The sequence below is a fragment of the Photobacterium sanctipauli genome (assembly GCF_003026495.1).
GTDB classification, from domain to species: Bacteria; Pseudomonadota; Gammaproteobacteria; order Enterobacterales; family Vibrionaceae; genus Photobacterium; species Photobacterium sanctipauli.
This window is the reverse complement of sequence record NZ_PYMA01000028.1, coordinates 1-49,914: the sequence shown is the minus strand read 5'-3', so window position 1 is coordinate 49,914 and position 49,914 is coordinate 1. Positions and strand designations below refer to the sequence as shown.

Here is a 49,914-nt window from a genome sequence, read left to right as displayed (position 1 = left end):
TAAGAATTTTGCTTGGCGACCATAGCGTTATGGACCCACCTGATCCCATGCCGAACTCAGCAGTGAAACGTAATAGCGCCGATGGTAGTGTGGGGCTTCCCCATGTGAGAGTAGGACATCGCCAGGCTCCAAATTTTAGAAATTTGCATTAGCGAATTTCAACGCAGAATTGCGTGCTGGTATAGCTCAGTTGGTAGAGCGCACCCTTGGTAAGGGTGAGGTCCCCAGTTCAAATCTGGGTACTAGCACCACTAATTTTGTTCAGCGACAATAGCACAATGGACCCACCTGATCCCATGCCGAACTCAGAAGTGAAACATTGTAGCGCCGATGGTAGTGTGGGGCTTCCCCATGTGAGAGTAGGTCATTGCTGAACTCCCTTTTAAAACCCAGCCTTCGGCTGGGTTTTCTCGTTTCTGAACCATGAAAAATGATGAATATTTTTCATGTACCTTCAATCAAGTTCAATTATTTTAATATTCTTTTGCTTGCTTCAGCCGCTAAACTTCTATAGTTTTATTTAGAAATCTGGACGTCTAAACATCTTGTTGTGGAAGATAAGGTGGGGCGTTTGATGTAAGTTTAAGGAGCAAACTGCAATGCCGATAAAAATTCCTGATCAACTTCCTGCGACAGATATTCTTCGTGGAGAAAACATATTCGTCATGTCTGAGGCACGTGCTGCCAGTCAGGAAATACGTCCATTGAAGGTGCTTCTGCTTAACTTGATGCCGAAGAAAATAGAAACAGAGACCCAGTTTCTTCGCCTGCTGTCAAATAGCCCATTGCAGGTTGATGTCGAGTTACTTCGTATAGATAATCGGCCGACGAAAAACACCCCGACAGAGCACCTGGATACTTTCTACCGCCAATTCGAGATGGTCAAGGATCGTAACTTTGATGGGTTGATCGTGACTGGTGCGCCCTTGGGCTTAGTGCAGTTTGAAGACGTACTGTATTGGGAAGAAATCCAAACCATCATGAATTGGGCTAAGGAGCATGTGACCTCTACGCTCTTTGTATGCTGGGCTGCACAAGCAGGACTTAAGCTGCTATATGACTTGCCTAAGCGCACCCGGAAGGAAAAGCTATCTGGTGTTTACCATCATCGTACCCATGATTGTCACCACCCGATACTTCGTGGCTTTGATGATACTTTCCTGGCACCACATTCGCGCTACGCTGATTTTTCACCGGAGTTCTTATCTGAGCATACCGACTTAGATATTCTTGCAACATCGGATCAGGCCGGTGTGTACCTCGCCGCGACAAAAGATAAGCGGAATGTGTTTGTGACAGGCCATCCTGAATACGATGCGTTGACATTACACAATGAATATACGCGTGATGCTGGGGAGGGAATGGATCCAAATGTGCCCGTGAATTACTATCCAGATGACAACCCTGAAAATCGCCCATCAGCAAGCTGGAGGAGCCATGGTCATTTGTTGTTTTCAAATTGGTTGAATTACTGCGTTTATCAGCAGACACCATATGATCTTGAGCACTTTTCTGAAGCTAACTTTACCAAAGATGAGTAGTGGGCGTTGAGCGAACTCAAGTCATCTAAATGAATCGAATACCCAAAGACCTGCTATTGAGCAGGTCTTTTTTCACCTGGCTAGTTATTATTTTGTGCTTCCCAAGCTTTGGCTTTATGTATGAGCGGGGTGATTGTCGAGCCTTGAATGAGTATTGAGAAGACAACCACGGAATAGGTCATCACCAAGATGATCTCACGCACATCGATATTTTTCTCTGGGATAACCATTACACCTGCAGGGATCGCCATCGCCATTGCTAGTGCTAGGCCACCACGTAAGCCGCCCCATGTCAGGATCTTCACTGACATTGGGTTGTAGTCACGGTAGCGCTGGAATCCTATATATGACAGTTGGATACTGAGGAAGCGACTAAATAGTACGAGCGGCACTGCGATAACCATTAATACCCAGTCTTCTTGGTGAAAGCTGAACTGTAGCATGCTCATACCGATAAGCAGGAAGAGCACGCCGTTGAGGAACTCGTCAACAAGCTCCCAGAAGTGATCGAGGTGGTCTTCACTCTCTTTTGAAAAACCGATATAGCGGGTCCAGTTACCAATCATGATCCCTGAAACGACCATTGCCAATGGGCCTGATACGTGGATAACATCGGCAAAGACATAACCCGCTGTTGGTATGCCTAAGGTGAGTAGCAATTCCATAGAGTGATCGTCGGTAGAGCTGATCAGGTAGTGGAAAATTAGTCCAAGCGCAAAACCATAGGCAATGCCACCAATCGCTTCTTGTAAAAATAGCTGTCCAACACCCAAAACGGTTGGGGCTTCATTGCCGAAGGCGATGGTAAATAAGGTTACGAAGATCACCAAGCCAAAGCCATCGTTGAAGAGGGATTCGCCTTCGATTTGGGTTGAAATCCTTTTAGGCGCATCGAGTTTTTTGACAATGGCCAGTACGGCAATAGGGTCAGTCGGCGAGATCAATGAGCCAAAAATTAGGCAGTAAATGAGATCTAATTGAATCCCAAGTACTTGGCATATCCCCCATAGTACAACCCCTATAAAGATGGTCGAGAACAGGGTTGCTGCAAGTGCAAGGGTAGTTATTTCCCATTTTTGCTCTTCCAAGTGCGGTAATTTAATCCCCAGTCCACCGGCAAAGAGTAGGAAACCGAGGATCCCTTGCAAGAGGAAGCTTTCGAAATTGATCTCTCCTAGTTGCTCGGCTGCAATGGTTTCAAGGTGGAACCAGCCGTTTTGGCCAGCGACAATAATACTGAGCGATAGCACCAAGGCTCCCGCAGTAATGGCAATTGTGCTCTGCATTTTTCCTATCTTGCTGTTAACAAAAGCAATTAACATCGCGGCAGCCGCTAGGAAGCAGAGGGTGCTGTAGACTGACATCCAGACCTCACAGGTGATAAAAAAGAAAGCTGTAAATTGTGACAAAATATAAATGGTTCACTGCGTGATAGCTATTACTATTTTTAACCAACTGCACCAATATTTAATCACTGAAAACCACTTTAGACGTCTAGATTTCCATTTCTGCTATGGTAGGATGTGAACTAGCTGTAAAAATTGATAAGGAAGTAGTGCGGTGTTGACTGGCAAGGACTTATTACAAAAACGTATCGAAGAGCAAATCCTGATCATTGATGGTGGTATGGGTACCATGATCCAGGGGTATAAGCTCGAGGAAGAAGATTATCGTGGTGATCGCTTTGCTAACTGGCACAGCGACCTTAAAGGAAACAATGATCTCTTGGTGCTAACCCAGCCCCAGTTGATTAAGGATATCCATTCGGCTTACCTTGAAGCCGGTGCCGATATTTTAGAGACCAATACTTTCAACGCCACTACCATTGCGATGGCTGACTATGACATGGAAAGCTTGAGCGCCGAGATTAACCTCGAAGCTGCTCGCCTTGCCCGTGAAGTCGCTGATGAATGGACGGCAAAAACGCCAGAGAAGCCGCGTTTTGTCGCTGGTGTTCTTGGCCCAACGAACCGCACCTGTTCTATCTCACCGGATGTAAATGATCCCGGCTTTCGTAATGTGACTTTCGATGAGCTAGTAGAAGCTTACTCCGAGTCAACGCACGCGCTTATCAAAGGCGGCGCCGATATCATTTTGATTGAGACCATCTTTGATACTCTAAATGCCAAAGCGTGTGCCTTTGCGGTTGAAACCGTGTTCGATGAGCTCGGTTACAAGCTGCCGGTGATGATCTCGGGTACCATCACCGATGCATCGGGACGCACGTTATCGGGCCAGACGACCGAAGCGTTTTACAACTCCCTACGCCACGTCAGCCCAATTTCCTTTGGCCTAAACTGCGCACTTGGCCCAGACGAGCTACGCCAGTACGTTGAAGAACTATCGAATATTTCAGAGAGTGCCGTGTCTGCCCACCCGAATGCGGGGTTGCCAAATGCCTTTGGTGAGTATGACCTGTCGCCGGAAGATATGGCTGTTCACATTAAAGAGTGGGCAGAAAGTGGTTTCTTGAACCTTGTAGGTGGTTGTTGCGGAACAACGCCTGAGCATATCCGCAAAATGGCGGAAGCGGTTGCCAGCCTATCTCCTCGGGTGCCGCCGACTCATTCTGTTGCCTGCCGTCTGTCGGGTCTGGAGCCATTAACCATCGAGAAAGAGACACTGTTTGTTAATGTTGGTGAGCGTACCAATGTAACTGGCTCTGCTCGATTTAAGCGCCTGATCAAAGAAGAGCTCTATGATGAAGCGCTGGAGGTTGCCCGCCAGCAAGTCGAGAATGGTGCCCAGATCATCGATATCAATATGGATGAAGGCATGCTGGATGCCGAAGCTTGTATGGTGCGCTTCTTGAACCTGTGCGCTTCAGAGCCTGAGATCTCAAAAGTACCAATTATGGTCGACTCCTCGAAGTGGGAGGTGATTGAAGCTGGCCTGAAATGTATTCAGGGCAAGGGTATCGTTAACTCTATTTCTCTCAAAGAAGGGAAAGAGAAGTTTGTTGAGCAGGCTAAGCTGATCCGCCGTTATGGTGCTGCTGTGATTGTGATGGCCTTCGATGAATTGGGCCAAGCAGAAACCCGTGAGCGTAAGCTGGAAATCTGTACCAATGCCTACCGTATCTTGGTTGATGAAGTTGGTTTCCCGCCAGAAGATATTATTTTTGACCCGAACATCTTTGCTGTGGCAACCGGTATTGAAGAGCATAACAACTATGCGGTCGACTTCATCGAAGCCGTGGGTGATATTAAGCGCGACTTACCGCACGCAATGATTTCCGGTGGTGTATCCAACGTGTCGTTTTCCTTCCGTGGTAACAACTACGTGCGCGAGGCCATACATGCTGTCTTCCTATACCACTGTTTCAAGCGTGGGATGGATATGGGTATTGTCAATGCCGGACAGCTTGAAGTTTATGACAACGTACCGGATAAACTACGCGAAGCGGTTGAAGATGTGGTGCTTAACCGCCGTGAAGATTCAACTGAACGCCTGCTTGAAATTGCGGAAGAATACCGGACTAGCAGTGTGGGTCAGCAAGATGATGGGGCTGCACTGGAGTGGCGTAGTTGGTCGGTTGAGAAGCGCCTTGAGCATGCTTTGGTTAAAGGGATCACCGAGTTCATTGTTGAAGATACCGAAGAAGCCCGTGTTAATGCCAGCAAGCCACTTGAAGTGATCGAAGGGCCGTTGATGGACGGTATGAACGTCGTCGGCGATCTGTTTGGTGAAGGTAAGATGTTCCTGCCCCAGGTGGTGAAATCCGCCCGTGTAATGAAGCAGGCGGTTGCCCATCTTGAGCCATTTATTAATGCTTCTAAGCAGGCGGGCTCGTCTAACGGTAAGATCCTACTGGCGACGGTGAAGGGTGATGTTCACGATATCGGTAAGAATATCGTCGGCGTGGTGCTGCAATGTAATAACTACGAGATTATCGATCTTGGCGTGATGGTACCGTGCGAGAAAATCTTGAAGGTTGCCAAGGAAGAGAACGTTGACATTATTGGTTTGTCTGGCTTGATCACGCCATCTCTGGATGAAATGGTCCATGTCGCGAAAGAGATGGAGCGCCAAGGTTTTGATCTACCATTGCTGATTGGCGGGGCGACGACATCCAAAGCCCACACCGCGGTGAAGATAGAGCAGAACTATAGCCAGCCGGTGGTATACGTGAACAACGCTTCGCGCGCGGTTGGGGTGTGTACTTCTCTGCTATCAGATGAACTTCGTCCGGGCTTTATCGAAAAGCTAGATCTGGACTATGAACGCGTGCGCGATCAACACAGTCGCAAGAAGCCGCGTACCAAACCTGTCACCCTTGAGCTGGCGAGAGACAACAAAGTCGCGATTGACTGGCAGTCGTACACCCCGCCAGCACCGGTGAAGCCGGGAGTGCATGTGTTTGATGACTTCGATGTTGCGATATTGCGCAAATATATCGACTGGACACCGTTCTTTATGACTTGGTCATTAATGGGCAAGTACCCTGCCATCTTGCAGCATGAAGAGGTGGGTGAAGAAGCGCAGCGTCTATTCGATGATGCCAATGCCTTGCTGGATCGTGTTGAGAAAGAAGATTTGCTCAAGGCGCGAGGTATGTGTGCGCTGTTCCCTGCGAGCAGCGTTGGTGATGATATCGAAGTCTACACCGATGAATCGCGTACCGAAGTGGCCAAAGTCCTGCACAACTTACGTCAGCAGACGGAAAAGCCTAAAGGGTATAACTACTGCCTGTCGGATTATGTTGCCCCGAAAGAGAGCGGTAAAAAAGACTGGATTGGGGCCTTTGCCGTCACGGGCGGTATTGGGGAGCGTGAGCTGGCCGATGAATACAAGGCTAATGGCGATGACTACAATGCGATTATGATCCAAGCGGTTGCTGACCGTTTGGCAGAAGCGTTCGCCGAATGCCTTCACGAGCGCGTTCGTAAGGATATCTGGGGTTACTCGCCGGACGAGAACTTATCGAATGATGATTTGATCCGGGAGAAATACCAAGGGATCCGCCCGGCACCAGGCTATCCGGCGTGCCCAGAGCATACCGAGAAAGGGAGCTTGTGGGAGCTACTGAATGTTGAAGACACCATTGGTATGTCACTGACCTCAAGCTATGCAATGTGGCCAGGAGCCTCGGTATCGGGTTGGTACTTCTCGCACCCGGACTCGCGTTACTTTGCGATCGCCCAGATCCAGGAAGATCAGCGTGATAGTTATGCTGATCGTAAGGGATGGGATACGGTAGAGGCTGAGAAGTGGCTAGGGCCAAACCTATAGCCAGTTAGGCGAGGACATAAAACAAGAAAGGCGCTCAGTTGAGCGCCTTTGTTTTTTGGGAGATCTTTATTCGAAGAGCTCTTGGTGAAGGGCTTTTACCACTTGCTTTGAGTCATTGGTTTTGACTAGGAAGCAGAGGTTGTGCGGGCTTGCGCCATAGCAAATCATACGCAGGTTGAAGTCTTCCAAGGTAGCGAAGACCTGCTTGGCCGAGCCTTTAGTTTCGCTCATTTGGTTGCCGATAAGGGCAACAAGGCAGAGGTCTTGCTCTACCTCGACGCGGCATAATTGGCTAAGTGCTTCTAGGGCAGCTGGCGGAAGGCTTGGTGCGCCACCGCTGGTATCCGTTTGATCCAGTGTAAGCGATACGCTGACTTCTGATGTTGTGATCAAATCAACAGACACCTTGTGCTCGGCAAGAATACGGAATACTTCGGCAAGGAAACCATAGGCATGGAACATATTGAGGCTGGTCAGGGTCACCATTGTCTGGTTGCATCGTAGGGCTAGCGCCCTGAATAACGGTGCTTCTGTTACCTTATCGCGGATCCATGTACCACCTTGCTCAGGTGCCTTGGATGAGCCAATAAAGACTGGGATCTGTTGGCGAACGGCTGGCAGCAGGGTTGATGGGTGTAATATCTTGGCACCGAAGTTAGCCATTTCTGACGCTTCGCTAAAACTGATTTCGTTGATTGGCTTAGCATTGGCCGTGATGCGTGGATCGGTGCTGTACATACCCGGTACATCCGTCCAGATCTCCAAGGTTTCAGCTTTGATGGCTTCGGCAACCAAGGCAGCGCTGTAGTCACTGCCACCACGGCCTAGTGTTGTGGTGATACCGTTGGGTTCAGAGCCGATAAAGCCTTGGGAAATAACAACCTGATCGTCTGCCAGTAATGGCTGAAGGTGCTCTTTGGCCAATTGGCTGATGGTGTCGATATCAGGGATCGCTTTACCAAATTGGCTGTCTGTACGCATGACTTGGCGTATATCGAAACGCTGGGCAGTTGCCCCCATTTCGCAAAGAATTTGGGTAAATAGGTAGGTTGATAGCAGTTCACCATGGGCGACCAGGTGATCTGTCAATTGGACCGATGGCGCTTGAGCTGCTTGTTCTGCAAGGGTTGCCACACTACCGAGCAGTTGGTCGATTTGGCTGGTGACCGCCTGCGGCTCGTCCAGTTGATCAATAATGCTCTGGTGGGTAGTGTGTAGTTGCTGTAGCCGTTGGGAGCGCTGCTCGTTATCGGCAATTCCATTTGCAAGTTCAACCAGCAGGTTAGTGACGCCGGAACAGGCACTGATCAAAACGACCTTGGTCGCTGGGTTATCCTTGATGATCTTGGCACTTCGGCTCATGGCGGCATGATCGGCTACGCTAGTACCGCCAAATTTCGCTACGGTGATCGGTGGAGGAACAGTAAAGTTATTTTCGACAAAGCTCAAAACGAGTCTCCCAGTAAACAAAGCAAAAAAACGCAATAAATTAACAGGGGGCTCGGGATAGGTATCCCGACAAAAAACGTCAGGAGAGCAAAAAGGTAAGATGTAATTAACTACAACACCAGAAGCTCCCCACCTATTCATAGTTATGCTGAATAGGTGACAGCCAGAAGGATTCAACCTTCTAAGCCGATACGCCATGCCCCCTGTCATGCCGTATCTCGGCGTTACTCCCCCTCTCTAGATTGCTTTGGGGTGGGGCCCCGCAAACTTAGATACCTGGGTAACGCTCCTCTTCTGTTTTCACCTGACTCAATAACGCATCAGGGTGAACAAAAAACGATCTCTATTGAAGCGGATTTGTTACTCTGTTGTCAATTGGTGCTTGAAAAAATATTTAAAAAAAATGCAAGAAATTGTATTGGTGAATGATCGGGCTTGTTCGGATGGTGAGCATTCATTGTCCAGAACTGATATAGTCAATCAGTACCTTACCAACAATAGGCAAACGCCAAGTTAGTTACTATCAGGGAGAACATATAATGACAATTGGTAGCTTTTACCCGCCGCAACGCACCTTAATGGGGCCGGGGCCATCTGATATTTATCCGCAGGTGCTGCAAGCACTGAGCCGACCAACTATCGGACACCTCGACCCGCTGTTTATTGGCATGATGGATGAACTGAAGCAGTTGCTTCAATATGCATTTCAAACCAAGAACACGTTTACCATTGCGGTCTCGGCTCCGGGTAGTGCAGGGATGGAAGCTTGCTTTGTTAACTTGGTTGAGCCGGGCGATAAAGTGATTGTGTGTCGCAATGGTGTCTTTGGCGACCGCATGCGTGAGAATGTCGAGCGTTGCGGTGGTGTTGCGGTGATGGTCGATAATGCTTGGGGTGAGCCGGTTTCACCTGCATTGGTAGAGCAAGCGCTGGCCGAGCACAGCGATGCTAAGGTAGTGGCTTTTGTCCACGCTGAGACCTCGACAGGTGCTCTGACCGATGCCGAAGCGATTGCCAAGATTGCGCGCCAGCATGATTGCCTGACTATCGTGGATGCGGTGACATCGCTGGGCGGTGTTCCTTTGCTGGTGGACGAGTGGCAACTGGATGCCGTGTATTCTGGTAGCCAGAAGTGTCTGTCATGTGTCCCTGGATTGTCGCCTCTGACATTCTCTGAGCGTGCAGTAGAAAAAATCCAGAACCGCAAGGCACCAGTACAAAGCTGGTTCCTGGATCAAAGCCTTGTTTTGGGTTACTGGAGCGGCGAAGGTAAGCGTAGCTACCACCATACTGCGCCGGTCAACAGCCTTTATGCCTTGCATGAAGCCTTGGTACTGCTGAAGAACGAAGGTTTGGAGAATGCTTGGCAGCGCCATAAAGATGCTCACCTTGAGTTGCGCGAAGGGCTTGAGAAGCTGGGTATCGAGTTTGTTGTTGATGAAGCTAGCCGTCTACCGCAATTGAATGCGGTATACATCCCGGAAGGGGTGGATGATGCGCTGGTAAGAAGCATCCTGCTTGAGCGCTACAACCTTGAAATCGGCGCCGGCCTTGGTGCGCTTGCAGGTAAGGCATGGCGTATCGGCTTGATGGGCTATGCGGCGCGAAGCGAGAATGTTGCCTTGTGCTTACGCGCACTGGAAACTACGTTGAAGTAGTTGGTGACGAGATGAAAACGGCTACTCTTGGGTAGCCGTTTTTTGTTGCGAGCGTTAATGATTTTCAGGCTTCACAGCGGCACTTGTCGCCTGGGGCTTTTGGCTTGGCAGCTCGAAGTCATGGCCGGGGAAAAGGTACTGGGCTTCATGCTGAATTTGCTCGGCCAAGTCCAAGCGCTCAAGCTGGGTGTAGGCGGCGATAAGATTGGTGTAGAGCGCCGGGCGTGGCCAGAGTTTGGCTTTGTCTTGTGCCCAATCAATATACTGCTGTATGAGTTGCGGGTTATCTGTAGCGGCCCCCACTTGAAGCTGGGTCAGGTGGAGATCCCACTCAAAACGGTTTTTCCAAGCCCATGGATTGTTGACCGCAAGTAGGTAATCAACATTAACAGGCCGGGTTGTTTCGTACTTGGTGAGCATGTGACCGGAGTACAGCGTGGTTGCCATGAAGCCGGTGATCACCACCGGAAGGGCAACGACCAGTGTTTTGAGTGGCAATACATAATTAGCCTTGAGCTTGTGGTACTTGGCTGTCAGGTTATCAACCCAGTAAATAAAGATGATGAAGATGACCCAGTGTGCCAGCGAATGGTAGAACGGATACTCAAGCTGGGAGTGTAGGGTAATTGGCAAGAATAGGCTAACCAGTGCGAGTTGGGTGCCATCTCGCGCTTTCTTTACCTTGAAAAACACCGCCCCGGCAGCAATCAGTAGTGCCAGCAACGGGATCACTCCCCCTTCGGCAGCCCAATAAGCCAGTTCGTTATGCGGGTGGTCAAGCGAGGCCATACCATATGGTCGCGCTGGATCCTCATGGTGCCACTGGGCAGTTTGGGTGATATAGCTGGTTTCGAACTTGCCATAGCCATAGCCCGTCAGCGGCTCGTTCATGAACATCTCTGCTGCTTGCGGGATGTGCATGGCGCGGGGGCTCACCAGGCTGAGGCGCTCTTCTTTTGGCACCCACCCCGTCATTGAATTGATATTCCAAGAGACACTAAGCCCGAGCACGACCATCAACAACCACATGCGCCATTGGGCCTTGGCGGCAAAACGCAATAGGTAAGGCAGCATCAATAAAATACCAACGGTGGCGCTGAGCCAGCCGGTGCGGGAGCTAAGGACAACGAGGATTGGTAATACGACGACGGGTGTCAGCAAAAGGGTCAGTTGTTGCCAAGACCATTTCCCCCGGTACATCGGGATGCGGGCGAGCAAATAGGCCGATAGCACTAAGCCTGTTGCCAGAAAGCTGGCCATGACGTTTGGCTGCTGGAAAATACCGTAAGGGCGGTTGGCAATGGTGTCGTAACTAATGGGGTTGCCCGGTTGTAGTAATAGGAACTGTACCCAACCAAACAGGGCTTCAATCCAAACACCGATTAAAATAAGCCAAAGTAAGCGCTGGCGCTGTTTTTGGGTAAAGGCAAATTGTTGCAGGCCAACAAAAAATAAAAAGCCCGCCCACAGGCCCAATATGCGAGGGGTGGATTCTGCCACTGCGGCATTGGGGTAGAGCAGTGGCAATGACAGCATTAGGCAGCAAACGAATAGAACCAGTGTCAGGCGGGAATAGCGCCAGACTTTTTGCCGGCAAATTTCCAGCAGGCCAAATGCAATAGCGAAACTGAACGGGATCCAACTGGCAGCATTAAATGAGAGTTCGATTCCCGAGCCGCCGGGGTTGTGCTGGAAGTAGTGCATAGCCAACAGGAACAGGACACCGATCGAGGCCAAAAAGTACCTGACCATGGGTTTACTGATCCTTTGTTCGGCGAGTCTGGTTCCTTGTACCTGTAACACTGTCATCGTGGTTCCATCGGTTTGCGCGAGTGTATAAAAACAAACAGGGCACTAGGCCCTGTTTATGGATTGTTTGTCGAGGCTTTGCCTATTCTACTGGTACTGGCGCCGGGAGCAAAGGTTTGAGGAAGCGGGCTGTGTGCGACCCCTCAACCTGGGCGACTTGCTCTGGGGTGCCGGTCGCGACGATTTCACCACCCCCGCTACCGCCCTCGGGGCCAAGATCGATGATCCAGTCCGCGGTTTTCACCACATCAAGGTTATGCTCGATAACCACAATGGTATTCCCGTGGTCGCGCAGGCGGTGCAGTACGGCCAGTAGCTGTTGGATATCATGGAAGTGCAGGCCGGTGGTCGGCTCGTCCAGAATATACAAAGTCTTGCCGGTATCTCGCTTCGACAGTTCGCGGGCAAGCTTGACGCGCTGGGCCTCACCACCTGATAGGGTTGTCGCAGCCTGGCCTAGTCGTATGTACGATAACCCCACATCGACCAGCGTTTGAAGTTTTCTGGCAATGGCTGGAACCGCATCAAAAAATTCGCGCGCGTCCTCGACAGTAAGTTCCAATACCTCGTCGATGGTTTTGCCTTTGTAACGTACCTCAAGGGTTTCGCGGTTGTAGCGTTTCCCCTTACAGGCATCACATGGGACATACACATCAGGTAAGAAGTGCATTTCGACCTTGATCACGCCGTCGCCCTGGCAGGCTTCGCATCGCCCGCCTTTAACATTGAAGCTAAAGCGGCCAGGTTTATAGCCGCGGGAGCGTGACTCCTGGGTGCCGGCAAACAGCTCGCGGATCGGGGTAAAGATCCCGGTATAGGTCGCCGGGTTTGAGCGTGGTGTGCGGCCAATTGGGCTCTGGTCGATGTCGATGACCTTGTCAAAGTGCTCCAAGTCCTGAATCTCACGATAAGGCGCCGCGTCGCCGGAAGTCGCACCGTTTAGCTGGTGGTGGGCGATTTTGAAGAACGTATCGTTGATCAGGGTTGATTTGCCCGAGCCAGATACCCCTGTAATACAAGTCAGTAGGCCGACTGGAATTTCGGCATCGACATTTTTCAGGTTGTTGCCCGTTGCGCCCAGTAGCTTGACGGTTTTCTCAGGATCAAACTCGACCCGTTTTTCCGGCACTTCAATGGCTTTCTTGCCGCTGAGGTAGTGGCCGGTGAGCGAGGCATCGGAAGCGATGATATCGTCGAACGTCCCCTCGGCGATAACATTACCACCGTGGACGCCGGCGCCAGGGCCGATATCGATAATGTGGTCGGCGGTACGGATAGCATCTTCGTCATGTTCGACAACGATGACCGTATTACCAAGATCACGCAGGTGGGTCAGGGTTTTCAGCAGGCGTTCATTATCACGCTGGTGGAGGCCGATTGATGGCTCATCAAGCACATACATCACCCCGACCAGACCGGCGCCGATTTGGCTGGCAAGGCGTATACGCTGGGCTTCGCCACCAGACAGGGTGTCGGCACTGCGTGACAGGTTGAGGTAGTTTAGGCCGACGTTGACCAAGAAGCTGAGGCGGTCATTGATTTCCTTGAGGATCTTCTCGGCAATTTTGGCCTTTTGGCCTTGCAGCTGTAGTTGGGCGAAGAAGTCCAGCGCTTCGCTGATACTCATTTCGCTGACATGCGGCAACGTGGTGTCGGCGAGAAATACATTTCGGGCTTCCAGGCGCAGGCGCGAGCCATCACAGCTTGCGCAGGGCTTGGTGGAGACAAATTTCGAGAGTTCTTCGCGGACCGAGTTGGATTCGGTCTCGCGGTAGCGGCGTTCCATGTTGTTGAGGATCCCCTCGAACGGGTGACGCCTTACCGTAATATCGCCGCGATCATTGATGTACTTGAATTCGATTTCGGTGCGTCCAGAGCCGTTGAGGATGACGCCTTGGATTTTTTTCGGCAGTTCATCGAACGAGGTCTCGACATCGAAGCCATAGTGCTCGGCGAGCGACTTCAGCATTTGGAAATAGTAGAAGTTGCGTTTGTCCCAGCCACGGATGGCACCGCCGGATAGGCTTAGCTCGCCATTTTGTACCACGCGGGCAGGGTCAAAGAATTGTTGTACACCCAGTCCGTCACATGTACCACAGGCCCCTGCCGGGTTGTTGAACGAGAACAAGCGGGGCTCCAGCTCTTGCATGCTGTAACCACAATGCGGGCAGGCAAAGTTGGCCGAGAAAATAATTTCTTCGGCTTCCTCTGGGGCCATTGGACTGACGACGACAGTACCGCCGGAAAGCTCCAGTGCGGTTTCAAATGATTCGGCAAGACGTTGCTGTAGATCGTCACGTACCTTGAAGCGATCCACGACGACTTCGATGGTGTGCTTTTTGTGTAGCTCGAGTGTCGGTGGATCAGACAGATCACATACCTCACCGTCGATACGGGCGCGGATATACCCCTGGGCCGCCAGGTTGGCGAGGGTTTTTACATGCTCGCCTTTTCGCTCTTTCACAATCGGTGCCAGCAGCATCATTTTACTGCCTTCTGGCAGTTCAAGTACCTTGTCGACCATTTGGCTGACGGTTTGGGCAGCCAATTCGACGTGGTGGGTCGGACAACGCGGCTCGCCAACGCGGGCATATAGCAAGCGTAGGTAGTCGTATACCTCAGTGATGGTACCAACGGTCGAGCGCGGGTTGTGCGAGGTAGATTTCTGCTCGATAGAGATGGCCGGTGATAATCCCTCGATATGGTCGACATCCGGCTTTTCCATCAAGGATAAGAATTGGCGGGCGTAGGCCGAAAGTGACTCCACATAACGTCGTTGCCCTTCTGCATACAGGGTGTCGAACGCGAGTGATGATTTCCCTGAGCCTGACAAGCCGGTGATCACAATAAGCTGATCCCGGGGCAGGGTGAGGGTGACGTTTTTGAGGTTGTGGGTGCGAGCACCTCTGACTTCAATTTTATCCATAATCGACGAGCTTTACTGACTGACTTGTGAATTTCGCATTATTGCATAGCTGTTGGGGGCTTGAAAGCAAAAGCTGTATAAAGATACAGTAAACTGTATACATATTGCACGAAGGCGATATACTAGCCGCCTTGTTAATTTGCGTCAGATAACACAGATTCAGCCCTGTTCCCCATGGGGTGAAGCATGATAGACTGCGCGATTAAGTATAAACTTTGAATAGCGGCCGCTGAGATTATCTGGCGGTCGGGTATTAGATCTGGAGTGAACTATGGCCAGTCGTGGCGTAAATAAAGTTATCCTTGTTGGTAACTTAGGTAATGACCCGGAAATCCGTTACATGCCAAGTGGTGGCGCAGTAGCAAATATTACCATTGCTACTTCTGAGTCATGGCGCGATAAGAACACCGGCGAGCAACGTGAAAAAACTGAATGGCACCGTGTTGCGCTATTCGGCAAGCTGGCTGAAGTGGCTGGTGAGTACCTGCGTAAGGGGTCTCAGGTTTACATTGAAGGCCAACTACAAACTCGTAAGTGGCAAGATCAAAGTGGCCAAGACCGTTATACAACAGAAGTTGTGGTACAGGGCTTCAATGGCGTAATGCAGATGCTTGGTGGTCGCCAGGGCGGTGGTCAGGGTATGGGCGCTCCAATGGGCGGTCAGCAGCAACAAGGTGGTTGGGGTCAGCCTCAACAGCCAGCAGCAGCACCACAGCAGAACTTCGCGCCGCAACAGCAGCAACAGGTTCCTCAGCAGCAAGCACCGCAGCAGCCTCAGCAGCAGTACAATGAGCCACCAATGGATTTCGACGACGATATTCCGTTCTAAGCAATGGCTTAATGTGACTTTCAGAACCCTGCCGACTGGCAGGGTTTTTTTATTTACCGACATAAGTGCTTGATCAGTCTTACTGACTACATTGCCATGCCGTTGTCGGGGTTGGCCTTGGCCTTGATAAAGTCAATGAACAGCTTGGTTTTGACGTGGTTGTAATCCAATTTCGGGTAGTAGGCATAGGCCGAGTTCATTGGCTGTTTTAGCTCCGGGAGCACCGGCACCAGCAAGCCTTTGCTGAGCTCGCGTTGGACGGTGTTGCCTCCGGCCAGGATGATCCCCATGCCGGCAACGGCCGCCGCGACCAGGGCTTCGGGGTTTTGGGTAGTGAAGTTACCTTTCAGGCGCAAGCGCTGGTTATTGGCAAAGGTGTATTCCTGTTCATGGCCGTGGTTGCCAAACAATAGGCAGTTGTGCTCTGCCAACTGTTCCGGGTTCTCGATCAGCGGTTTGCCTTCGAGGTAGCTCGGTGCGGCATAAAAGCCTAACTGGAAGTTGAACAACCGGGTCGCTATATAGCTGGATGAGTTGAAGTCGGTAAGCTCCTTGCTGATGAAGACGTCGAGGTTGAGATCGGGCAGCTGGCCCGGCGTAATGGTGTGGAGCTCAACCTGGATTTTAGGGTAGGTCTCGAAAAACTCAGCAAGGTAGTTAACCAACAAGCGGCTGCCGACAGCCAGTGGGGCGCCAATGCGCAATACGCCGCTCACTTCGCCGTAGGTCGAGGTCGTCTCAGCCAGCATTTGGTGCCAGTCTTCCAGCAACCGTGCGCTACGCTGGTAGAACAGCCGTCCGGCGTCGGTCATGGTAAGGCTGCGGGTTGTCCGCTTTAGTAGCTGCACCCCGAGCTGCTTTTCCAACCATGATAAGCGCTTGGATAGCGCTGAGCTTGAGGTGTTGAGCTTATTGGCGGCTTGGGCCAGCGAGCCCTGCTCTACAACAGTGACAAAGCTGGTGGTACAGGTGATCCAGTCCATATTCGTGTGCTTACCTACTCGCTAAATTGACGCCTGATACCCGAGCCTCTGTCAGAGGTGGGGGCAAAAATGTGCAGCTGATTCAGATAATTATTCAGTAGCTCTGAGCATCATACCAAAAAACACCGCCGCTCAGCGGTTAATTCCAACCGAAGGGCTGCTAGGTCGACATATTTGTCCTACTCAAGTGTTAACAAATTGCTAATATTGTCGACTTAAACACTGACAGTTATATAAATTGAATGGTATTTTGCTGTAAGTACTCGATACAGGCATCGTCTTGCTTGTCTTGCCGGATTCAACATCGTTTATTAATTGGTTACCTATGAGAAAAGCGTCGGGGATGAAGCTGACCAACCGTTTGGTTGCCTTCGTGACACTAATCGTTATTTGCGCCATTTTCGTCATCTTCATTGGCGGGGCCTTCAGCTTTCGTAAGCTGGGACAAGACTACCTGACCCATTACCTGGATGGTGTGGTCGAGGTTATCGATCAAGAACTGGCTGATCCGCAAGGCTCGCAATCTTTGTCCCGCTGGCTTCCGAAGTTGCTCAAGGCCAGCAACGTGGTGGAATTGGAGGTAGGTAGCAATGCAGGGGTGGTGTATGCCTTCAAGGGGCTGCAACCTATCACTGACAGGTCGGTACTTCATAACAGCCGTTATGAGTTGGAGCACAACCCGGATTTTTATGTCACCTTGAAATCTATCCCCCCTTATACCGAATTTACCTATTCCATCGGGGCGATGTCTTCGATCAGCCTGGCCGTTGCCATCATCATTCTTGGCTTGATTTGGGGAATGGACTGGCTCCGGCGCCAGCTATACGGCTCGGAATTGCTTGAGCACCGGGGGCGGATGATTCTGGCTGGCCGGGTGGATGACAATGCGGTTGGCGATGAGCAGGAGTGGCCGGCGACGGCCAGCTTGGCACTGGATAAAATGATAGCCGAGCTGAAAGATGCCCGTCAGGAGCGGAGCCGCTTCGATACCTTTATTCGTACCCACACTTTCCTTGATCAACTGACAGGGGCGGCTAACCGGGTACTTTTTGATAGCCGGTTGCAGTCGATGCTGCAAGATCAGGAAACCCACGGCGCGGTATTGTTGATCCGCATTACCGATTGGGATGAGCTGTTGGCGGAGAAGGGTAAGGAAGAGGCCGACGAGTTGATCCAAGATGTGGGCGTGGTGATTTCCAACTTGATCCAGCGTTATCCCGATACCGTGCTGTCACGTTATTTTGATGCCGAATTTGCGATTTTGTTATCGCAGCAGTCGACCAAGGAAGTCAAACAGTTCACCAATGTGTTGATGAATGCCTTGGATCGCTTGATCCCCGCCGCGCCTTTGGAGCCGGACAACTGGTGCCACATAGGTGTGACTTTCTGCGCCAGCGGTGAGCGGCGTGGCAGGGTGATGGATGAGGCCGATATGGCGCTGCGAAGTGCCCAGTTGCAGGGCACCAATAGTTGGTATGCGTTTAAGAAAGATCAGCAGTATGAAGATGCCCGGGGCAGTGTGCGCTGGCGCACCTTGCTCGATACCATCTTTAGCAATGGTGGCCCGATCCTTTACCAGCAGCCGGTATTGATGCTGGATGAAACGATTTTGCACCGTGAGCTATTGGCAAGGATCAAAGACGAAAATGGCATGCTGATCAAGGCATCGCGCTTTTTGACCGCGGTGAAGCAGGTTGGCTTCAATGCCAGGATGGACAAGCTGGTCATAGCCCAAGCGCTGAAAATGCTGAAAGAGCAGCCTGTGGAAGATTTGATCTCGGTTAATGTGAGTGTCGAGGCCTTGCTGGAAAAATCATTCGTGAAGTGGTTGCGCGATGAGCTACTGCAAACACCGCGTACCGTGCTAAACCGCTTATCTTTCGAAGTCGCCGAAGGGGGCTTGGTGAAACACCTTGATGCCATGCGCCCGGTGGCAAGGATGTTGGTCGGCTTGGGCTGTAAGCTTGTGGTGGATCAGGCTGGCCGTACGATAGTCAGCACCCATTACATCAAGGATATCAAGGCTGACTATATCAAGCTGCACCGAAGCCTGGTGCGCGAAATTGACCAAAGGCAGGAAAACCAATTATTCGTCAGAAGTATGTTGGGTGCCTGCGCAGACTCAGATGCGCAGGTTATCGCTGTCGGGGTGGAAAACAGTAAGGAATGGCAGGTATTAAAACAACTTGGTGTTAAAGGTGGGCAGGGACGCTATTTTTCGGCAGAAATCTCGGTTGAAAACAGCAAGCATATCGCCCAAACCAATGGCAAATTATTCCGAAACAAATTTTAGTACGTTAAGAAAGTGCTACTGTCTTGGCGTAATCTGATTATAATGGTCAAATATTTGACGTGAGTTAAACAAAAGCGCTGTAAATAATCGTACTCACAAAAATTTACGTGCACTTGCTGGTTGTTCATAAAATTGAAGACGTTATTCAACAAATTAGTAAAAAAGAAAAGCCAAGGGCTCAGTGCGGGTATTTCGGTGTTTTCCGATACCGTTGCATTGGCTTATATGGCTGAAAAAGAATGGATAACTGATGAGTTGGCGGTATTCGGTGCCAATGGTTGGGGTGATGCCATCAAGGAATTAATTGAGCGGCATCAGCTTAAGGGGTATGGCTTTCGCTTGGTTCTGGGGCATGGCTTTTACCAAAGCATGTTTATTGAGAAAGCAGAGCTGCCCCGTGAAGAGTACTCAACCGCATTGCCGTATCTGGTCAAGGAGCTGGTTAATGAGTCGCCGACCGATTTGGTGGCGGATGGCTTTGCCGCGCCGCTAAAAGACCGGCTTCAGGTATTCGTCTCGCATCGAAAGCAACTTGAACTACTGATTGCGGTCTTTCGCGAGTCGGGTTGTGACTTGATGCGGGTGAGCGCCGAGGAAGTGGTGTGGGGGCAGCTGACCACCCATAACCAGAACCAGCTAGTGCTTCACCGCCGTGGCTCAGGCAATTTGCAGCTCTCGGCATATCGGCAGCAAGTGTTATGCTTCCAGCGCCAGCTGCGTGGCTTTACTGCCCCTTTGCTGGCAATAGATGGTGGGGATGGTGCTTCTGGGGAGCTTCAACTCGACGGGCTGGCGCTAGAGCTCCAACGCTCGCTCGATTTCCTCAGTGCCCAGTTGCGTGATGCGCCAATCACCCAGCTGCTGATTTCTTGCGACGACGATAATGATCAGGCCTTGGCACAGGCCCTTGGCCAGCGCTTGAATGTGAATGTGGTGGCGGTATCGCCAAGCCACCCGTCATTAACGAGTAATGCAGCGCGGGTCGCCCATGCCGGTGTGATTGAGCCGGAGCAGGCTGGCATCAATTTTTATTCTGATGCCTTGAAGCCCAGTACGAATTTGCTCACCCTGCCAAATATCGTGATGAGCTGGTTGGCCATCGCCATTGTGATGGCATCCATGGCGGGCTGGTTTGCTTGGCAAAATTATCACCAGCAGCAGCAGCTAGCGGCCGAACAAGCGCGTTTAGCGGCGAAAAGTGCCGAACTTGAGCGGGCTAAGGCAAGCTTGGCCAAGCACTTGCCTAGCCCGTTGAAAATTGAGGCGGCTGATGGACTAGAGCAACACCTGGCCGCCAAAAAGGCGACGCTAAAAGCGATTGCAGAGCATGACGATAGCTTGCAGGTAGGGTATGCCAATATGTTGCAGCAGCTGTCTGATGCGGCTGATGGTGATATCTCGTTGCAACGCATCGCGGTATCCGGGAAACGGCTCAATCTTGAGGGGCTTGCCCGTTCACCGGCGGCAGTGCCAACGTGGCTGAAAGCGTTTAAGACCCATCCTGATTTATCAGGTCGTCGGTTCCAGCTGATGTCGCTCGGGCGTAACGACAAGAACATTGTGACCTTTAAGCTGCTGGCTGAAAGGGAGCAAAACGCACAAGGAGAAACGCCATGAACCGCTGGCAAACATTGTGCGATAAGTTTGAATTGCTGACTAAGCGCGAACAGTGGCTGATAGCCATATCGGGCTGGATAGCGCTGCTGTTTGTTGGCTATATGGTGATCATTGAACCGCAAGTTAATGGTTTGGCTGCTGCGAAACGCCAACTGGTATCGGTCAATAACAACATCATTAATAGCGATAACCAGATCTTGGTGATTGAGCGGCAGTTGAAAGCCGATCCAAACCGCGAGCTCGATGAACGTATCGATTTGCTGGAGCGGCAGAATATCCAACTCGATGAGCAACTGGAAGGGCGGGTGGCGAGCTTGGTGACGGCGAATGAAATGTCGGCGCTAATGGAGCAGGTACTGCAGCGCTCCCAGCGCCTCAAGCTGGTGGCACTGTCTTCTCAACCTTCGGTACAGCTGCTGAGCGGTAACGATCAGGGCTATTACATTCACCCGGTTAGGTTGTCACTGCGCGGACGGTATTTCGATGTGGTTGCCTACTTGCGCCAGTTGGAGGCATTACCCGTAAAGTACTACTGGCGTAGTCTTAACTATCAGGTAGATAGCTACCCATGGGCGGATATTGAATTGGAAGTGTACACCTTGGGTGAGAGTAAGGATTTCATTGGTGGGTAGATTGGTATTTATAGCCTTTTGGGCCGGGATATTATCCGCGGGCAATGCAGTGGCCAGCCAGGACCCAACGGCTCCGCTAGGATGGCAGGCGCCTGCGGTGAAGAAGGCCCCTTCTAGGGCGCGCTTGCCCCAGTTGCAAGGTATCTTCTGTGATCAATCCGGTAGTGATTGTACCGTGATCCTAAACAATAACCTGATCTCACCAGGAGGTCGGGTCAATGGTTACACCTTGGATAGGGTTCAGGATGACTTTGTCATCCTGCGTCGGGGAAGTCAGCAATGGCGGCTCTATCTTTTCGCCGATAACGTAAAGTCAGAATAGAACAATAAGTGATAAAGATGCGTGGAATAGTAGTAGCAATAGTGATTGCTTCCTTGGTGGGGTGCTCAGCCAACATGGGGCACAGGGATCCCGTGGAGGTCAAAGGGGCACTGAATACAGCCGCCAATGAAGCCAATAGTCGCCCGTTGATAGATCTGCCGGATTCGGTCAATGATGATTTGATGCCGAGCCTGGACGGTAATGATTATGCCAGCCATTCTGCGCTGGAGAAGCGTTTTCGCGTCAATGCCCGCAATGTCGATGCAAAAGCATTTTTCGGCAGCCTGGTTAAAGGCACGCCATTTAATATGGTGATCCACCCCCAGGTTCAAGGACAAATATCGCTAACACTGCGCGATGTAACCTTGGATGAAGTGCTGGAGGTGGTGTCGGATATTTATGGTTACAACACCACTCGCAAGGGCAACATCATTCAGGTATTCCCGGCCACGTTGCGTACCGAGGTGATCCCGGTTGACTACCTTCAGTTGCAACGCCGCGGGATCTCGTTGACCACACTGACGACAGGTTCGATTACCAATAGCGACTCGGGCAATTCAAACCGCAGCAATTCGAGTAACAATAATAACTCGAACAATAACAGCAATAACAACAGCAATAATAGCAATAACAGCTCGAGCACCACGACGGGCGGTACCACTATTGAGACCGTGTCAGAGAGCGATTTCTGGGCCCAGCTGGAAAAAGCGGTATCGGCAATGATCGGAACGGGCCAGGGCCGCAGTATCGTGGTGTCCCCGCAAGCCAGCTTGCTATCAGTTCGCGCCTATCCTAATGAATTGCGTGAAGTAAAAGAGTTCCTTGGGGTTTCCCAAAAGCGTTTGAAGCGCCAGGTTGTGCTTGAAGCCAAAATCATGGAAGTCACCTTGAGTGATGGTTACCAGCAGGGGATAAATTGGAACAACATTACCAAGACGATTGGCGGTACTGAAATCATCTTTGGCCGCGGGAATATTACCGATTCAAATGGTGATATTCAGATCCCGGCATTACCTGGCGGGGATCCAATCTCGACCTTGCTTGGCGGACAGACCAACATCACCATCTCTGATGGTAATTTCGATGCGGTTTTGAGCTTCCTTGATACCCAAGGTGACTTGAATGTGCTGTCGAGCCCGAGGGTAACTGCGGCCAATAACCAGAAGGCGGTGATCAAAGTTGGTAGCGATCAGTACTTTGTCACGGATGTGTCCGGGGGCGAGGTAAACAGCGATGGCGGCACTGCGTCACCTGATGTCGAACTGACGCCTTTCTTCTCGGGCATTTCGCTTGATGTGACCCCGCAAATTGATGATCAGGGCGGGGTGCTGCTGCATGTCCACCCGGCGGTTATTGATGTGGTAACCGAGATCAAAGACATCGCCTTGGGTGATACGTTTGGTACCTATCAATTGCCGTTGGCAAAAAGCTCAATTCGTGAATCGGACTCGGTGATCCACGCCCGCTCCGGTGATGTGGTGGTGATTGGCGGCTTGATGAAATCAATGACCAGCGATCAGGTATCCAAGGTACCGTTGTTGGGCGATATTCCGATGCTGGGCCACCTGTTCCGCAATATCAACCAAATCGAGTCTAAAACCGAGCTGGTGATCCTGCTTAAACCTACCGTGGTGGGTGAGCAGACATGGCAACAAGAAATCGAACGCTCCCGCGCCTTGGTTTCTGAGTGGTTTCCGGAGTAGGAGGTGCCATGTACCTGTCGCACTTTGGCTTGACGACTGCGCCTTTCGGCTTGACGCCGAATACGCAGTTTTTCCACGCCTTGCCCCCGCACCTCGAAGCGATCTCGACCACATTGGCCGCGCTTGAGATGGGGGAGGGAATCATTCAGATCTCCGGCGAAGTCGGGACAGGTAAAACTATTGTTTGCCGGATGTTGATCAATCAACTCCCCGAAAATTTTCAATTGGCGTACTTACCCACGCCAGCTGCCAGCGGCGACGCATTGCGTTCGGCGTTGGCTAAAGAGCTGAATATTCCGGCTTCGGGGGATGCCTCGCTGCTAACGGATCAATTGCATCAGGCGCTGCTTGAGCGAAAGGCAGAGGGTAAATCGGTGGTGGTGATGCTTGATGAAGCGCAGGCCCTGCCGGACGATGCCCTGGAGGCGATCCGCCTGCTGGGGAATTTGGAAACCGAGCAAGAGAAACTGCTCCACATTATTTTGCTTGGCCAACCAGAGCTGGATCAGCGGTTGGCCCAGCACCATATGCGCCAGTTTCGCCAGCGGATCACTTTTCGCAGCTGCTTGCGTGAATTGGATCTAGCTGAAACCGTGGCCTATATCGAGCACCGTTTAAGCAGTGCAGGTGGCAGCGCGCCACTGTTTTCGCTAGCGCAATACAAAGAAATTTGGACGGCAAGCTGCGGCATCCCAAGGCTGATCAACCAGTTGTGCCATAAGGCATTGATTGCTGCCTGTAGCGACAACCGTCCGCAAGTGAGCCGACATGACGTCTTGCTTGCGATCAAAGACACCTTGGGTGCGCGCCAGCCACGCTGGACGTACCCAGTACTATGGGGATGGCAATAACCGCCGTGAGTGAATTAAACAACAAACTGAATGCCTTGAGCCAGCAACAAAGGGCAACAAAGGCAGCGGCACTAAAGCCTGCTCCAATCAAACCTATCGCCAAGTCAACCTCGCTACGTTGGGTTGGCTTAGCCTGCGCCGGCTTTGTGCTATCCGGTGTCGTTGGCTGGTGGCTCGGCTCGGGTACAAACACTCAACCCAAAGAGGCTCAGCCAGCTGCTGAGCGCACCGTTGCGCCAAATGTCGAGACTTTAGCTGCTGCGAACATCCCAAAGCCCGCTCCCCAAACATTAGAGCCCGAGGCAAAAATCGAACAGTCACCGGTACAGCCAGCACCAGTGAAACTGGCGAAGGTGACCCCGGTCGAGCCGGTGAGCGAGCCTGAAACAAGCCAGCCCGTGGCCGTTGAAGCAGATAACAAGCCTGCACAAACGAAAGCGCCAGCTGTTGTTGTGGCAAAAAAAGAAGAGAAGCCGGTTGTTGCTACGCCACAAAAAACGGTGGTAAAGCCCGCTTCTAGCCCGAAACCCGTAAAAACGGTAGTTGCCAAGGCCCCGCCAGCAAAACAACCTCAAATCATGACGGTTGAACCAGCGGGGAGTGCCAATGAGGAGCCGGAAGACAATCAGGCCCCACCCGAAGGCCTAGTGATTGAAACGGTTGAATTGAATGCCGAGCAGCTGGCTCAGGTTGAATATAAAAAAGCCCAGAAGGCGCTGGATGACGGCGACACGATTAAGGCAATTCGCTACTTGGAATCTGCGGTTCAATACCAGCCCTCTTGGGTAACGGCACGCAAAAAATTGTCGGCGCTTTATTATGGGCGCGGGGAAAATCGCCGAGCATTGGCAACCCTGCAACAAGGATTGGCTTACGATAGCGGCCAGCCCGAAATCCGCCTGACCATGGCTAAGCTGTTCGTCAATGAGTCCCAGCCACAAGCGGCGCTGAATATTTTGGCGACCTTACCGGAAGAAGTGGATACTCGCTATTTGGCGATGCGTGGGGCGTTGGCCCAACAGCTGAAAAATAACGAATTGGCAACCAGCAGCTACCAACTGCTGGTAAGAGACGAGCCCTATGACGGCCGTTGGTGGATGGGCTTGGCCATTGCCCTTGAGCGCTCCGATGCGGTTGATAAGGCCGAGCAAGCTTATCAGCAAGCACTTAGCATGGGGCGGATCTCCCAGCAATCACAGCAGTTTATCCAGCAGCGACTTGCCGTGCTGGCCAGTAGAGAGGGCTAACCATGCAAATCAGACTTCGTAAGCGCTTGGGCGATCTGCTCGTTGAAGAAGGCATTGTTGGCCAAGATGAGCTAGAGCGGGCGCTGGTACAGCAACAGTCAACAGGGAGAAAGCTCGGCGACACCTTGATTGATATGGGCTTCTTGACCGAGCAGCAAATGCTGTCGTTCCTTTCCCGCCAGCTCGATATTCCATTGGTCGATTTGACCCGGGTAACCGTTGCCGCCGAAGGGGCTGCCTTGTTATCCGAAGTCCATGCCCGCCGCTTGCGTGCGCTGGTTATTGGTGTCCGAGATGACACGGTGCGGGTTGCAATGAGTGATCCTGCCGATCTGGCAGCACAAGAAGCGCTTTACGATCAGCTATCCCAATACCGGGTTGAGCTGGTGATAGCCCCTGAGCGTCAGTTGCTGGCTGCGTTTGATCGCTACTACCGCCGAACCCAAGAGATTGTTTCTTTTGCCGAACAGCTACAAGCCGAGCACCAGCATGAGTCGGAGTTCAGCTTTGGCCTCGATGAAGGCGATAACGAAGAAGTGACGGTGGTAAAGCTGATCAACTCGTTGTTTGAAGATGCGATTCAAGTTGGGGCGTCGGATATCCATATCGAGCCGGATAGCGATGTACTGCGTATTCGCCAGCGTATTGATGGCGTCTTGCATGAAACCCTATTGAACGAAGCTGCGGTGGCATCGGCATTGGTATTGCGCCTTAAGCTTATGAGCGGGCTGGATATTTCTGAAAAACGCTTGCCCCAGGATGGTCGCTTCAACGTCAAGGTGCGCGGCAACTCGGTGGATGTCCGTGTTTCTACCATGCCGGTACAGCATGGCGAATCCGTGGTGATGCGCCTGCTCAACCAATCGGCGGGTATTCTTAGCCTAGAAGAAATCGGCATGCCCGATGCTATCTTGCAGCGCTTCCGCCGCCAACTAAAGCGCCCTCATGGAATGATTTTGGTAACGGGGCCGACAGGCTCGGGTAAAACCACCACCTTGTATGGGGCGTTGAGTGAGCTGAACAAGCCGGGTAAAAAACTGATCACCGCAGAAGACCCGGTGGAATACCGCTTGCCGCGGGTTAATCAGGTGCAGGTAAATAGCAAGATTGGTCTGACTTTCTCTTCAATCCTGCGAACCTTTCTGCGCCAGGATCCGGATATTATCCTGGTGGGTGAGATGCGTGATCAGGAAACCGTGGAAATTGGTTTGCGCTCGGCTCTCACCGGCCACTTAGTACTGTCCACCCTGCACACCAATGATGCTGTCGACAGTGCATTGCGAATGATGGATATGGAAGCGCCGGGGTATTTGGTTGCCAGCGCCGTACGCGCCGTCTTGGCACAGCGTTTGGTACGCCGGGTTTGCCGTGATTGTGCCGAAGCCGAGCAGCCAGATCACGCCAAGGCACAATGGTTGTTGGCGCGTTTCCCGCACTTGGATCAGGCTGAGTTTAAGCGTGGCCGGGGGTGCCAAACCTGTAACTTCACGGGCTACAAAGGCCGTATCGGGGTATTCGAGCTATTGGAGATGAAGCCTGCCATGATGGATGCCTTGCGTGCCAACGACGCAGTTGGCTTTAGCCAAATTGCCCGCCACTCTGAAGGTTATAAGCCATTGGTTGAATCGGCAATGGAGCTGGCCTTGGAGGGCGTCACGAGCTTGGATGAAGTGATGTTGCTGGGCGAAGGCGATGAAAACGACGGCTATGTGCTGGGCTGATGGGTAGGAGGGGGTAATGCCACAATTTATCTACCGTGGACGCGGGGCACAAGGTGAGCTTCAGCGCGGCCAAATCGAAGCGGCTACCCAGGATGCGGCGGCAGATTTGCTTATTCGCCAAGGGATCATCCCGCTTGAGATCCGTGAAGGCAAGGCAAAAGTGGCCGGGGTCGATCTCAAAGACTTATTTAAAAGCAATATCCCGCTCGAAGCCTTGGTGATCTTCTGTCGCCAACTTTTTAGTTTAACCAAGGCCGGGGTACCGCTGCTGAGATCGATCAAGGGATTGGGGCAAAGTGCTAGCCATCCTTTGATGAAATCGACACTGGAAAGTGTGGTGGTAGAGCTTACCAACGGTAAGTCGCTGTCTGCTGCAATGAAGCAACACCCGCGGGTGTTCTCTGAACTATTTGTATCGATGATCCAAGTCGGGGAAAACACCGGCCGCTTGGATGAATCATTATTACAATTGGCCCAATACTACGAGCAGGAGATGGAAACCCGCCGTCGGATCAAGTCGGCGATGCGCTATCCGATGTTTGTGATCACCGCCATTATGATTGCGATGGCGGTACTGAACATCAAGGTGATCCCGCAATTTGCCTCTATGTTCGGTCGTTTTGGGGTTGATTTGCCTTTGCCCACCCGGATTTTGATCGGGACCTCCAACTTCTTTGTTCATTATTGGCCCTTGATGATAGGCGCCATCGGATTGACGTGGATCGGCATCAAGGTATGGCGCCAAACCCCTGCCGGTAGTGAGAAGTGGGATAAGTGGCGGCTAAAAGTGCCCGTTGTTGGCGGTATCGTCAACCGTGCCCAGCTATCGCGTTTTTCTCGCACTTTCTCATTGATGATCCGGGCCGGTGTACCGCTTAACCAGGCCATTCAAATGTCGGCAGAAGCACTGGGTAACCGCTACCTGGAAACCCGCCTGATTGAAATGAAAAACGGCATCGAAGGGGGCAGCAGTATTGCCAGCACAGCGAGCCAGTCGGGCGTATTCACCCCGCTCGTATTACAGATGATCGCTGTTGGTGAAGAAACGGGTCAAGTTGATGACTTGCTCTTGGAAGCATCTGATTTTTATGATCGCGAAGTGGATTACGATCTCAAGACCTTGACCGCCAGAATTGAACCTATCTTGTTGTTGGTTGTGGCGATTATGGTATTGATCCTGGCCTTGGGTATCTTCCTGCCGATGTGGAGCTTGCTTGATGTCGCTCGCGGGGTTTAATCTTAAATTCAGCCGCCACATTCAACAATTCTTATTCGTGGCGGTTATCTTCATCATTATTTCTTCGCTGTTTGTGCAGTGGCAAAAAATAAATGAAAAAGCGGTTCAAGCCCAACAACAAGTATTAATTAATACCCTTACTAAAAGTGCGTCTTCGCTGCGGCAAAAATGGGAATTGAACAACAAGCCAGAACGCATGACGGTAAATGGGATTAACGTCTCCTACACCCGGTATGGCTGGCCGATTGTGCTGGATAATAACCATGTTAATTGTGAAAAAACGTGGGAACTGCTTTCACCAAAGATGAACCCTGTTTCTTACGCAGATCTACATGAAAAAAAAGAAATGAGATCAGCGTATTATAATTCATGTTATTTCCGAATTAGTGATGGAAATTGGCTAGCATTATTTTATGAAAATGAGACAATACACATTGACAGTTTTTTGACGCGCGCCGAGTTATGGTGATGTGTATTTGACTAATCAGAATAAGGCAGAACAGACATGAAAAAACAGTCTGGCTTTTCTCTGGTTGAGTTAGTCATCGTGATTATTGTTGTCGGTTTGTTAGCTGTAGCTGCGTTACCACGCTTTATGAATGTGACCGATGAAGCCAAGAAAGCCTCTATCGAAGGTGTTGCTGGTGGCTATGCGACGGCAGTGTTATCTGTCCGAGCACAGTGGGAAGCCTATGGTCGCCCAGAGAACAGCGGTCGTAACACGGTGGATTATGATGGTACCGACTTTTACCTGACCCAGGACGGTGATACCGGTACGCCACGTGTTGGTTACCCAATTTCAACCCGCAATGTTTCGGTAGATAGCATGGTAGTAAGCGATTGTGTTGCCCTGATGGACAACCTACTGCAGAACCCGCCAAAAGTAACCAGTCAGTCGACAGATGCACAGAGCGGCAAGTTCTTGTTCTATACCGAGTTGGCTGACGACAATGGTTCAAACACCTGTCGTTATTATCAGTTGGCTTCAACCGGTAATGATGGCAATGGCACAACAGATGTGACCTCAGGTCATTACTTTACTTATTTGCCGATGGACGGATCGGTGCAAGTAGAAATACGCTAGGCCGTATTAATTATTAGAAAATTAGGAGAATGTTATGAAACGTCAAGGCGGCTTTACGCTGATTGAGATGGTGGTGGTTATCGTAATCCTGGGTATCCTGGCGGTTACAGCAGCTCCACGTTTTTTGAACCTGCAAGATGATGCGCGTAACTCAGCGCTGCAAGGCCTGAAAGGTGCTATTAATGGCGCTGCAGGTATTACCTACGGTAAGGCTGCGATTGAGGGTGAGGACAAATCATCTACTGCAACAATTTCAACTGATGCTGGAGATGTAGATATTGCTTTTGGTTACCCAGCAGCAACCGAAGATGGTATTGATGTTGTAGTTCAAGGACTACAAGATGATACTGAGTGGGTAAATGTTACGGTATCTGGTGCAACAGGTACTATTCGTGCATTTACACTGGCTAACGCTGCTTCTGATGGGGATGTAGTGACGTCTTGCTATGTTCAATATAATCAAGCACTTTCTGCAACTTCAGCGGCATCTACGACTGTCTCTGAATGTAATTGATTTAAAATAGCGCTCTTCGGAGCGCTATTTAATAAAGGTATTACTCTCGATACCTTTATTAAATAGCAAACTAACCTTCTTGAATTTATTGGGGGAATCATGCCCCGACATCAGCGCGGCTTTACCTTAATCGAAGTTATCGTGGTGATAGTACTGATTGGTATTATCTCGGTGACGGCTGCCTCACGTATTTTTGGCCGTAGCAGCTTTGATGCTTACCTTGCCCGCGACCAAGCCATTTCGATTGCCCGCCAAATTCAGCTACTCAGTATGAATCAAACCATTAGTTTACCAAGTGATGATCCGAGCCAGTGCTACTCCTTAGTGGTTAGGTCGGATTATTTCGGCTCACTTGAATGTGCTTCAAATTTACAATCAAGCAGATGGCTAAGTAGCGAGAACGATAGGGTAAGTTTTTCGGTCAATGAATCGGCCTCAGCCATTTATTTCGATATTTTAGGCCGGCCATTTATGTTTGATGGCACCAATAAGAAAGTCGCGCTATGCCAAAATTCAGGCTGTGAAGTGACGGTGACCGCACGTAATAATGAGCAAGCCAAGCTATGTATTAACAGCGAGGGGTATATGTGGTCGGGAGGATGTTCCTGATGAAGCGTTATTCCCAGCGAGGCTTCACCTTAATTGAAGGTGTGATCACCATTGTTATCCTTGGTGTGGCAATGGTGACCCTGACAAGTTTTCTTTTTCCGCAGGCCGAACGTTCGGCAACCCCCTATTATCAAGCGCGTTCGGCCGCTATTGGTAATGCGTTTCTTAATGAAATTCTATCCCGTAAGTTTGACGAGCATTCGGACCCTTTCGGGGACAGCCTTATCCGTTGCGGTGAAACAGTGCGTATTTTAGGTGTGGATTATTATCAGGACTGCTCCCAGCCAATTATTGCGGGCAATAATTATCGTTGGCCGGAGGATGACCCTGCTGAGTATTATGATTATGTCGATCCTTTAAGTGGTAACACCTTAGGGCGAGGTTTGAAGGTTGAGATGGCCAATGACGTGGATGATTTTCATGGTTGTTGGGGGGACTTGACGCTGTGCAATGAGAGAAACTTTGGCAATAGGGGGACATACCCTTGGCGCGGCTTTATTGAAAGCTTGATAGAGCCAGAAAGCAGTAATGCCAAGAATGACTACTACAAAAATATCACGGTGAATGTGAAAGTTAGCTATCCGAATGATTTGAACATCGAGCAACCTCCCCGTCAGCATAAGCGCATTGAGGTTGTGGTTGATGCAGGCAATTACGGTAAGTATGACTTTGTTGCCATTAGGAGTAACTACTGATGGAGAAGCTCAATAGCCAACAAGGCTTCACCTTGATGGAAATGGTTATTGCCCTAGTGATTCTTGGGATTATCTCTCTGGCGGTTGGCAGTTACTTGCAGCTGGGTGCACAAGGCTACTTGGGTGTGGTTAATCGAGACAGAACCCAATTGATCGCCCGTTTTGCCTTAGAGAAAATGACCCGTGAAATTCGCCATGCGGCCCCTAACAGTGTGTCGGTTGACTCAAGCGGAAGGTGCCTTTCATTTTATCCGGTAAAACTGGCGGGCTTTTATCTTCATCAACCTGTGGGGGCGGCGATTGATTTCTCTTCGACGCTCGGAAGTGACAGTGATTGGAAGGCCATTACCACTAATTACTGGCTCGCTGTTGGCTTCTCTTCATCCGAGCAATACGATACTAAAACCAATGCGATTACAGTGGTAGTTGATGGCCCTGATGCGGGCGTATTAACAGCGCAACTCAGTGCTGACTTAGCTTCTTCCTCGCCAGCAAGCCGGCTGTATGCCTATAGCGAGAAAGTGCAATATTGCTTTGATAGTACGTTAGGCTCACTTCATCGTTTAACCAATAATGCTTCGGTTTCAAATAATAACTTAATTGCCCAGCAGGTCAGTGAGGTTTACTTCAACACCGAAGGGCTTGGCATGAATAGCAATGGCATGGTGCACATTCGCCTTACGCTCCAGCGTGAGCAATCAACGGAAACAGCAACCTACGAGCACTCTGTACAGGTGATTAATGTTTTATAGCAAGCAGCGCGGTAGTGCACTGATCGTCTCTATTTTCATTATTACGGTGATGGCGGTGATGGCGGCAGCCATGATTAAGATTGATTGGTCGAGCCAAGATACAACATCGCGAGAGGTGTTTGCTACCCGGGCTTGGTACGCTGCTCATTCGGGCAATGAGTACATGCTGAGTAAGCTGTTCCCGTTAGGGGAAACCAGTTCGAAGCCTGAATATTGTAAAGACTACACCGGGGAGTTGGAGCCAAGTTTATTTGACTGCCATGCATTAATCCTCACCTGCACCAAGCATGAGTACGGCGGTGCCGAGACCCAGAAGTATAAATACCAACTGGAGGCGACAGCGACTTGCGGTACCGGTGCTTTTGAAACCACCCGCACACAAGAAACTTGGGCAAAGGATTTAGCGAATAATGAATAGAATACTCCAAGTGATTATAAGCCTAGCGGTGTTGTTGCTTTTCCCCTCTATCGCGCATAGCGCCATTGATTTTAGCCAATGCCCGTTTACCGGGCCTGCGCAAACGTGGTCGAACAGTGGCGAGGCCAAAATCGATGACTCCGGGCGTATTTTTGGTGCGGTGAATGGTAAGTATCTAGGCTTTAAAAAAGTTGATTCGCAAGGCTCTAGCTGTGAGGGCAGCAATGAGTGTCAGAAAAAAGATAGCCTAATGGTGGATAAACCTGCCTTTGTTGATTTTGAAATTGATAATGACAGGGAGTTCGACTCGGGAAGTACGCTCACGCCAGGGCGTTATGAAAAAGTTGAAATGGATGGCCTGACGGTAACCATGACCGCAGGGGAATACTGGGTAGATGAATTCATTGTGAAAGGTAGCAGTAAGTTGACGGTTTCTGGTGCTGTTACTTTGAATGTAAATAAGCTGACTCTTGATGATAATGCCCAGATCATTCATACCGCTGCACCAAAGAATTTTATCATTATTGCCCATACTGAAGATGGTGTTGTAGAGCTTAAGAGTAGCAAGGAGCATGAGTTCAGCGCATATATTGCCGCGGCTGAATCTGTAGTTATTGATAAAAAGACCCAAGTAAAAGGGGCGGTAACCACCTATAAGCTTGATGTGAAAGATAAGGGGGTACTTACTGCAGATCTTGGAGATTGTTCAACGCCTACCATTCCGCCTCTTACCGAGATTCAAATTTGTGACTATGTCAAAGATGAAATCCAAACCAACTATTACTACGGGGGGAAGCCCCGGGGTAATTTAATGCTATCCGGTAGTGATAGCTATATTCATGTGGCAGATAACGATCGGGAGTTATCGTTTTTTAGTGTCCAGATAGGCGGAACGAATATCGGCTGTGAGTACCCAGCCAAGTCAGGCACCATCCAAGAGTGTGTCATCAATCCAGATAAAGCCTATGATGATTTCCCCGTCTCTCTTCCTGATTTTGAGGCGACCAGTAACGAACATTTCACCTGTAGTGCCGGGGAGCAATGTCGGTTAACGACTACCCATTATGATGAAGTGGATTTGAAAGATGGTAGTGAGTTGACGCTGGCCAGCGGTGAATACTGGATCAGCCATTTTGACTTTGATGAATCTTCGACATTAAAAATCGAAGGGAAAGTGATTATCCATTATGAGGAAATGCACTTTAAGAAAGGCGAAATAAAGGTAAACCACGAGGGCAATAGCCAGGATTTATTGTTTATCGGTCATGGCAGCAAAGCTAAAGTGGAAGTGAAGGATCAAGTTGCCGACTCTGTTATTAAGGGCTTTTTCTATTTGGATGTTGAGGCCAATGGCACGGGGATGCTATTCGATGTCAGTGGTGAAAATAACCGACTTTACGGCGGCGTTACCGCTGGTGAATTCTCAATTTCCGGGCGCAATAACCACCTGTTTGGTGAACCTCTTGACTGTGGGGAGCCCACGCCGCCACCCGAATTTGAGCTTGATATCTGTCCCTATGTCAAAGAGGAAGTGCAATCGAGTTATTACGCCTCTGGGCTACCTGCCGGTGATTTGATCATTGATGATAATAGCAACAACATGATCACGGTTAGTCAAAATGGCCGTAGCTTTTCCTTTAAGCAGTTTGATGGCGGAAATAGCTGCCAGTACCCGGATGGCAGCACCGATCAGTGTTTGATTGATAGCTCAAAAGCGTTTGAAGATTACCCGGTGACCCTGCCTGATTTTGTTTCGGGAAGCCGAGATGAGCAATGTAAAAAAAATGACTCGTGTACTTTCTCTAGTGATGCCTACAAGCGCTTACAAGCCAAGGAAGGCAGTACCATTACCTTGGAGGCGGGGGAGTATTGGATTGAGCACTTGGATTTTGAAAAGAACTCAACGGTGATCCTTGAGGGTGATGTGCTTATCCACTATGAAAAGCTGCACTTTAAAAAAGAAGGCATGCAAATCAATGCCAGTGGTATCAGCGAGCAGCTGCTGTTTGTGGGCCATGGAAAAGAGGCTGGGGTAAAGCTGGATAAGAAAGTGAAAAACGCGCTAGTCCATGCTTATTTTTATTTGCCGCCGGAAACTTACACGGATAAGGGCAACAACAAGGAGAAAGGCTTCTTTGTTGAGGGAGATGACAACACCATTGTTGGCGGTGTTGCATCGCCGTTTGTTGTGATTGAAGGCAGCGGCAACCAGATTATCGGTCGCACCGAACACCAATGTTTTGGCAGTGATGATAATTATACCCTGACAGTGACTCCAACTGAGAGTTACAGCTTGACTTGTGACCGACTGCCGATTGAGTTTCAAGTACTCGATGGCAATGGCGCGCCGGCTGGTAGTTATCCCGGCAATGTTGATATCACTACATCTTTGGCGGCGACTAACAAGGCTTTCTGGTACTTGCAAGAAACCGGTGGAGAAGGCGATAAGCTGGATATCAGCCAGCAGCATGGCTTTTCAGTCGATAGCGAGGGTAAGGTTAAGCTGTGGCTAAAAAGCGATGTGGTTGGGACCATCTCTGCGACGGGAGCGCTCTCAACAGATAGTGGTCAAACAGCCTCCGGGCAATATGGCTTTGTCCCATTCAAGTTTGAAATTGGGGATGGCAGTATTCCCGTTGTTGCCGGTAAGCCTACGACAATTGCGATTAAAGCCAAGGCCTGTAAGGCAGTTGATAGCAGCGAGGTCTCGGTTGGTTACGATGGCGAGCGTACCATCAAGCTTGAAACCGGCTATGATGCCCCAGCCTCGGGAAGCCAATTGTTGCAGCTTCGAAAATCTAATAATGATCCGTGGCAAGGTGGCGAGATCAAGCTCGACTTTGATCAGGGCGTTGCCAGTGCCCAGCTGCAATATCTTGATGCAGGCCAAACCACGCTGAGCATTCACGACCCTGACTGTAGCCTCGCAACGGGGTGCGAAATTTTGCCGCAAGTCCAAACCCTGTCTAAAGCAGATTTAGGTGAGTGGACAAGGCTTGAAGGCTCGCAAACGGTATTGGCACGCCCGTATACCTTCGCCATGTGTAACTACTTATCACCCTATATTGAAGCTGCGTCAGGGACAGCCTCTGGCGGCAATGGCTTTGTTGCATCCGGGGATAATTTTACCACCGAGGTGAAACCGGTGATTTGGCTCGATGGCGATGGCAACAATAATATCGATAGCGGCGGCAATGCAACCGGCCCTGTCGATAGTTCAGGCATGTGCCAGCGAATGGTCACCGATAACTTCTATGCCGATGATGCCCCAGCGGCAGTGGTTGGGCTCTCGATCCCAACCGGAGATGATGTGAAGCCCCATTCGCCAACAGACGAGGGGGCGAAAAGTGGCGCCCTGAGCTATGCCGAAGTTATGGACGCGGCAGGGCTGGTGTATTCCGCGAACTGGAACGAGGTGGGGAGTACTCTGCTACAGGCAGACACCCAAGCTAACTATTTGGGGATGGATATCAATATGGGGTATCGCCCCGTTGGCCGCATATACCCCGCTTACTTTGAAGTACAAAGCGGCAATAGTTTTGGCTATCCAGCAAATGGTGGCAACGCCCAGCACGGGTTCGCTTATCTAGGGCAGGCATTCTCAGCGAGCTTTAGTGTATTGGCAAAGAACCGTGCAGGGGAAGAGGTTGTAAACTATGAGCACTTTAGCCAGTTCTATCAGGCGCGCTTGGCTCTGGAAGCGGTTGATGAGAATAACAATAGCTTTGCCATGCGGATGTCGCCGCGCGGAGCCTGGCTTGATTGGGGTAATGCCATTACCGCCATGGATTGGAAACTTGAACGAAAAGGCTATGACAGTGTCCCAGTAATGACCGAAGTTGAGCCGCCATGGAATAGTGGTAACAGTACTTGGGGGGTGTTTATTGCCCAAAGTGAAGATCCTGCCGAAATACGTTCCCAGTCGCAGGGCAATATTGAGGTAATTGGCAGTATCTTAACGCAGGAGATGGCGCCATTTGATACTATACCTGAGCTACGCTATGGCCGGATGCGAATGGAAGATGTCACAGTCCCTGTTACTCAGGATGCGAAAGTCCCTGTTGTTATTGAGTATTACAAAGATAGTGATACCCAATTTGTTACCAACGAAGATGATGATTTTAGCGTATACGGGAGTAATTACGGTTGTAGCGAGCTGATTTTCCCCGATAGTATGCAATCGGCTTTGGATAGTGATCCGCAATCGAGTGCGGTGATAAAAGGTGAAGGGCGTTTACTGGTTAATCATCCGCAAAGTGTGGATGCGGGCTACCGAGAACAGATCCAACTTGGTCAGCGGTTGTCAAACAGTAGTGCCGTGCCAACGTGCCCGCCTAAGATCCCTACGGCTTCTGATCTGCCTTGGTTGCAGTACAATTGGAGCGAGCAAGGCGATACCGATCCATCCGCTGTGGTGACTTTCGGAGTCTACCGCGGTAACGATCGCATCATATATCGCGGTGAAAAGGGCATTAATACATTGCTCAACTAAATAAAATGCGGATCTGTGGCAGGTTTGACAATCCTTGCCTTGTCTCGATCCGTGCCCCTTGATACATTTAGCGCAATTTAACGAATTTGTGAGCTTGCAGGATTAGCCGAAGACTATGTTTAAAAAACTTCGTGGCATGTTTTCTAATGACCTGTCTATTGACTTGGGTACAGCCAATACCCTTATTTATGTCAAAGGACAGGGCATCGTACTAGACGAACCATCAGTAGTAGCGATCCGCCAGGATCGTGCCGGAGCAACCAAGAGCGTGGCCGCAGTGGGTCACGACGCCAAGCAGATGCTAGGCCGTACTCCGGGCAATATTGCTGCTATCCGTCCAATGAAAGACGGTGTTATCGCAGACTTCTACGTAACTGAAAAAATGCTGCAGCATTTTATCAAGCAAGTGCATGACAACAGCTTGCTGCGTCCTAGTCCACGAGTTTTGGTCGCGGTTCCTTGTGGTTCTACCCAAGTTGAGCGCCGTGCTATCCGTGAATCAGCCCAGGGTGCTGGTGCGCGCGAAGTCTACCTGATTGACGAGCCAATGGCGGCGGCAATCGGTGCCGGCATGCCAGTATCGGAAGCAACAGGTTCGATGGTGATCGATATCGGTGGTGGTACTACCGAGGTTGCGGTTATCTCGCTAAACGGTGTGGTTTACTCATCGTCTGTTCGTATCGGTGGTGACCGCTTCGACGAAGCCGTCATTAACTACGTGCGCCGTAACTACGGCAGCTTGATTGGTGAAGCAACCGCTGAGCGTATCAAGCACGAAATCGGTTCTGCTTACCCGGGTGACGAAGTGCGTGAAATCGAAGTTCGCGGCCGCAACCTTGCTGAAGGTGTGCCACGCAGCTTTACCCTGAACTCAAACGAAATCTTGGAAGCGCTGCAAGAGCCGCTAACCGGTATCGTTTCTGCCGTTATGGTTGCGCTGGAGCAGTGTCCGCCAGAACTCGCTTCGGATATTTCTGAGCGCGGTATGGTACTGACTGGTGGTGGTGCGTTGCTACGCGATCTTGATCGCCTGCTAACCGAAGAAACCGGTATTCCAGTGGTTGTAGCTGAAGAGCCGCTTACTTGTGTTGCCCGTGGTGGTGGTAAGGCTCTGGAAATGATCGACATGCACGGTGGCGATCTATTTAGCGAAGAATAATGCCCGTTCGGGCATGACAACAAACAGGTTATAGCGTTAGATGAAACCTATATTCGGCAGGGGGCCATCCCTGCAATTGCGCCTGTTTCTTGCCATATTACTGTCGGTCGGCTTAATGCTGGCCGACAGCCGTCTTGATGCCTTTGCCAATGTCCGTTACCTGTTGAACTCGGCCATTGCCCCTCTTCAATATGCTGCAAACTTACCCCGCGACTTGCTGGGCGGTGTATCCGGGCAACTGAGCTCGCACCAACGGTTATTGACAGAAAATAAAGCACTGAAACGAGACTTGCTTGTTCAGCAGAGCGATGTTCTGTTGCTTGAGCAGCTAAAGCAAGAAAACCAGCGTCTGCGCGAGCTTTTGGGCTCTCCATTTGTTCGTGATGAAAAGAAGTTGATTGCCGAGGTTATGGCGGTCGACTCGGATCCGTATAGCCATCAGGTGATGATTGACAAAGGGCGGATCGACGGTGTTTACGAAGGCCAGCCTGTGATTAATGAAAAGGGCATTGTTGGCCAGGTGTCATACGTGGGTGCGCACAACAGCCGGGTACTGCTGCTTATCGACCCGACCCATGCCATTCCGGTGCAGGTTGTTCGAAATGATATCCGCGTTATTTCATCGGGAAGTGGCCAGATTGACCAGATCCAGCTGGAGCACGTGCCAAGCAGTACCGATATCGAAGTCGGTGATTTGCTAGTGAGCTCGGGCTTGGGCGGCCGTTACCCCGAGGGGTATCCGGTTGGCTACATTACCGAGTTCTCGTTTGACAACAAACGCCCATTTGCCCAGATCAAGGCAAGGCCGACGGTGCAGTTCGACCGCTTGCGCTACTTGCTATTGGTGTGGCCGACACCGCGTGAAACATTGAGTGAAGGGGAGTTCAACAGTGGCGAATAGTAGACCTAATGGCCGCATGTGGATTTGGCTGTCTTTCATTATTGCGCTGATTTTACAGGTTGCACCTTGGCCGGGGCAGTTGGAGTTCTTCCGCCCGTCGTGGATCATGCTGGTGGCGTTCTACTGGGTGCTGGCATTGCCGCACCGGGTCAATGTCGGTACCGCCTTGCTCCTTGGCTTGCTGTGGGATTTGATGCTCGGCTCTACGCTCGGCGTGCGGGGGCTGATGATGTCGGTGCTATGCTATATCGTGGCATTGAACTTTCAGGTGCTTCGCAATTTGTCGCTTTGGCAACAGGCCATGCTAGTGGCGCTGCTAACGCTAGGGGGCAAGCTGGTGGAATTCTGGGCGGAGTACCTCGTTTCAGAGATCACCTTCGATCCGCAACGCTTGTGGGCTGTGCTGCTCAACTTCTTGTTGTGGCCGTGGCTGTTCCTGCTATTACGGCGAATGCGTCGTAAGTTCTCAATTCGTTAAAGTTTTTTCCAAATGCGATCTGTTCGGTGCTAGTTTGTAGAATGACCATCGGACCAATGAGCAGATCGCAATTGATTTGTCATACTAAACAAAATTAATGTTATCATCATGCCTACACTGCAACTGTACCTAGCTTCAGGCTCACCTCGCCGTAAGGAGCTACTAACCCAACTTGGTTATACCTTCGAGCGGATCGTCGTTGATGTTGAAGAGCAGCATCAACCGGGAGAGCGACCAGCAGACTATGTACAGCGCTTATCACGAGAGAAAGCCCAGGCCGGCGTGGCGGTATCGAACGGGCAGTTGCCGGTACTCGGTGCTGATACGATCGTGGTAGTGGATGAGACCATTTTGGAAAAACCCCAGGACTTTGCCGACGCCAAGCGAATGTTATCGCTGCTTTCTGGCCGTCAGCATCAGGTAATGACTTCGGTAACCTTGGCAACGGCCGAGAAGCAGCAAACCAAACTCGTTATAACGAACGTTTGGTTCAAGACTTTGTCTGATAAAGAAATAGAAGCCTATTGGCACAGCGGAGAACCGCAAGACAAAGCCGGAAGTTATGGTATTCAGGGAATTGGCGGCAAATTTATCGAGCGTATCGATGGCAGTTATTATGCTGTGGTGGGGTTACCGTTAGTGGAAACCGACATCATGGTTCAAGACTTTTTAAGTTTATAATTTAGAGGCAACCATGAGCACAGAGCTGCTAATTAACGTAACGCCGAGCGAGACCCGCGTTGCAATGATTGAAGCGGGTAACCTGCAAGAAGTTCATATCGAACGAGAATCGAAACGCGGGATTGTCGGCAATATTTATAAAGGGCGCGTGAGCCGCGTACTGCCAGGTATGCAGGCGGCCTTTGTTGATATCGGCCTGGAAAAGGCGGCATTCTTGCACGCATCCGATATCGTCCCGCACACTGAGTGTGTGGCAGAAAACGAAAAACAACAATTTCAAGTACGCGATATTTCCGAGCTTGTCCGCCAAGGGCAGGACTTGGTAGTTCAGGTAGTGAAAGATCCGCTGGGCACCAAGGGTGCCCGCTTGACGACGGATGTTACCTTGCCATCGCGTTATTTGGTCTTCATGCCGGGCGCTGGCCACGTTGGTGTTTCCCAGCGTATTGAAAGCGAGAGCGAGCGTGAGCGCCTGAAGAAAGTCGTCAACAAGCACTGTGATGACTTGGGCGGCTTTATTATTCGTACTGCCGCTGAAGGGGCGACGAACGAAGAGCTGGCTCAGGATGCCGCGTTCTTGAAGCACCTATGGCGCAAAGTACTTGAACGTCGTGCCAAGCATAAGCCCAAATCGATGCTATACGGCGAGTTGGGCTTGGCCCAGCGTATCTTGCGCGACTTTGTTGGCACCGAGCTTGACTGTATTCAGGTCGACTCTCGCTTGGGCTTTGAGAAGCTGAAGGAGTTTACCGATGAATTCGTGCCGGAGCTGAGTGAGAAGCTGGAATACTATGCCGGTGAGCAGCCAATTTTCGATCTTTACGATACGGAAAACGAAATTCAGCGCTCGCTGGACCGCAAGGTTGAGCTGAAGTCGGGCGGTTACCTGATCATCGACCAAACCGAGGCGATGACCACCGTCGACATCAATACTGGTGCCTTCGTGGGACGTCGCAACCTTGAAGAGACCATCTTCAATACCAATATCGAAGCCACCAAGGCCATTGCCCGCCAGCTGCGCCTGCGCAACCTTGGCGGCATTATCATTATCGACTTTATCGACATGGCACTGGAAGATCACCAGCGCCGGGTCTTGGTCGCGTTGGAGCAGGCACTGTCTTACGACCGCGTCAAAACCAACATTAATGGCTTTACTCAGCTAGGCTTGGTAGAGATGACCCGTAAGCGTACTCGCGAGAGTATCGAGCATGTGCTGTGTAATACCTGCCCGACCTGTGAAGGCCGCGGTACGGTGAAAACGGTTGAGAGTGTGTGCTACGAAATCTTGCGCGAAATTACCCGGGTCAACCGCGCCTACGATGCCGATCGCTTTGTGGTGTATGTCGCCCCTGCGGTTGCAGAAGCATTGGCCGGCGATGAATACCATGCGTTGGCAGAGCTGGAAGTGTTCATTGGCAAGCAGGTGAAGATCAAAGCCGAGCCGCTGTATATTCAAGAACAGTTCGACGTCGTAATGATGTAATTTTTGCGAGGCAATTGAGTGACAACAGTTCCAGTTCGTCTGGTACGTGGATTAATGTGGCTAGTGCTGATTTTATTGATACTGGCCGCAATTGCGATTACAGGTCTGCGTCTTTTCCTTCCCCAGCTTAACGATTACCGTGAGCCCATCCGCCAGTGGGCGTCTGCCCAAGCTGGTATGCAAGTCGATATTTCCCATGTTGAGGGCCACTGGCTCAACTTCGGGCCATCCTTGGTGCTTAAAGATGTTGGGTTGACGATACCTGACAACCCGGACTCGCTGGTCGAAGTCGGTGATGTCTCCATGCAGCTCGATATGCTGGGCTCCGTGGTGCGCTTAAACCCGGTCTTCAAAGATATCCGCATTGACCAGCTGCGTCTTGACTTAACCCAGTTAACTGGCCTGTCGGGTGATAGTGGCGAGCGCGAAAAGCGTGGCCAAGCATCGACAATCGAGCGGCTCGAGGAGCTGCTGCTGGTTCAGTTGGGGCAGTTTTCGATCAGGAATTCGGCTGTCACCTTGATGTCGCCTGCCGAAGAAAAAATTACCGTTAACATTGAAGATTTGAAGTGGGACACCCGCAGCGGCCAACGGCGGGCAGAAGGGGTGATCAGCATCGCCGATACCCATTTCAGCCAAATGCGAGTGATTGCTAACTTATCCGACAAGCACTCGCTAGCCGCGCTCTCCGGTGAGCTCTATGTTCAGGCGCGCAACTTGTCGATTACCCCTTGGTTGAACAAAAAGCAGAACACCGAAGCCAATATCACTAGCAGCAACCTCAATACCGAGGTCTGGCTGACCATGGAGCGTGGCCGCCTGCTCAAGAGCCTGCTTCGCTTGGATAACAGCTATCTACGCTGGCAGCAGGGAGAGGAGAAGCACGAATTCCGAATTCGCCAAGGCTTGGTTAGCCTAGAGCCTATTCTGCGCGATGACGGCGAGCTGGGCTGGCGGGTTGATAGCGACCAAATGGAGCTGCAAACCGATGATCAGCCTTGGCCTGCATTTGATATGGCGGCAAGTTGGCAGCCTGATGGCTGGCAATTGGCAATCACCCAGCTGTCGCTTTCCCATTTACGGCCATTCATTAGCTTTATGCCTGATGACAGTACCGCGTTTGAAATGGTGAATACCTTGCAACCGGCGGGTGTCCTACGGGACATTCGGGTGGCTGCAGACCAGCAAAGCTCACCGCGTTTTTCGTTGGCGCTTGAGCAGTTTGGTATGGCGCAATGGGAATTGCTGCCGGCGATCCATAAGTTAAATGCAAAAGTGACCGGCGATCTGAACGGCGGCAAGGCGGTATTGTCGCTGCGCGATGATCAGCTGCCTTACGGCGAGGTATTCCAAGCGCCGTTGCAAATCGACCAGGGTGATGTGACAGCATATTGGCAAGTGGGCGATGACGGTTGGCGCTTGTGGAGCGATCACCTAACGGTAAGCACCCCGCATTTGAGCGCCGATGGCCAGTTCCGCTTGGACTTTCCAGCTGATGCCCCCTCTTGGTTGTCGTTTTACGGCGAGGCAACCGCGAGCAAGGCCGGTGAAACTTGGCGCTACCTGCCAACCTTGGCGCTGGGCCAGAGCTTGACAGATTACTTGTCTGCCGCAATACGTGGCGGGCGGGCAGAACATGCCCAGCTGCTTTGGTATGGCGAGTTGGCTGATTTCCCTTACGGCGGTAACAACGGTATTTTCCAAGCCTATGTACCCATGCGCAAAGGCACGTTCAGTTTTGACACGGCTTGGCCTGAACTGACCGACCTCGATCTTGATTTACTGTTCGAGAACGACTTTATGTACCTCGATGCCACCCATGCCAAAACAATGGGGGCAACGGCTTCGCAGGTGACGGGTGATGCCGAACTGAGCAGCGATGGCCACCTCAAGCTGAGCATTGATGTCGCGGCCGAAGGTCAGCAGGTGCGTGACTATATGATGGCCACGCCATTGGTCGACTCGGTGGGGGCCGCTTTAACCACGGTACAAGTTAGCGGGCCGGTGACGTCTAGTTTCCAGCTAGATATTCCTTTTGACGGCAGTGATGTACGGGCATGGGGGAGCGCGAAACTGGCTGATAACCAAGTGGCCATCGATACGCCGCCAATTCCGCTTGAGCAGGTGAGTGGGATCATCGAGTTTGATAACGATATTGTCACTGGCGACAAGTTAGCGGCAAATGTGCTTTCGCAGCCAATTACCTTTGGCTTTGCCGGTAATAGCGTTGAGACCGGCTACAAAGTGGGGATTGATCTAGGCGGCAAGTGGCAAGTGGCCCCGCTGCAAGCCCACTTGCAGGATCCGCTACTCGCCCATGTATCAGGGATCAGCCAGTGGCAAAGCAAGGTTGATATTGACTTGCATGATACCGGCTTTGACTACCGGGTTGATCTGCAGGCCGGTCTCGATGATATCAATAGCAAACTGCCGTACCCGCTGGCGCATCAGGCCGGAAAGCGTGATGATATTTTGCTGACGGCTTCAGGCAATGCCCAGTCATTAACCGGACTGATCACGGCGCCGGATATGAAGTATCAAGCGATGATCAATCTAGTGCCAGAGCGGTTGGAGATAGATGCCAGCGAATGGGTTGTCGGCACAGGCCGGCCCCAGTCACTGGTCAAGGGCAACCATGCGTTGACGATAAACAGCCCGACGCTAGATGCTGATCGCTGGATTGAGCTATTTAGTGATATCGACGAGAAAATTGTCGAATCAGCGCAGTCTGATGAACTGACGACCATGCCTGTTATTCCGGTGCCAACGAGGGTGAACGCCCAGGTTCGCCAACTCAAGCTCGCGACTCTGGATTGGAGCCGGGTGGACTTGGCTATCCGCAACCAGAACAAACAATGGCATATATTACTCGGCAGCCGCGAAGCCAAGGGCGAGGCCTTTTGGCCAGAGGGTAAACCTCTGAGCATTGCGCTAGAGAGTTTGCACCTCAATATTCCAGACATGGTCGTTCCGGAAAAGAAAGAAACGCGTAAGAAGTACCAGCCGCAACGCGATATTCCGCCAGCGACAGAGTTTGACCGTAGCATGATGGCCAAGATCCCCGAAATGGACATTACCATGGATGATGCCTGGCTACAGGGCTACCGTCTGGGCGAAGTGTCCGGGAAGGTTCGCCGTGATGGTAATACCATTGAGCTGCTGAATTTTACCGTCGACTCCGGCGCAACATCGCTTAACCTCGATGGCCACTGGACATTGTCGGGCGATAGAAACGAAACCCAGATAGCCTTCGATATTGATGGCGAGAACAGCTCTGACTTGATGGGGCGCTTTGGTATCTCTGGTGGCATCCAAGGCGCGGAGTTCAACACTTATGCTTCGATTCAGTGGCAAGGGGCACCTTGGTCTATGCACCGCGAGACGCTCTCTGGTGAGTTGAAGTCGGAGACCGGACAAGGGGTGATCAGCGATATCGGTGGTGCCGGACGCTTGTTGGGGCTATTTAGTATCGACTCGATTGTGCGCAAGATGCAGCTCGACTTCTCGGGGATCTTCGATGATGGCCTGGCCTTTAATTATATTCGTGGTAGCGGCCATATTGAAAATGGCCGCTTTGAAACAACAGACATTAAAATGCAAGCACTTGCCGGGGATATGTTTATTCAGGGAAGTGCTAATCTTGTAAATGAGACTGTCGATGCGCGGGTGAGGTTTATTCCTGACTTTACATCGGGTATTCCGGTGTTAACGGCGTTTGCCGTCGCACCGCAAACGGCCATCTATGTCTTTGCCATATCGACAGCCTTGTCACCGGTATTGGATGTATTTACCCAGGTTAATTACCGGGTGAAAGGCTCGATTGACTCGCCGGTTGTTACCGAGCAGTCACGCTTTACCGGTGAATACACTGTGCCGGAAGATTTGAAAAAACAACAATAATCAATACAAAAGCAGAACAGCATGGAGCATCGGTTGGCGATCTCAGGGTCTGCAGCCGATGATGCTAGGGAGAAAGTAATGGCAAAAGTTGGCATCGTACAAATGAATTCAGGCGCCGACCCTGAAACGAACCTTAAGCATCTGAAGTTGAAGCTAAAGGGGCTGCAACTGCAAGGGGCGAAGTTGGTACTAACCCCCGAGAACTGCTTGGTGTTTGGCTCCCGAAGTGATTATGAGCGGCACGCCGAACCTTTGGGTGAGGGGCCGCTGCAATCGGCGATATCCCAAATGGCTCGCCAGTTGGGAATTTGGGTGTTGATTGGCTCGATGCCAATTCGCCAGCCCGATGGCGCTATTACGACAACGGCCTTGGTGTTTGATGATCAGGGCGAGTGCCGCGAGCACTATAACAAGATCCATATGTTTGATGTCGAAGTCGAAGATCAGCACCATAGTTACCGGGAATCAGATACTTTCAAGCCGGGTAGCGACATCAAGGTGATCGCGACGCCGTATGGCAACATTGGTCTATCAATCTGTTATGATGTCAGATTCCCCCAACTTTATGCGGCATTACGTGAACAAGGTGCCGATATCATAGTTGTTCCTGCTGCCTTCACCAAGGTGACAGGGAAAGCCCATTGGGAGCTATTGCTAAGGGCGCGTGCGGTTGAAACCCAGTGCTGGGTGATTGCCGCGGCACAATGGGGTGAGCACAATGAATCCCGCGAAACATGGGGTCATTCAATGATTGTGGATCCTTGGGGGCAGGTGGTTGCTTGCCAGCAACAAGGAACGGGAGTACTGCTGGCTGATGTGGATTTGGAGCTCAGCCAAGCAATAAGAACAAATATGCCACTGGTGCAACACACGCGTTTTGGTGTTCACCAGCGATAATACCGCCACGCCGCTATCGCGGGTGTTCGGAATATAACAAGAGCACAAGAGATGACGCTGGAAACTGTAGAAAAGACAATGCTGGCCCAGTCGGGGTTGGGACGAGAAGAATTAAGCCAGACCTTGGGCATGATTGCCGCGAGGGATGTGGATTATGCCGATATTTATTTCCAGTCCTGCTGGCATGAGTCATTGGTTCTTGAAGATAGCATCATTAAAGACGGTTCGTTTAATATCGACCGTGGTGTTGGGGTGCGCGCTGTTTCCGGTGAGAAGACCGGCTTTGCTTATTCAGACCAAATTAACCAACTGGCACTGACCCAAAGTGCCAAAGCCGCGCGCGGTATTACCCGCAGTGGTGGTGATGGTAAGGTGAAGGCGTTTGTGCCCACTAACCCGTCAAGCATCTATGCACCGGTGAATCCGCTAAATAGCTTTGATAAATTCCAAAAAATTGCCTTGCTGGAAGAAATTGACCGTTATATCCGCACCAAGGAGCCAATGGTGAAAGAGGTGTCGGTGAGCATTAACGGCGTTTATGAGCAGGTGATGGTGGCAGCCCTTGACGGCACCTATGCTGCCGATATTCGCCCGCTGGTTCGCCTGTCGATCAGTGTGCTGATCGAGAAGGGTGATAAGCGCGAGCACGGCAGTGCTGGTGGCGGTGGCCGCTATGGTTACGAATACTTCCAGACCAAGGGTGCCAACGGGAAAACCGTTGCGCTGAACTACGCGGATGAGGCATTGCGCCAGGCGTTGATTAACATTGATGCCGATGAAGCCCCAGCGGGTACCATGCCGGTTGTACTTGGTGCGGGCTGGCCGGGCGTGCTATTGCATGAGGCGGTAGGCCATGGCCTGGAAGGCGATTTCAACCGCAAGGGCTCGTCGATGTTCTCTGGTCAGCTTGGCGAGCAGGTGACCTCTTCCCTTTGTACGATTGTCGATGACGGTACCCTTAAGGATCGCCGTGGCTCGATTAACATTGATGATGAGGGCACACCTGGCCAATACAACGTGTTGGTTGAAGGCGGCAAGCTAAAAGGCTATATGCAAGATAAGCTCAATGCTCGCCTGATGGGGGTTGCCCCAACCGGTAACGGTCGCCGTGAGTCTTACGCTCACTTGCCGATGCCGCGCATGACCAATACTTACATGCTGCCGGGTGAGCATTCGCCGGAAGAGATCATTGCCAGCGTGAAGCAGGGGATCTACGCGCCGAACTTTGGCGGCGGCCAGGTTGATATCACCTCGGGCAAGTTTGTGTTTTCGGCATCAGAGGCTTACCTGATCGAAAACGGTAAGGTGACCCGCCCAATCAAAGGCGCCACCCTGATCGGCAGTGGTATTGAAGCGATGCAGCAGGTGTCGATGGTGGGTAATGATTTGGATATCGACCGTGGTGTCGGCGTGTGTGGCAAAGCAGGCCAAAGCGTGCCGGTTGGCGTTGGTCAGCCAACCTTGAAGATTGACTCGATGACCGTAGGCGGAACGCAATAAGCGGTTGCCACGCTTATCTAGCCTAATAAAAAAATGCCAGCATCGTTGCTGGCATTTTTGTATCCGTGAATGAGCATGGCTCAGTCAGCGATTAGTCTTCTAGGTACAGCTCTTTGAGTACTTGGAAGATCTCGCGGTACGCCTTGGCTGGTTTGTTCTGCGCTTTTTCCTTGCTCGCTTGGCGAACAAGCTGGCGCAGGCGCTGGCGGTCGGCATGCGGGTGATCCACCAAGATGGCGTTGATCATGCTGTCGCCGTTTTCGATCAGCTTATCGCGCTTTTGCTCAAGCTTTTTCAGCTCGGCTGTTGCCTGCGAGTGCTTGTTTCTGAGTTTATCCAGTGCGGCTTGGATTGGCTCCGGATCCACCTGGCGCATCAGTTTACCGATGCGCTGCAACTGGCGGCGGCGGGCTTCGTTCTTGAAGCGCTGCGCATCTTTAATTGCTTCCAGCATATCTTCATCAAGCGGGATCTTGGCGAGTGCATTTGGCTTTAGCTCGACCAGCTCCTCCCCCAATTTCTGTAGGGCTTCCATGTCACGCTTCATCTCGGATTTGCTTACCCAGATGATTTCTTCTTCCTCTTCCCAAGGGGCTTTTTGGTTTTTACGGCTCATAACAGGCTCATAGGAATTGCATTTGCTTTTATTTTACCAGTTTAATCGGGATTTGGGGCGCAAAATCCTCACAGAGGGTGTTATCCTAAGAGTAATACCTATTTCATTGGTTTATCGGAATGATCGCCTAGATTGGTTCGGGGTAAGCCATTATTGAGAATATAAAAGTATGGACGTGAAAGAACAGGTAGCACAACAGCGAGTCGAGCTGGAAGCAGCAGTGGCAAAAGCGCTGGAGATGGCCGGCCAACAAGCTGACGCCGCCGAAGTGGCAATCAACAAAACCACGGGCATCAGTGTTTCGACCCGGATGTGCGAAGTTGAAAACGTTGAGTTCAATAGCGATGGTGCCTTGGGCATCACGGTTTACCGCAACCAGCGCAAAGGCAGTGCGTCGACTTCTGACTTGAGTGAAGAGGCGATTGCCCAGACGGTCGCGGCAGCACTTGATATTGCCCGCTATACCTCGGAAGACCCTTTTGCCGGCCCTGGCCCGAAAGCGTTGATGGCGCAAGATATTCCTGATCTGGATCTGTTCCACCCAGACGAGCCCGAGCCGGATCATGCGGCATCGATTGCCGTAGAAGCCGAGCAAGCGGCGCTTGAGTTTGACTCCCGCATCAAGTTTAGCGACGGCGCGAGCTACGATAGCCATTATGGCATCCGCGTCTACGGTAATAGCCATGGTATGTTGGCTAGCTATGCATCCAGCCGCCACAGCACTAGCTGCTGCGTGATTGCCGAGGGCAAGAATGGCGAGATGGAGCGAGATTACAGCTATACCACGGCTCGTCGTGCCTCTGATTTATGGACCCCGGAAAAGGTAGGTCGCCATGCTGCCGAACGTACTGTTGGCCGTATTGACCCGCAAAAACTGTCTACCCGCGAAGCGCCGGTCATGTTTGCCGCCGATATCGCGACCGGCCTGTTTGGTCACTTGGTGATGGGGATCAGCGGATCTAACCTGTACCGTAAGTCATCGTTCTTGCTTGATAAGCTGGGCGAGCAAATTTTCCCTGAATGGCTGGATATCAGCGAGCGCCCGCACATCTTGCGCGGTATGGCGAGTACCCCGTTTGACAGTGAAGGTTTGGCAACCCAAGACCGCGAGATCATCACCGATGGCGTGCTCCAGACTTACCTGATGACCAGCTATGCGGCACGCAAGCTGAACCGTCAGCCAACCGGCCATGCCGGTGGTATCCATAACTGGTTGGTGAAATCGACCGGTGAAAGCTTTGAGCAGATGCTAAAGAAAATGGATCGCGGCCTACTGGTGACTGAGCTAATGGGACAGGGCGTGAATATTGTGACCGGCGATTACTCGCGTGGCGCGGCAGGCTTCTGGGTTGAAAACGGCGAAATCCAGTATCCGGTGAGCGAAATCACCATTGCGGGTAACCTGAAAGACATGATGCAAAATATCGTGGCGATTGGCAGCGACACCGAAACCCGCAGCCAGATCCAGACCGGCTCTATGCTGTTGGACACCATGAAGATTGCTGGCGAGTAAGCCTCGTAAGATTGTAATCACTAAAAAGCGAGCCAATGGCTCGCTTTTTTTGTTTGCCCAGCAAAGCTGGCAAACCCGTCAGGTTGAAAGAAACCTGAATCGCCCCGACTAAGGGGAAGATAATCCGAATGGCAAGGGCGTTATTGGCCAACGGTAGGGTCTGAAGGAAGCC

36 protein-coding genes, 1 tRNA gene, 2 rRNA genes, 1 pseudogene and 1 riboswitch are annotated in these 49,914 nt (G+C 51.2%); of the genes and pseudogenes, 33 read left to right on the top strand and 7 right to left on the bottom strand.

The genetic code is table 11. The annotated features are described in order from the left end of the window. Positions 1–11 precede the first annotated feature (11 nt). From rrf (C9I98_RS25405) to metA, 4 genes are all read left to right on the top strand, one after another. Positions 12–127 (top strand): 5S ribosomal RNA (rrf, locus tag C9I98_RS25405). A 48-nt stretch (positions 128–175) separates the two neighbouring features. After that, a tRNA-Thr gene (locus C9I98_RS25400) sits at positions 176–251 on the top strand. Positions 252–260: 9 nt separating this feature from the next. Next, positions 261–376 (top strand): 5S ribosomal RNA (rrf, locus tag C9I98_RS25395). Positions 377–599: 223 nt separating this feature from the next. Beyond that, positions 600–1,541 carry a homoserine O-acetyltransferase MetA gene (gene metA / locus C9I98_RS25390; protein WP_036816320.1) on the top strand — a complete coding sequence of 314 codons (942 nt, stop codon included), beginning with the start codon at positions 600–602 and terminating at the stop codon, positions 1,539–1,541. An 80-nt stretch (positions 1,542–1,621) separates the two neighbouring features. Here the strand turns inward: metA and C9I98_RS25385 are convergent, their stop codons facing one another. Further along, the gene (locus tag C9I98_RS25385; RefSeq protein ID WP_036816321.1) at positions 1,622–2,905 is read right to left on the bottom strand and encodes a cation:proton antiporter; all 1,284 of its coding nucleotides are present in this window, start codon (positions 2,903–2,905) and stop codon (positions 1,622–1,624) included. Positions 2,906–3,101: 196 nt separating this feature from the next. Between C9I98_RS25385 and metH the strand changes: the two genes are divergently transcribed. After that, positions 3,102–6,773: a methionine synthase gene (gene metH, locus C9I98_RS25380; protein WP_107272638.1), complete on the top strand. Its 3,672-nt coding sequence runs from the start codon at positions 3,102–3,104 to the stop codon at positions 6,771–6,773. 66 nt (positions 6,774–6,839) lie between these two features. Here metH and lysC read toward each other — a convergent pair whose 3' ends face one another. Further along, a complete protein-coding gene (gene lysC, locus C9I98_RS25375) occupies positions 6,840–8,135 on the bottom strand; it encodes a lysine-sensitive aspartokinase 3 (protein WP_245907250.1) in 1,296 nt (431 codons plus the stop codon). 201 nt (positions 8,136–8,336) lie between these two features. After that, positions 8,337–8,524, bottom strand: a riboswitch (Lysine riboswitch). Positions 8,525–8,761: 237 nt separating this feature from the next. Between lysC and C9I98_RS25370 the strand changes: the two genes are divergently transcribed. Continuing rightward, a complete protein-coding gene (locus tag C9I98_RS25370) occupies positions 8,762–9,880 on the top strand; it encodes a pyridoxal-phosphate-dependent aminotransferase family protein (RefSeq protein WP_107272637.1) in 1,119 nt (372 codons plus the stop codon). Positions 9,881–9,934: 54 nt separating this feature from the next. On the opposite strand, the gene C9I98_RS25365 is transcribed toward C9I98_RS25370, so the two are convergent. Both C9I98_RS25365 and uvrA read right to left on the bottom strand, forming a co-directional pair. Continuing rightward, the gene (locus C9I98_RS25365) at positions 9,935–11,689 is read right to left on the bottom strand and encodes a PglL family O-oligosaccharyltransferase (protein ID WP_107272636.1); all 1,755 of its coding nucleotides are present in this window, start codon (positions 11,687–11,689) and stop codon (positions 9,935–9,937) included. 82 nt (positions 11,690–11,771) lie between these two features. Beyond that, a complete protein-coding gene (gene uvrA, locus C9I98_RS25360; RefSeq protein ID WP_107272635.1) occupies positions 11,772–14,615 on the bottom strand; it encodes an excinuclease ABC subunit UvrA in 2,844 nt (947 codons plus the stop codon). Between the two features lie 271 nt (positions 14,616–14,886). On the opposite strand from uvrA, the gene C9I98_RS25355 reads away from it, so the two are divergent. Continuing rightward, complete coding sequence (locus C9I98_RS25355) at positions 14,887–15,444, top strand: single-stranded DNA-binding protein (protein ID WP_036832229.1); 558 nt, start codon at positions 14,887–14,889, stop codon at positions 15,442–15,444. Between the two features lie 86 nt (positions 15,445–15,530). Here C9I98_RS25355 and C9I98_RS25350 read toward each other — a convergent pair whose 3' ends face one another. Further along, the gene (locus C9I98_RS25350) at positions 15,531–16,427 is read right to left on the bottom strand and encodes a LysR family transcriptional regulator (RefSeq protein ID WP_036832231.1); all 897 of its coding nucleotides are present in this window, start codon (positions 16,425–16,427) and stop codon (positions 15,531–15,533) included. 325 nt (positions 16,428–16,752) lie between these two features. Here C9I98_RS25350 and csrD point away from each other — a divergent pair, with 325 nt between their 5' ends. The 25 genes from csrD (at position 16,753) to tldD (ending at position 47,613) form a co-directional block, all read left to right on the top strand. Next, positions 16,753–18,720, top strand: coding sequence for an RNase E specificity factor CsrD (gene csrD, locus C9I98_RS25345; RefSeq protein WP_036832232.1), 1,968 nt, complete (start codon positions 16,753–16,755; stop codon positions 18,718–18,720). A gap of 132 nt (positions 18,721–18,852) precedes the next feature. Then, positions 18,853–20,337, top strand: coding sequence for a PilN domain-containing protein (locus C9I98_RS25340; RefSeq protein ID WP_245907249.1), 1,485 nt, complete (start codon positions 18,853–18,855; stop codon positions 20,335–20,337). Continuing rightward, positions 20,334–20,969 carry a type 4a pilus biogenesis protein PilO gene (gene pilO / locus C9I98_RS25335; RefSeq protein ID WP_036832235.1) on the top strand — a complete coding sequence of 212 codons (636 nt, stop codon included), beginning with the start codon at positions 20,334–20,336 and terminating at the stop codon, positions 20,967–20,969. The genes C9I98_RS25340 and pilO overlap by 4 nt, the downstream gene beginning before the upstream one ends. Then, on the top strand, positions 20,962–21,291 hold the full coding sequence (locus C9I98_RS25330) for a hypothetical protein (protein ID WP_051902717.1): 330 nt from the start codon (positions 20,962–20,964) through the stop codon (positions 21,289–21,291). The genes pilO and C9I98_RS25330 overlap by 8 nt, the downstream gene beginning before the upstream one ends. A 17-nt stretch (positions 21,292–21,308) precedes the next feature. Further along, entirely contained in the window at positions 21,309–22,994 is a 1,686-nt protein-coding gene (gene mshL, locus C9I98_RS25325) for a pilus (MSHA type) biogenesis protein MshL (protein WP_036832240.1), read from the top strand. A gap of 8 nt (positions 22,995–23,002) precedes the next feature. Next, positions 23,003–23,845 (top strand): ExeA family protein, encoded by an 843-nt coding sequence (locus C9I98_RS25320; RefSeq protein WP_036832242.1) that lies wholly within the window; start codon positions 23,003–23,005, stop codon positions 23,843–23,845. Positions 23,846–23,850: 5 nt separating this feature from the next. Further along, on the top strand, positions 23,851–25,092 hold the full coding sequence (locus C9I98_RS25315) for a tetratricopeptide repeat protein (RefSeq protein ID WP_158262714.1): 1,242 nt from the start codon (positions 23,851–23,853) through the stop codon (positions 25,090–25,092). Positions 25,093–25,094: 2 nt separating this feature from the next. Then, positions 25,095–26,813 (top strand): GspE/PulE family protein, encoded by a 1,719-nt coding sequence (locus C9I98_RS25310; RefSeq protein WP_107272633.1) that lies wholly within the window; start codon positions 25,095–25,097, stop codon positions 26,811–26,813. Positions 26,814–26,829: 16 nt separating this feature from the next. After that, the gene (locus C9I98_RS25305; RefSeq protein WP_036831696.1) at positions 26,830–28,050 is read left to right on the top strand and encodes a type II secretion system F family protein; all 1,221 of its coding nucleotides are present in this window, start codon (positions 26,830–26,832) and stop codon (positions 28,048–28,050) included. Further along, positions 28,028–28,519, top strand: a complete 492-nt coding sequence (locus C9I98_RS25300; protein WP_245907248.1) for a hypothetical protein — start codon at positions 28,028–28,030, stop codon at positions 28,517–28,519. Before C9I98_RS25305 ends, C9I98_RS25300 begins: the two co-directional genes overlap by 23 nt. Positions 28,520–28,555: 36 nt before the next feature. Next, positions 28,556–29,134, top strand: coding sequence for a prepilin-type N-terminal cleavage/methylation domain-containing protein (locus tag C9I98_RS25295; protein ID WP_036831698.1), 579 nt, complete (start codon positions 28,556–28,558; stop codon positions 29,132–29,134). Positions 29,135–29,168: 34 nt separating this feature from the next. Then, positions 29,169–29,648: a type II secretion system protein gene (locus C9I98_RS25290; RefSeq protein ID WP_036831701.1), complete on the top strand. Its 480-nt coding sequence runs from the start codon at positions 29,169–29,171 to the stop codon at positions 29,646–29,648. Between the two features lie 99 nt (positions 29,649–29,747). Continuing rightward, positions 29,748–30,257, top strand: coding sequence for a prepilin-type N-terminal cleavage/methylation domain-containing protein (locus tag C9I98_RS25285; RefSeq protein WP_036831704.1), 510 nt, complete (start codon positions 29,748–29,750; stop codon positions 30,255–30,257). Beyond that, a complete protein-coding gene (locus tag C9I98_RS25280; protein ID WP_036831706.1) occupies positions 30,257–30,952 on the top strand; it encodes a type IV pilus modification PilV family protein in 696 nt (231 codons plus the stop codon). Before C9I98_RS25285 ends, C9I98_RS25280 begins: the two co-directional genes overlap by 1 nt. Next, positions 30,952–31,704 carry a PilW family protein gene (locus C9I98_RS25275; protein WP_036831709.1) on the top strand — a complete coding sequence of 251 codons (753 nt, stop codon included), beginning with the start codon at positions 30,952–30,954 and terminating at the stop codon, positions 31,702–31,704. The genes C9I98_RS25280 and C9I98_RS25275 overlap by 1 nt, the downstream gene beginning before the upstream one ends. Continuing rightward, the gene (locus C9I98_RS25270; protein ID WP_036831711.1) at positions 31,694–32,122 is read left to right on the top strand and encodes a hypothetical protein; all 429 of its coding nucleotides are present in this window, start codon (positions 31,694–31,696) and stop codon (positions 32,120–32,122) included. Before C9I98_RS25275 ends, C9I98_RS25270 begins: the two co-directional genes overlap by 11 nt. Continuing rightward, complete coding sequence (locus C9I98_RS25265; protein ID WP_107272632.1) at positions 32,115–36,614, top strand: DUF6701 domain-containing protein; 4,500 nt, start codon at positions 32,115–32,117, stop codon at positions 36,612–36,614. Before C9I98_RS25270 ends, C9I98_RS25265 begins: the two co-directional genes overlap by 8 nt. Positions 36,615–36,729: 115 nt before the next feature. Continuing rightward, positions 36,730–37,773 (top strand): rod shape-determining protein, encoded by a 1,044-nt coding sequence (locus C9I98_RS25260; RefSeq protein WP_036818477.1) that lies wholly within the window; start codon positions 36,730–36,732, stop codon positions 37,771–37,773. A gap of 40 nt (positions 37,774–37,813) precedes the next feature. Next, entirely contained in the window at positions 37,814–38,674 is an 861-nt protein-coding gene (mreC, locus tag C9I98_RS25255; RefSeq protein ID WP_036818479.1) for a rod shape-determining protein MreC, read from the top strand. Continuing rightward, positions 38,664–39,152: a rod shape-determining protein MreD gene (mreD, locus tag C9I98_RS25250; protein WP_036818481.1), complete on the top strand. Its 489-nt coding sequence runs from the start codon at positions 38,664–38,666 to the stop codon at positions 39,150–39,152. Before mreC ends, mreD begins: the two co-directional genes overlap by 11 nt. A gap of 108 nt (positions 39,153–39,260) precedes the next feature. After that, on the top strand, positions 39,261–39,833 hold the full coding sequence (locus C9I98_RS25245; protein WP_036818484.1) for a Maf family protein: 573 nt from the start codon (positions 39,261–39,263) through the stop codon (positions 39,831–39,833). Between the two features lie 13 nt (positions 39,834–39,846). Next, positions 39,847–41,316 (top strand): ribonuclease G, encoded by a 1,470-nt coding sequence (rng, locus tag C9I98_RS25240; protein ID WP_036818487.1) that lies wholly within the window; start codon positions 39,847–39,849, stop codon positions 41,314–41,316. An 18-nt stretch (positions 41,317–41,334) separates the two neighbouring features. Beyond that, a complete protein-coding gene (locus C9I98_RS25235) occupies positions 41,335–45,216 on the top strand; it encodes a YhdP family protein (RefSeq protein WP_036818489.1) in 3,882 nt (1,293 codons plus the stop codon). A 78-nt stretch (positions 45,217–45,294) separates the two neighbouring features. Continuing rightward, complete coding sequence (locus C9I98_RS25230; protein ID WP_036818493.1) at positions 45,295–46,113, top strand: carbon-nitrogen hydrolase family protein; 819 nt, start codon at positions 45,295–45,297, stop codon at positions 46,111–46,113. A 51-nt stretch (positions 46,114–46,164) separates the two neighbouring features. Further along, positions 46,165–47,613: a metalloprotease TldD gene (gene tldD / locus C9I98_RS25225; protein WP_036818490.1), complete on the top strand. Its 1,449-nt coding sequence runs from the start codon at positions 46,165–46,167 to the stop codon at positions 47,611–47,613. A 91-nt stretch (positions 47,614–47,704) separates the two neighbouring features. Here the strand turns inward: tldD and yjgA are convergent, their stop codons facing one another. Next, positions 47,705–48,229, bottom strand: a complete 525-nt coding sequence (gene yjgA, locus C9I98_RS25220; RefSeq protein WP_036818491.1) for a ribosome biogenesis factor YjgA — start codon at positions 48,227–48,229, stop codon at positions 47,705–47,707. Between the two features lie 169 nt (positions 48,230–48,398). On the opposite strand from yjgA, the gene pmbA reads away from it, so the two are divergent. Beyond that, on the top strand, positions 48,399–49,742 hold the full coding sequence (gene pmbA / locus C9I98_RS25215; protein ID WP_107272631.1) for a metalloprotease PmbA: 1,344 nt from the start codon (positions 48,399–48,401) through the stop codon (positions 49,740–49,742). Here pmbA and C9I98_RS26735 read toward each other — a convergent pair. After that, positions 49,705–49,914: pseudogene (locus C9I98_RS26735) on the bottom strand (hypothetical protein); the annotation flags it as partial. The gene pmbA and the pseudogene C9I98_RS26735 overlap by 38 nt on opposite strands.

What these genes read in the sequence shown, in the direction of transcription:
- metA (WP_036816320.1), top strand. Translation starts at nt 600, where the DNA reads ATGCCGATAAAAATTCCTGATCAACTTCCTGCGACAGATATTCTTCGT.
- C9I98_RS25385 (WP_036816321.1), bottom strand. Translation starts at nt 2,905, where the DNA reads ATGTCAGTCTACAGCACCCTCTGCTTCCTAGCGGCTGCCGCGATGTTA.
- lysC (WP_245907250.1), bottom strand. Translation starts at nt 8,135, where the DNA reads ATGAGCCGAAGTGCCAAGATCATCAAGGATAACCCAGCGACCAAGGTC.
- C9I98_RS25370 (WP_107272637.1), top strand. Translation starts at nt 8,762, where the DNA reads ATGACAATTGGTAGCTTTTACCCGCCGCAACGCACCTTAATGGGGCCG.
- C9I98_RS25365 (WP_107272636.1), bottom strand. Translation starts at nt 11,689, where the DNA reads ATGACAGTGTTACAGGTACAAGGAACCAGACTCGCCGAACAAAGGATC.
- uvrA (WP_107272635.1), bottom strand. Translation starts at nt 14,615, where the DNA reads ATGGATAAAATTGAAGTCAGAGGTGCTCGCACCCACAACCTCAAAAAC.
- C9I98_RS25355 (WP_036832229.1), top strand. Translation starts at nt 14,887, where the DNA reads ATGGCCAGTCGTGGCGTAAATAAAGTTATCCTTGTTGGTAACTTAGGT.
- C9I98_RS25350 (WP_036832231.1), bottom strand. Translation starts at nt 16,427, where the DNA reads ATGGACTGGATCACCTGTACCACCAGCTTTGTCACTGTTGTAGAGCAG.
- csrD (WP_036832232.1), top strand. Translation starts at nt 16,753, where the DNA reads ATGAGAAAAGCGTCGGGGATGAAGCTGACCAACCGTTTGGTTGCCTTC.
- pilO (WP_036832235.1), top strand. Translation starts at nt 20,334, where the DNA reads ATGAACCGCTGGCAAACATTGTGCGATAAGTTTGAATTGCTGACTAAG.
- mshL (WP_036832240.1), top strand. Translation starts at nt 21,309, where the DNA reads ATGCGTGGAATAGTAGTAGCAATAGTGATTGCTTCCTTGGTGGGGTGC.
- C9I98_RS25320 (WP_036832242.1), top strand. Translation starts at nt 23,003, where the DNA reads ATGTACCTGTCGCACTTTGGCTTGACGACTGCGCCTTTCGGCTTGACG.
- C9I98_RS25310 (WP_107272633.1), top strand. Translation starts at nt 25,095, where the DNA reads ATGCAAATCAGACTTCGTAAGCGCTTGGGCGATCTGCTCGTTGAAGAA.
- C9I98_RS25305 (WP_036831696.1), top strand. Translation starts at nt 26,830, where the DNA reads ATGCCACAATTTATCTACCGTGGACGCGGGGCACAAGGTGAGCTTCAG.
- C9I98_RS25295 (WP_036831698.1), top strand. Translation starts at nt 28,556, where the DNA reads ATGAAAAAACAGTCTGGCTTTTCTCTGGTTGAGTTAGTCATCGTGATT.
- C9I98_RS25290 (WP_036831701.1), top strand. Translation starts at nt 29,169, where the DNA reads ATGAAACGTCAAGGCGGCTTTACGCTGATTGAGATGGTGGTGGTTATC.
- C9I98_RS25285 (WP_036831704.1), top strand. Translation starts at nt 29,748, where the DNA reads ATGCCCCGACATCAGCGCGGCTTTACCTTAATCGAAGTTATCGTGGTG.
- C9I98_RS25280 (WP_036831706.1), top strand. Translation starts at nt 30,257, where the DNA reads ATGAAGCGTTATTCCCAGCGAGGCTTCACCTTAATTGAAGGTGTGATC.
- C9I98_RS25275 (WP_036831709.1), top strand. Translation starts at nt 30,952, where the DNA reads ATGGAGAAGCTCAATAGCCAACAAGGCTTCACCTTGATGGAAATGGTT.
- C9I98_RS25270 (WP_036831711.1), top strand. Translation starts at nt 31,694, where the DNA reads ATGTTTTATAGCAAGCAGCGCGGTAGTGCACTGATCGTCTCTATTTTC.
- C9I98_RS25265 (WP_107272632.1), top strand. Translation starts at nt 32,115, where the DNA reads ATGAATAGAATACTCCAAGTGATTATAAGCCTAGCGGTGTTGTTGCTT.
- C9I98_RS25260 (WP_036818477.1), top strand. Translation starts at nt 36,730, where the DNA reads ATGTTTAAAAAACTTCGTGGCATGTTTTCTAATGACCTGTCTATTGAC.
- mreC (WP_036818479.1), top strand. Translation starts at nt 37,814, where the DNA reads ATGAAACCTATATTCGGCAGGGGGCCATCCCTGCAATTGCGCCTGTTT.
- C9I98_RS25245 (WP_036818484.1), top strand. Translation starts at nt 39,261, where the DNA reads ATGCCTACACTGCAACTGTACCTAGCTTCAGGCTCACCTCGCCGTAAG.
- rng (WP_036818487.1), top strand. Translation starts at nt 39,847, where the DNA reads ATGAGCACAGAGCTGCTAATTAACGTAACGCCGAGCGAGACCCGCGTT.
- C9I98_RS25230 (WP_036818493.1), top strand. Translation starts at nt 45,295, where the DNA reads ATGGCAAAAGTTGGCATCGTACAAATGAATTCAGGCGCCGACCCTGAA.
- tldD (WP_036818490.1), top strand. Translation starts at nt 46,165, where the DNA reads ATGACGCTGGAAACTGTAGAAAAGACAATGCTGGCCCAGTCGGGGTTG.
- yjgA (WP_036818491.1), bottom strand. Translation starts at nt 48,229, where the DNA reads ATGAGCCGTAAAAACCAAAAAGCCCCTTGGGAAGAGGAAGAAGAAATC.
- pmbA (WP_107272631.1), top strand. Translation starts at nt 48,399, where the DNA reads ATGGACGTGAAAGAACAGGTAGCACAACAGCGAGTCGAGCTGGAAGCA.